At 58.5% G+C, this 57,671-nt stretch carries 44 protein-coding genes (2 of these 44 cut by a window edge); 30 read left to right on the forward strand and 14 right to left on the reverse strand.

Features of this window, described 5'->3' with window-relative positions; genetic code table 11:
• Positions 1 to 374: the 5' end (the start) of a RecQ family ATP-dependent DNA helicase gene (locus tag AAHA39_RS02975; protein WP_320654982.1), read on the reverse strand. Its footprint begins 1,540 nt before the window's first position; 374 of the gene's 1,914 nt are visible here — the first part of the coding sequence; the start codon lies at positions 372 to 374; its stop codon lies beyond the left edge, outside the window.
• A gap of 318 nt (positions 375 to 692) precedes the next feature.
• Here AAHA39_RS02975 and sstT point away from each other — a divergent pair, with 318 nt between their 5' ends.
• Entirely contained in the window at positions 693 to 1,943 is a 1,251-nt protein-coding gene (gene sstT / locus AAHA39_RS02980; RefSeq protein WP_139395603.1) for a serine/threonine transporter SstT, read from the forward strand.
• A 207-nt stretch (positions 1,944 to 2,150) separates the two neighbouring features.
• The gene (locus tag AAHA39_RS02985) at positions 2,151 to 3,140 is read left to right on the forward strand and encodes a hypothetical protein (protein WP_320654978.1); all 990 of its coding nucleotides are present in this window, start codon (positions 2,151 to 2,153) and stop codon (positions 3,138 to 3,140) included.
• Between the two features lie 266 nt (positions 3,141 to 3,406).
• Here AAHA39_RS02985 and AAHA39_RS02990 read toward each other — a convergent pair whose 3' ends face one another.
• From AAHA39_RS02990 to pabB, 3 genes are all read right to left on the reverse strand, one after another.
• Entirely contained in the window at positions 3,407 to 4,705 is a 1,299-nt protein-coding gene (locus AAHA39_RS02990) for an HAAAP family serine/threonine permease (protein ID WP_182925552.1), read from the reverse strand.
• Positions 4,706 to 4,921: 216 nt separating this feature from the next.
• Positions 4,922 to 5,488 carry a CoA pyrophosphatase gene (locus AAHA39_RS02995; protein WP_201929767.1) on the reverse strand — a complete coding sequence of 189 codons (567 nt, stop codon included), beginning with the start codon at positions 5,486 to 5,488 and terminating at the stop codon, positions 4,922 to 4,924.
• Between the two features lie 30 nt (positions 5,489 to 5,518).
• Entirely contained in the window at positions 5,519 to 6,802 is a 1,284-nt protein-coding gene (pabB, locus tag AAHA39_RS03000) for an aminodeoxychorismate synthase component I (RefSeq protein ID WP_320654971.1), read from the reverse strand.
• 293 nt (positions 6,803 to 7,095) lie between these two features.
• Here pabB and AAHA39_RS03005 point away from each other — a divergent pair, with 293 nt between their 5' ends.
• Positions 7,096 to 8,622, forward strand: coding sequence for a fumarate hydratase (locus AAHA39_RS03005; protein WP_108570696.1), 1,527 nt, complete (start codon positions 7,096 to 7,098; stop codon positions 8,620 to 8,622).
• Positions 8,623 to 8,788: 166 nt separating this feature from the next.
• Here the strand turns inward: AAHA39_RS03005 and AAHA39_RS03010 are convergent, their stop codons facing one another.
• The 3 genes from AAHA39_RS03010 to ppnP form a co-directional block, all read right to left on the reverse strand.
• Positions 8,789 to 10,159, reverse strand: coding sequence for an L-serine ammonia-lyase (locus AAHA39_RS03010; RefSeq protein ID WP_041207648.1), 1,371 nt, complete (start codon positions 10,157 to 10,159; stop codon positions 8,789 to 8,791).
• Between the two features lie 275 nt (positions 10,160 to 10,434).
• The gene (locus AAHA39_RS03015) at positions 10,435 to 11,820 is read right to left on the reverse strand and encodes an L-serine ammonia-lyase (RefSeq protein WP_320654968.1); all 1,386 of its coding nucleotides are present in this window, start codon (positions 11,818 to 11,820) and stop codon (positions 10,435 to 10,437) included.
• Positions 11,821 to 11,973: 153 nt separating this feature from the next.
• Entirely contained in the window at positions 11,974 to 12,258 is a 285-nt protein-coding gene (gene ppnP, locus AAHA39_RS03020; protein ID WP_320654965.1) for a pyrimidine/purine nucleoside phosphorylase, read from the reverse strand.
• 268 nt (positions 12,259 to 12,526) lie between these two features.
• Here ppnP and AAHA39_RS03025 point away from each other — a divergent pair, with 268 nt between their 5' ends.
• Complete coding sequence (locus AAHA39_RS03025) at positions 12,527 to 13,768, forward strand: dicarboxylate/amino acid:cation symporter (RefSeq protein ID WP_042030891.1); 1,242 nt, start codon at positions 12,527 to 12,529, stop codon at positions 13,766 to 13,768.
• 1,469 nt (positions 13,769 to 15,237) lie between these two features.
• Here AAHA39_RS03025 and pfkA read toward each other — a convergent pair.
• The 3 genes from pfkA to elyC all read right to left on the reverse strand — a co-directional run bounded on the left by pfkA (position 15,238) and on the right by elyC (position 18,022).
• Positions 15,238 to 16,209: a 6-phosphofructokinase gene (gene pfkA / locus AAHA39_RS03030; protein WP_041207654.1), complete on the reverse strand. Its 972-nt coding sequence runs from the start codon at positions 16,207 to 16,209 to the stop codon at positions 15,238 to 15,240.
• Between the two features lie 151 nt (positions 16,210 to 16,360).
• Positions 16,361 to 17,116 carry a triose-phosphate isomerase gene (tpiA, locus tag AAHA39_RS03035; RefSeq protein WP_041207655.1) on the reverse strand — a complete coding sequence of 252 codons (756 nt, stop codon included), beginning with the start codon at positions 17,114 to 17,116 and terminating at the stop codon, positions 16,361 to 16,363.
• Positions 17,117 to 17,251: 135 nt separating this feature from the next.
• The gene (gene elyC, locus AAHA39_RS03040; RefSeq protein WP_071910267.1) at positions 17,252 to 18,022 is read right to left on the reverse strand and encodes an envelope biogenesis factor ElyC; all 771 of its coding nucleotides are present in this window, start codon (positions 18,020 to 18,022) and stop codon (positions 17,252 to 17,254) included.
• Between the two features lie 101 nt (positions 18,023 to 18,123).
• Between elyC and cmoM the strand changes: the two genes are divergently transcribed.
• From cmoM to AAHA39_RS03095, 11 genes are all read left to right on the forward strand, one after another.
• Positions 18,124 to 18,900, forward strand: coding sequence for a tRNA uridine 5-oxyacetic acid(34) methyltransferase CmoM (gene cmoM, locus AAHA39_RS03045; RefSeq protein ID WP_033113262.1), 777 nt, complete (start codon positions 18,124 to 18,126; stop codon positions 18,898 to 18,900).
• 100 nt (positions 18,901 to 19,000) lie between these two features.
• A complete protein-coding gene (mukF, locus tag AAHA39_RS03050; RefSeq protein ID WP_111901131.1) occupies positions 19,001 to 20,335 on the forward strand; it encodes a chromosome partition protein MukF in 1,335 nt (444 codons plus the stop codon).
• Entirely contained in the window at positions 20,316 to 21,035 is a 720-nt protein-coding gene (gene mukE / locus AAHA39_RS03055) for a chromosome partition protein MukE (protein ID WP_005336835.1), read from the forward strand. The genes mukF and mukE overlap by 20 nt, the downstream gene beginning before the upstream one ends.
• A gap of 3 nt (positions 21,036 to 21,038) precedes the next feature.
• Positions 21,039 to 25,466: a chromosome partition protein MukB gene (gene mukB, locus AAHA39_RS03060; protein ID WP_320654960.1), complete on the forward strand. Its 4,428-nt coding sequence runs from the start codon at positions 21,039 to 21,041 to the stop codon at positions 25,464 to 25,466.
• A 435-nt stretch (positions 25,467 to 25,901) separates the two neighbouring features.
• Entirely contained in the window at positions 25,902 to 26,315 is a 414-nt protein-coding gene (locus AAHA39_RS03065) for a septal ring lytic transglycosylase RlpA family protein (protein WP_320654958.1), read from the forward strand.
• A 103-nt stretch (positions 26,316 to 26,418) separates the two neighbouring features.
• On the forward strand, positions 26,419 to 27,009 hold the full coding sequence (locus AAHA39_RS03070; RefSeq protein ID WP_203976314.1) for a hypothetical protein: 591 nt from the start codon (positions 26,419 to 26,421) through the stop codon (positions 27,007 to 27,009).
• A gap of 174 nt (positions 27,010 to 27,183) precedes the next feature.
• On the forward strand, positions 27,184 to 27,681 hold the full coding sequence (locus AAHA39_RS03075) for a GNAT family N-acetyltransferase (RefSeq protein WP_320654953.1): 498 nt from the start codon (positions 27,184 to 27,186) through the stop codon (positions 27,679 to 27,681).
• A 119-nt stretch (positions 27,682 to 27,800) separates the two neighbouring features.
• A complete protein-coding gene (locus AAHA39_RS03080) occupies positions 27,801 to 28,427 on the forward strand; it encodes a DJ-1/PfpI family protein (RefSeq protein WP_139402034.1) in 627 nt (208 codons plus the stop codon).
• A 138-nt stretch (positions 28,428 to 28,565) separates the two neighbouring features.
• The gene (locus tag AAHA39_RS03085; protein WP_043850872.1) at positions 28,566 to 29,048 is read left to right on the forward strand and encodes a GNAT family N-acetyltransferase; all 483 of its coding nucleotides are present in this window, start codon (positions 28,566 to 28,568) and stop codon (positions 29,046 to 29,048) included.
• Entirely contained in the window at positions 29,048 to 29,551 is a 504-nt protein-coding gene (gene def, locus AAHA39_RS03090) for a peptide deformylase (protein ID WP_320654950.1), read from the forward strand. The genes AAHA39_RS03085 and def overlap by 1 nt, the downstream gene beginning before the upstream one ends.
• A 49-nt stretch (positions 29,552 to 29,600) precedes the next feature.
• The gene (locus AAHA39_RS03095; protein WP_320654948.1) at positions 29,601 to 30,431 is read left to right on the forward strand and encodes a hypothetical protein; all 831 of its coding nucleotides are present in this window, start codon (positions 29,601 to 29,603) and stop codon (positions 30,429 to 30,431) included.
• A gap of 77 nt (positions 30,432 to 30,508) precedes the next feature.
• Here AAHA39_RS03095 and AAHA39_RS03100 read toward each other — a convergent pair whose 3' ends face one another.
• Together AAHA39_RS03100 and AAHA39_RS03105 are read right to left on the reverse strand one after the other, a co-directional pair.
• Positions 30,509 to 30,712, reverse strand: coding sequence for a hypothetical protein (locus tag AAHA39_RS03100; RefSeq protein ID WP_033113256.1), 204 nt, complete (start codon positions 30,710 to 30,712; stop codon positions 30,509 to 30,511).
• 126 nt (positions 30,713 to 30,838) lie between these two features.
• A complete protein-coding gene (locus AAHA39_RS03105) occupies positions 30,839 to 32,071 on the reverse strand; it encodes an esterase/lipase family protein (protein WP_320654945.1) in 1,233 nt (410 codons plus the stop codon).
• Between the two features lie 216 nt (positions 32,072 to 32,287).
• Between AAHA39_RS03105 and AAHA39_RS03110 the strand changes: the two genes are divergently transcribed.
• From AAHA39_RS03110 to AAHA39_RS03140, 7 genes are all read left to right on the forward strand, one after another.
• Complete coding sequence (locus AAHA39_RS03110) at positions 32,288 to 33,247, forward strand: Wadjet anti-phage system protein JetD domain-containing protein (RefSeq protein WP_320654943.1); 960 nt, start codon at positions 32,288 to 32,290, stop codon at positions 33,245 to 33,247.
• A 397-nt stretch (positions 33,248 to 33,644) separates the two neighbouring features.
• A complete protein-coding gene (gene ygeW, locus AAHA39_RS03115; protein ID WP_033113254.1) occupies positions 33,645 to 34,832 on the forward strand; it encodes a knotted carbamoyltransferase YgeW in 1,188 nt (395 codons plus the stop codon).
• 156 nt (positions 34,833 to 34,988) lie between these two features.
• Positions 34,989 to 36,188, forward strand: coding sequence for a diaminopropionate ammonia-lyase (gene dpaL / locus AAHA39_RS03120; RefSeq protein ID WP_043850868.1), 1,200 nt, complete (start codon positions 34,989 to 34,991; stop codon positions 36,186 to 36,188).
• 139 nt (positions 36,189 to 36,327) lie between these two features.
• A complete protein-coding gene (locus tag AAHA39_RS03125; RefSeq protein WP_320654939.1) occupies positions 36,328 to 37,545 on the forward strand; it encodes a YgeY family selenium metabolism-linked hydrolase in 1,218 nt (405 codons plus the stop codon).
• Between the two features lie 114 nt (positions 37,546 to 37,659).
• Positions 37,660 to 39,084: a dihydropyrimidinase gene (gene hydA / locus AAHA39_RS03130; protein WP_320654937.1), complete on the forward strand. Its 1,425-nt coding sequence runs from the start codon at positions 37,660 to 37,662 to the stop codon at positions 39,082 to 39,084.
• A gap of 95 nt (positions 39,085 to 39,179) precedes the next feature.
• Positions 39,180 to 40,112 carry a carbamate kinase gene (gene arcC / locus AAHA39_RS03135; protein ID WP_139434604.1) on the forward strand — a complete coding sequence of 311 codons (933 nt, stop codon included), beginning with the start codon at positions 39,180 to 39,182 and terminating at the stop codon, positions 40,110 to 40,112.
• 172 nt (positions 40,113 to 40,284) lie between these two features.
• Positions 40,285 to 41,208, forward strand: a complete 924-nt coding sequence (locus tag AAHA39_RS03140) for a DMT family transporter (protein ID WP_041207668.1) — start codon at positions 40,285 to 40,287, stop codon at positions 41,206 to 41,208.
• A gap of 71 nt (positions 41,209 to 41,279) precedes the next feature.
• Here AAHA39_RS03140 and yqeB read toward each other — a convergent pair whose 3' ends face one another.
• Both yqeB and yqeC read right to left on the reverse strand, forming a co-directional pair.
• Positions 41,280 to 42,872 (reverse strand): selenium-dependent molybdenum cofactor biosynthesis protein YqeB, encoded by a 1,593-nt coding sequence (gene yqeB, locus AAHA39_RS03145; protein WP_320654933.1) that lies wholly within the window; start codon positions 42,870 to 42,872, stop codon positions 41,280 to 41,282.
• A 39-nt stretch (positions 42,873 to 42,911) separates the two neighbouring features.
• Positions 42,912 to 43,748, reverse strand: a complete 837-nt coding sequence (yqeC, locus tag AAHA39_RS03150; RefSeq protein WP_320654931.1) for a selenium cofactor biosynthesis protein YqeC — start codon at positions 43,746 to 43,748, stop codon at positions 42,912 to 42,914.
• 4 nt (positions 43,749 to 43,752) lie between these two features.
• Here yqeC and mocA point away from each other — a divergent pair, with 4 nt between their 5' ends.
• The 8 genes from mocA to AAHA39_RS03190 form a co-directional block, all read left to right on the forward strand.
• Entirely contained in the window at positions 43,753 to 44,412 is a 660-nt protein-coding gene (gene mocA / locus AAHA39_RS03155) for a molybdenum cofactor cytidylyltransferase (RefSeq protein ID WP_342689992.1), read from the forward strand.
• Between the two features lie 472 nt (positions 44,413 to 44,884).
• Positions 44,885 to 47,995 (forward strand): putative selenate reductase subunit YgfK, encoded by a 3,111-nt coding sequence (gene ygfK / locus AAHA39_RS03160; protein WP_320654927.1) that lies wholly within the window; start codon positions 44,885 to 44,887, stop codon positions 47,993 to 47,995.
• 30 nt (positions 47,996 to 48,025) lie between these two features.
• The gene (gene ssnA / locus AAHA39_RS03165; protein WP_041207674.1) at positions 48,026 to 49,354 is read left to right on the forward strand and encodes a putative aminohydrolase SsnA; all 1,329 of its coding nucleotides are present in this window, start codon (positions 48,026 to 48,028) and stop codon (positions 49,352 to 49,354) included.
• 80 nt (positions 49,355 to 49,434) lie between these two features.
• Positions 49,435 to 50,211 (forward strand): molybdopterin-dependent oxidoreductase FAD-binding subunit, encoded by a 777-nt coding sequence (gene ygfM / locus AAHA39_RS03170; RefSeq protein ID WP_320654923.1) that lies wholly within the window; start codon positions 49,435 to 49,437, stop codon positions 50,209 to 50,211.
• Complete coding sequence (locus tag AAHA39_RS03175; protein WP_320654921.1) at positions 50,208 to 53,105, forward strand: molybdopterin-dependent oxidoreductase Mo/Fe-S-binding subunit; 2,898 nt, start codon at positions 50,208 to 50,210, stop codon at positions 53,103 to 53,105. Before ygfM ends, AAHA39_RS03175 begins: the two co-directional genes overlap by 4 nt.
• 95 nt (positions 53,106 to 53,200) lie before the next feature.
• Positions 53,201 to 54,733, forward strand: a complete 1,533-nt coding sequence (locus AAHA39_RS03180) for a nucleobase:cation symporter-2 family protein (protein ID WP_320654919.1) — start codon at positions 53,201 to 53,203, stop codon at positions 54,731 to 54,733.
• A gap of 39 nt (positions 54,734 to 54,772) precedes the next feature.
• On the forward strand, positions 54,773 to 56,089 hold the full coding sequence (guaD, locus tag AAHA39_RS03185; protein ID WP_320654917.1) for a guanine deaminase: 1,317 nt from the start codon (positions 54,773 to 54,775) through the stop codon (positions 56,087 to 56,089).
• Positions 56,090 to 56,468: 379 nt separating this feature from the next.
• On the forward strand, positions 56,469 to 57,671 hold the 5' portion of the coding sequence (locus AAHA39_RS03190) for an NCS2 family permease (RefSeq protein WP_162516894.1). Its footprint extends 99 nt past the window's final position; 1,203 of the gene's 1,302 nt are visible here — the first part of the coding sequence; its start codon is at positions 56,469 to 56,471; its stop codon lies beyond the right edge, outside the window.

Genomic DNA, 57,671 nt, shown 5'->3' on the forward strand with positions numbered 1-57,671 from the left:
TGGATGAAGCGGCGAAAGCGTTCGTTCTTGAGCCGTTCCACCGAGATCATCAGGATCTTGAGATGGCCATCCAGCGCCTGTTGCATCACCTGTCGGCTCTCTTCCGGACTCAGGCTCGAGTCGAGAGTGGCAGCACTGATCCCCTTGCTTTTAAGGAAGGCGAGCTGATCGTGCATCAATGCGATCAGGGGCGAGATCACCAGCGTCAGGTGAGGCAGAGCAAGGGCGGGCAGCTGATAGCAGAGGGATTTGCCAGAGCCGGTGGGGAAGATGGCGATAGCACTCTGGCCAGCCACGATCCGGTTGATGACCGCCTCCTGGCCAGGCCTGAGACTGGAGAATCCGAAGTGTCGGGTCAGAAGGGAGGGGATCATGGCAAGGCTCCGCAGCAAATGGTGGATGATACCACAGTTGGCCATCCGCCCGGGTGTTGATAAAACGAACAAAAATGGATGGTTACTCTGTTGTTGTGTTTTTGTTGCGGTTATTTGTGCCGGATACTGGATATTTTTTGGTAGGTCTCTGGAAAAAAGCGGTGGTGAATGGGATATTCCGTCATGCAATCCGGTGACCGGCGGATCGGCCCGACAGAAGGCTGGCCGCAGGCAACCCGTCAGAACGGAATCATGCTGGCGGGAGGGTTGCAGACAGGACTCATGAATCGAGCACTACGGTGCCTAGGGACTTTTTTGATGACACAACAACACCCCCTCCTTCGGCTGGTCAATAGCACCAGTCTGGTCAGCCAGATCCTGGTTGGTCTGGTTTTCGGTATCTTGCTGGCGATGTTTGCCCCCGAGTGGGCCAAAACGGCAGGTCTGCTTGGCAGCCTGTTTGTGGGTGCACTGAAAGCGGTGGCCCCGCTGCTGGTATTCGTACTGGTCATGGCAGCCATCATTGGTCACAAGCAGGGTCAGAAGACCAACATGCGACCGATTTTGCTGCTCTATCTGTTTGGTACCTTCTCTGCGGCTGTGGTTGCGGTGATTGCCAGCTTCCTCTTCCCCTCCGATCTGCATCTGGTGGCCAATACGGCCGAGATCACTCCGCCGGGCGGCATCACCGAGGTGTTGCAGACCCTGCTGTTCAACGTGGTAACCAACCCGGTGAAGGCGCTGATGGATGCCAACTATATCGGTATTCTGGCGTGGGCCATTGGTCTGGGCATCGCCATGCGCCACGCCAACGAGAGCACCAAGGCGCTGATCACCGACTTGTCCCACGGCGTCTCGGCCATCGTGAAAGCGGTGATCCGCTGCGCGCCGCTCGGGATCCTGGGTCTGGTCGCCTCCACCCTGGCGGAAACCGGCTTTGACGCTCTGTTTGGTTATGCCCAGCTGCTGATGGTGCTGATCGGTTCCATGCTCTTTATCGCCTTCGTGGTCAACCCGCTGATCGTGTTCTGGAAGCTCAAGCGCAACCCCTATCCGCTGGTGCTGACTTGCCTGAAAGAGAGTGGTGTAACCGCCTTCTTTACCCGCAGCTCTGCGGCCAATATCCCGGTCAACATGGCACTGTGTGAAAAGTTGCGTCTGCCGGAGGATACCTATGCGGTCTCCATTCCGCTGGGCGCCACCATCAACATGGCGGGTGCGGCCATAACAATCACTGTGCTCTCCATGGCGGCGGTGCATACCCTGGGGATGGAAGTGGATCTGGCAACGGCGGTGCTGCTCTCCGTGGTTGCGACCATCAGTGCCTGTGGCGCGTCCGGTGTAGCCGGTGGCTCCCTGCTGCTGATCCCGCTGGCATGCAGCCTGTTTGGTATCGGCAACGATATCGCCATGCAAGTGGTAGCCGTCGGCTTTATCATCGGCGTACTGCAGGATTCTGCCGAGACTGCACTTAACAGCTCCACCGACGTGCTCTTCACCGCAGCGGCCTGCATGGCCGAAGATGAAACCCTGCTGGAACCTGCCGCACTCCCCAGCAGCGAGTCGTGAGCCAGTAGTTTGCATTTTCGATTCAGCCCCTCTTTCCGAGGGGCTTTTTGCATCGGTTGGACGAGATTGTTTGAGGGGAGGCGTTTACACCTAAACATGCATTCTAATGAAATGTTTGGTTACAAGTAGCCGACAGACAGTGCGGGTGCAGCCCCGCTAAAATAGCTGCGGAATAATAGGGTTCAGGCTAAAAAACGAGATTAAATAATGAAAAAAACTACGCTTTCGTGGGCAATTATTGGTGCATTGGGTTTGGCTGGTTGCGGTGGTGGCGGCGGGGATAGTGGTGGTGGTACCACGCCACCGGAACCGCAACCGAGGGCGTTGCCGGTGGCCGGCGTCTATCTCCCCGTCCTGATGGACGCTCAGGGGCAGTTAATCAACCGTCCGGTCAACGACAGCTATCGTGCGGTCGGTTTTGTCTATCCGGCGTCCACAGAGGGCACGGGTTGGGCGATGAACATTGCTGAGAAAAGAAGTGCCACAGTCCGTACTTATACCTTCCCTCAAGGCTTCTCTTCTCTGAATAAAGGTGAGGGTTACCCACTGACGTTGTCGTTGCTGGTGAACAAAAGCCAGCCCAGCACATTCGACTCGGCGGAGCAAAAGTCCAATACCAATGTCGATGGGTTAGTCAAGGTGGCCTCTGTGCCAGATGTGGCGGGAAGCAGCCAGTCACTCTGGGTACTCGATTATCGACCCGTCAAAGCCAAAATTGATTCAGCGCTCACTATTCAGAACTGGGGCGGCCAAGTGGCATTGCAGCCGATGGTCACTGCGCCTATCAACGCGGAATCATGGTACAACCTTGGGGAGAGCGCCCTGTTCCAGGATTTCAAAACCGAGCGCAGCAACAATGGCTCGGGGATCAAGCTGACCATCCTGTTTAAAGAGGGGTGTTCTGTCAGCGGCGAGACAGAGGCCAACACTCAAGGTTTGAACAAGCTGACGTTGACTGGTTGGAACAATCGGTCATGCAGTTTCAATACCTTGACAGGTCCTGCTGATATCAAAGAGGGAAAAATTTATGAGGGGCTCTGGGAAAAAAGGATGCGTGAATTTGCCGATCGCAACGCCAGTGTCACCGCATATCTGACCATGAAACCGGGTAGCAATGGCCAGAAAGACACCCTGGTGCTCGGTATTCCGGAAATCACCGGTATCACGCCGTTCCTGTTGGAAGCGCAACCACTCTAACCAGCCAGAGATAGTGCGTGTTTATCAAGAGATGCCAGTCGCTTACCCGACTGGCATTTTTGTTGGTCGAGGTTCGGTGCGACGCCCTGAAACATCATGATGCGGTTGCCGAATAAGGGCAGTGGCCCTGGTTGTTGTGTGAGTTCAGGTGCTGTGGCTGCAATAACTGCGTGATGAGTGGCAAGACGATTCAGGGCGGGACAAATGCAATAAAAAAACCAGCCGAATGTTCGGCTGGCTTTTTGCTAACAGCGGAAGGTAGAGGATTAACCGACCAGCTGATAGAGGATGGCGGAGATGGCAGTCAGGCCCATCACGGTCACGAAGACGTTGCTGATGTGGCCCTGATACTTCGCCATGGCCGGGACGCGCTTGATGGCGTACATCGGCATGATGAACAGGATGGTCGCGATGATGGGGCCGCCCAGCGATTCGATCATACCCAGGATGGAGGGGTTGGCAATGGCAGTGCCCCACAGGGTCAGGATGAAGAAGGCGATGATGAACATCTCGACTTTCTTGGCGTTCGGCTCTTTGCCTGATTTGCGCATGTTCTGCACGATCATCCCTTTCAGACCTTCACGGGCACCCAGATAGTGGCCGAAGAAGGAGGAGACGATGGCGACGAACGCAACCAGCGGACCGAAGTAGGAGATGATGGGGCTCGCATGCTGGTTAGCCAGATAGGAGAGCACGGCGATGTTCTGAGCTTTGGCTTCAGCCAGCTGAGCCGGTGTCAGGCTCATCACGCAGGAGAAGACGAAGAACATCACGAAGCCCAGCAGCACCATGGCGGTACGCTTGAGGATGGCATCGGCTTTCTCGACGGCCTGATCACCGTGGTCGCGGCGCTGGGCCAGCGAGAAGCTGGAGATGGCCGGGCTGTGGTTGAAGGAGAACACCAGCACCGGGATGGTCAGCCACAGAGTGACGGCGAAATCCTTGGCAGAAGGCACTTGCTCCAGAGCCGCACCGGTCCAGTCCGGGATCAGGTAGAGGGAGATACCGGCCAGGATGGCGATCAGCGGGTAGACCAGCACTTCGGTCACTTTCAGCATCAACTTCTCGCCGGCCAGCATCACGGACATCATGCCCATGATCAGTACGATGGAGAGGATCCAGCGCGGCGGTGCACTCATCTGCAGTTGGTTGACCATGAAGCTTTCCACGGTGTTGGTGATGCCCACGCCGTAGATCAGCACGATGGGGTAGATCGCGAAGAAGTAGAGCAGGGTGATCAGCTTGCCTGCACCGGCACCAAAGTGCTCTTCTACCACCTCGGTGATATCCGCATTGGGCTTTTTGGAGGAGAGAACGAAACGGGCCAGACCGCGGTGAGCCAGGTAGGTCATCGGGCCAACCAGCAGCGCCATCACCACCAGTGGCCAGAAGCCACCCATGCCTGCGTTGATCGGCAGGAACAGGATGCCTGCGCCAACAGCAGTACCAAACAGGCTGATAACCCAGGTTGAATCTTGTTTTGTCCAGCCTTTACTCTGGACGAAGCTTGTTCCTTGCTCCTTTACGGTCGCGACATCCTGTGCGCCAGTGACAGTATTTGACATCTATCTCACCCCGAATTGTGGTTCTTATTAAGTCGGCGGCAAGGATACGGTTTTTTTAATCAAAAATGTTGATCAAATTCATCTTTAACAGACGAAAACCCCGAGTTTCTTATAGAAACGTGATCAAAACAGTAAAAAATCAATTTTTGTTTATCATTTTGCACGTTAGTTTAATGTTAATGATTAAATTCCGCCCTGCCAAAAGTTGCCATGTTGTTATCGCTCGAGGTGCTGGGCCAGCTGGCAGATCATGCTGGCCGTGGCACCCCAGATGTAGTGCTGTTGCCAGGGGATCCAGTAAACGGTGTGCTGTTTGCCCGCCCGATAAAAGGAGAGGGCGATGTGATTGCGGCGATCGAGCAGGTGGTTTAACGGTACCTCAAAGGCATGCTCCACCTCATCTGCACTCAGTTCGAGGGGGTAGTCGGCATCGAGCAGAGCCAGTACCGGCAGTACCTCGAAGCGCGAGATGGTATTGAGCGGATTGAGGGTGCCGATCACCTGCACGAGATGAGAGGGGATGCCGAGCTCCTCTCTGGTCTCCCGCAGCGCTGTGGCGATGAGATCCTGATCATCGGGGTCCTGGCGCCCGCCCGGAAAGCTTATTTGCCCGGCATGATGGCGCAGCCGGGCGCTGCGGCGGGTGAGCAGCAGGTGAAGGCCATCGCGGCGCTCCACGACTGGCACCAGCACCGCCGCCGGGCTGAGGCCGGCGATGGCAAGGCGATGGGCGGGCGCCGGTCGTTGCAGGGAGAAACGGGTCAGCAGTTCGTGGCGATCCATGGCGTAACGTGGTTCCGTTGGGGCTCTGGCTCACAGTGCGGTGAGCAGGGGCAGAATGCGGGCGACCTTGTCATAGGTCTCCTGATATTCGCTGTCGGCGTCGGAGTCGGCGATGATGCCGCCACCGGCCCAGCAGTGCAGACGGCCCGCTTCGGCAATCAGGGTGCGAATGCAGATGCTGGTGTCCATCCGGCCATGCTGGCTGAGGTAGCCGATGCTGCCGCAGTAGGCGTTGCGTCGCTGGGGCTCCAGCTCCTCGATGATCTCCATAGCGCGGATCTTGGGTGCACCAGTGATGGAGCCACCCGGGAAGCAGGCGCGCAGCAGATCGACCCCTTGCCAGCGGCTATCGAGTTCGCCATGAATGGTGGAAACCAAATGGTGCACTGCCGGAAAGGACTCTACCGCAAAGAGGTGAGGGACGCTGACCGAGCCCGGCCTGCTCACCCGCCCGATATCGTTGCGCAGCAGATCAACGATCATCAGATTCTCTGATCTGTCCTTGTCCGCCTGTGACAGCTCTTCGGCTATATCCCGATCGATGACTGGATCAGGATGACGCGGGCGGGTGCCCTTGATGGGCTTGGTCTCGATATGGCGACCATCGAGCAGCAAGAAACGCTCGGGGGAGAGGCTCAAAATAGCGCTGTCCGGCAAGCGCAAAAAGGCGGAGAAAGGTGCCTTGTTGGCCGCCGCCAGTGTGCAGTAAGCCTGCCACTCATCGCCCTGATAGGGGGCACTGAAGCGCTGGGTCAGGTTGATCTGGTAGCAATCTCCCGCCGCGAGGTACTCCTGAATACGGGCAAACTTCTCGCCATAAGCTTCCCGGCTCATGTTGCTTTGCCAGCTGCCTTGCAGGTGGAAAGGCGGCGCCGGTTTGGCCACTTGTTGTTCGAGCCAGGCGATACGTCTGGCAAGACCCGCTTCATCTCCCCAGTGCACCAGTTGCCAGGCGCCGGTCTTGACGCTGCGCAGCAGCGCCCAGTCATAGATCCCCACCGCCATGTCGGGCACCTTGATATCGGCGGCAGCCTGACTTGGCAGTTGTTCAAAGTGGCGGCCCAGATCGTAGCCAAACAGCCCGAGTGCGCCGCCTATAAAGGGCAGTTTGCTGTCGTGTGCGACCGGCTGGCCAAGCAGTTGCTGCTGAAGTTCGGCCAGCAGGGTGAGGGGGTCGCCATGATGCTCTTTTTCTATATTGCTGCTGCGCACCATGGTGAGCTGGCCGCAGGTTTCGAGAGTGGCCAGCGGATCGGCGGTGATGATGTCGAAGCCATTGTCGGCACCAAGTGGTCCGGCTGACTCCAGCAGCATGGCCCAAGGCTGATGTTGCAGCCGTGCAAATAGCGCGTGGAGAGGCGTGTGATGATCTGGATAATGGATATGCAGTGATGGCGTCATTTTATGTTACACAGGCAACAGTTTGATTCCCGAACCCTAGTCGGTGCTGGTGGGCAAGCGTATCATAGGTATCGGTGACTAAAGAAAAAACTGCTGTGCTTCAGGTTTTTTGCTGACCGATAGTGTTTGGTTTGCACCTCTGTACAGCCATCATATGGAAGCCCTTGTCCATCGCCCCGTGCGACGCAAGGACCAGTGAGGATGATATGAGCATTATAAAAAAACAGGATTTTATCGATTCCATCGCAGATGCCCTCCAGTACATCTCCTATTACCACCCGCTGGATTTTGTCCAGGCCGCCAAAGCTGCTTATGATCGGGAAGCCAACCCCGCAGCCAAGGATGCGCTGGCCCAGATCCTGATCAACTCCCGCATGTCTGCCGAAGGCCACCGTCCGCTCTGCCAGGATACTGGCATCGTCACCTGCTTTGTGAAGATCGGCATGCAGGTGCAGTGGGACAGCGATATGACGGTGCAGGAGATGGTGGATGAAGGTACCCGCCGTGCCTACACCAATCCGGACAACCCGCTGCGCGCCTCGGTGCTGGCCGACCCGGCCGGCAGTCGCAAAAACACCAAAGACAACGCTCCGGCGGTCGTCCATATCGATATGATCCCGGGCGACAAGGTCGAGGTGAGCATCGCCGCCAAGGGCGGTGGTTCCGAGAACAAATCCAAAATGGTCATGCTCAATCCCTCCGATGATATCGTCGAGTGGGTGCTGAAAACCGTGCCGACCATGGGTGCGGGCTGGTGCCCGCCCGGCATGCTCGGCATCGGCATCGGCGGTACCGCCGAGAAGGCTGCCGTGCTGGCCAAAGAGGCGCTGATGGAGCACATCGACATTCAGGAGTTGATCGCTCGTGGCCCGCAAACCACTGAAGAGAAACTGCGCGTCGAACTCTACGACAAGGTCAACAAGCTGGGGATCGGTGCCCAGGGTCTGGGTGGCCTGACTACCGTGCTGGATGTGAAGGTGAAATCCGCACCGACTCACGCTGCCTCCAAGCCGGTGGTGATGATCCCCAACTGCGCCGCGACCCGTCACGTTCACTTTGAACTCGATGGTTCAGGCCCCGCCGAGCTGACGCCGCCGAAACTGAGCGACTGGCCGGAGATCACCCGTGAAGCGGGTGGCAACGTGCGCCGTGTCAACGTCGATGGCATCACCAAGGCCGAGCTGGCCAGCTGGAAGAGCGGTGATACCGTGCTGCTCTCCGGCAAGATCCTCACCGGCCGCGATGCTGCCCACAAGCGTATCGCCGATATGCTGGCCCGCGGCGAAGGGCTGCCGGAAGGGGTCGATTTCACCAACCGCTTTATCTATTACGTTGGCCCGGTCGATGCGGTGCGCGACGAAGTGGTCGGCCCGGCAGGTCCCACCACCTCCACCCGGATGGACAAGTTCACCGATATGATGCTGGGTGAAACCGGCCTGATCGGCATGATCGGCAAATCCGAGCGCGGCCCGAAAACCGTCGAGAGCATCAAGCAGCACAAGGCTGTCTATCTGATGGCCGTTGGTGGCGCCGCCTATCTGGTGGCCAAGGCGATCAAGAAGGCCCGCGTGGTGGCCTTTGCCGATCTCGGCATGGAAGCGATCTACGAGTTTGAAGTGGAAGATATGCCGGTGACCGTTGCGGTCGACTCCGAAGGCAACAATATCCACGAAACCGGCCCGGCCTACTGGTCTGCCAAGATTGCCGAACTGGATGGCAAACTCTCCTCCTGATCCGGCTTGCGGCCCTGGTGCCGTGATTGACTGGATAGAGCAGATAAAAAAGGATGGCCGCAAGGCCATCCTTTTTGTTATCCACTCTTCCAGTGACGAAGTGCCGGAACTGGTAAAAAGAAAAAAGGCGGGATAACCCGCCTTTTGTCGTCATGCCGGTGGCTGCTTAGTCACAGGCAACCTGCATCACCTTGATGGCCAGACCGCCACGGGAGGTTTCACGGTACTTGGAGTCCATGTCCTTGCCGGTGACGTACATGGTGTCGATCACCTTGTCCAGCGAGACACGCGGCTTGGAGGTACGACGCAGGGCCATACGGGAGGCGTTGACCGCCTTCATGGCTGCGATGGCGTTACGCTCGATGCAGGGCACCTGAACCTGGCCGGCAACCGGGTCACAGGTCAGACCCAGGTTGTGCTCCATACCGATTTCAGCGGCTTCGCAGACGTGCTCCGGGCTACCGCCCATCAGCTCGGTCAGACCGGCAGCGGCCATGGAGCAGGAAACACCCACTTCACCCTGGCAGCCCACTTCGGCGCCGGAGATGGAGGCGTTCATTTTGTAGAGGATGCCGACGGCACCGGCAGCCAGATAGAAACGGGTGTACTCGTCGCGGCCAACCGGCTGGATGAACTTGTCGTAGTAGGCCAGTACGGCCGGGATGATGCCGGCAGCGCCGTTGGTCGGCGCGGTGACTACGCGGCCACCAGCTGCGTTCTCTTCACTCACGGCCAGAGCGAACATATTGACCCAGTCAACGATGTTCATCGGGTCGCTCGAGAGGTTCTCGTTGGTGTTGAGCTGGCGGTAGAGCGGAGCCGCACGACGGGGCACGCGCAGCGGGCCGGAGAGAACGCCTTCGGTGCGGCAGCCGCGCTCGATACCTTCACGCATGGTGTTCCAGATCTTGCCGAACTTCTTGTAGATCTCTTCCGGAGTGTTGAAGCACTTCTCGTTTTCCATCATCAGAGCGGAGATGGAGAGACCGGTCTGGCTGCAATGGGCAACCAGTTCAGCTGCGCTCTTGAACGGATAGCGCACGGACATGTCGCCGCTGTCAGCCTTGCCGAAGTTCTCTTCGTCAACGATGAAACCGCCACCGATGGAGTAGTAGGTCTTGCTGTAGACCACTTCATCTTCGATCAGCGCAGTCAGCTTCATGCCGTTTTCGTGCAGCGGCAGGGCTTCGTCGTGGAATACCATGGCATCGCGCGGGAAGCTGACGGTGTGGCAGTGCAGGCCGATCGGCAGACGCTCGGTCTGCTCTACGCGGGAGATAAATTCAGGGATGGCATCGATATCGACGTTTTCCGGCAGGTTGCCGGCCAGGCCCATGATGATGGCGGTGTCGGTGTGGTGGCCTTTACCGGTCCAAGAGAGGGAGCCGTAGACATCGACATTGATGCGGGTGATATCGCGGATCTTGCCGCCTGCGCGCAGTTCGTCAACAAACTGTTTGGCTGCTTTCATCGGGCCAACAGTGTGGGAAGAAGAGGGGCCTACACCGATTTTGAAGATATCAAAAACGCTGATCATGTCACTATTACCTCAGGGTAGAAGGGGGCGGCATGCCCACTCACAGAAATTTGGGAGATCCATGGAACGCGCTGGTTTGCGCAGGTCACTGAACCAGATAACCGTAGTGTAACGGCTCGCGACCTAAAAAAAGTTGAAATAGATCTATTTTTGTTGAGTTTGAGGCGCGAGTATAAAATTTATTTTGGTGCTTATCCATTTTGTTAAGCGTTTGCCCATAAAAATACCCGGCGATGCCGGGCATTTCGGAACCAAATGGAGTCAATTGCCGTTTTTTAACATTCGGTAATGTTAACGGCGAGGCCGCCCCGGGCCGTCTCCTTGTACTTGGTCTTCATGTCGTTGCCGGTCTCCCACATGGTTTTGATCACCTTGTCCAGCGACACCTTGTGCTCGCCGGTACCGCGCAGGGCGAGGCGGGCGGCATTGATCGCTTTCACTGCGCCCATGGCGTTGCGCTCGATGCAGGGCACCTGTACCAGCCCGCCGATGGGATCGCAGGTGAGCCCGAGGTTGTGCTCCATGCCGATCTCGGCGGCGTTCTCCACCATGGCCGGACTGCCACCCAAGAGTTCGGTCAGCGCGCCGGCCGCCATGGAGCAGGCCACGCCCACTTCCCCCTGACAGCCCACTTCCGCTCCCGACAGGGAGGCGTTCTTCTTGTATAAGATGCCGATCGCTGCCGCGGTGAGGAAAAAGCGCACCAGCTCGTCGTCATCGACCTTGTGGACGAAGCGATCATAGTAGTGAAGCACCGCCGGAATGATGCCGGAGGCGCCGTTGGTGGGGGCTGTGACCACTCGTCCGCCTGCCGCATTCTCTTCGTTGACGGCCAGCGCAAACAGATCGACCCACTCCATCACCATCAGGGGATCCTTGTTGAAGTTGGTCTCGCAGCTGAGCTGGCGAAACAGCCCCGGGGCGCGGCGCCGTACCTTGAGCCCGCCCGGCAGGACCCCTTCACTCTTGCAACCCCGCTCGACACAACCCTGCATCGCCTGCCAGATCTTGCGAAGACCGCTCTTTATCTGCTCGTCGCTGCGAAAGACTCGTTCGTTGGCCAGAATGATGCCGGAGATGGAGAGACCGCTCTCCTGGCAGTGTGCCAGCAACTGGGCGCCGCTCTCGAAGGGGTAGGGTATGGGATGTTCGCTATCCGTTCTGGCAGCCTCCTCCTTGGCGGTCGCGAAGTGGCTTTCTTCAATGATGAAGCCGCCGCCAATCGAGTAGTAGGTCTGGCTGAAGCGCAGGTTCTCATCTTCGCCAAAGGCGCGCAGAGTCATGCCGTTGGTGTGGGCCGGCAGGGTTTTGCGGCGGTTGAAGATGATGGCACCGGTGCGGGGAAAATGGCTTGGTTGCTCGCCTGCTAGTTGCAGGCTCTGCTCCTTTTCCACTCGCGCCAGAATGGCGGGGATGGCATCGATATCGACCGATTCCGGTTCAAAGCCCGACAGCCCCAGAATGATCGCCTTGCCGGTACCGTGCCCTTTGCCGGTCTGGCCCAGCGAGCCGTAACACTCCACTTCGACTCGCGCAGTATGAGGCAGATGGCCTTGGAGCTTGAGCTGCTGTACAAAGGCATAAGAGGCGCGCATGGGACCGACTGTATGGGAAGAGGAGGGGCCGATGCCGATAGAGAAAAGGTCAAACACACTGATCATGACACCACTCCGGTGATGGTTTATGTCTGTTTATTCTAGGATTTTTGCCATGGATGAAAAGCGGGGATGTGCCGCGCTGTGACATGGGTAGAGATATGAAGAGCAGGAGGAGGGAGAGAGGGCTGAAGGGATGAGCCCCTTCAGCCGGGCAGATCAGTCGAGAAATTCACACAGGTAGGCGGTGGGGGTAGTCACTTCCAGTTTGAAGGAGGAGTGGCCCGCAACCAGGAAGGATTCACCCTGGCTGTAGGTGTGCCACTCATCTTCATCCGCCAGCTGGATGGTCAGGGCGCCCTTGATCACCGTCATACGCTCGGGGGCGGCAGTATTGAACAGGTATTCACCGACGTTCATGACGCCGACAGTAGATTTCTCGCCTTTTTGCTCAAAACTGATGGATTTTACATTTCCGTCAAAATATTCGTTAACTTTCAGCATCTTTACATCCTTGTATGTTCGGTTGTGCAGCCAAGCTAGCACAACATTTTGCCAGTTGTCATTGGGCTGACTGCAAAAAACGCAACCAAAGGGTGGGAAATGCGCTTTTTAGAAAATTATTAATAGCTTCTGTTAACGATTTGTCGATTTCAAACAGCAATGAAATATGCGATAACACGCCGCAGCAGGGGAATGTGCAGGAGCTCATTCCCCTGTCTGGTTTATTGCACTGGGAAAGTGCGAATGTAGCTACATAAAGGAAAGTACTGTGTTGACTAAAGGACTCATAAAAAATATTGGCTTCCAGGTTGTGGTGGCCATGGTACTGGGGGCAGTGGTCGGGGTGCTCATGGGTGAGCAGGCCACCATCTTTGCCCCGCTCGGTACCCTCTTTATCCAGCTCATCAAGATGCTGGTGATCCCGCTGGTGGCGGTTGCCATCCTCTCCGGCGCCGCCAATCTGGGCGCAAGCCCGGCTGCGGGCAAGATAGGGGTGGCCACGTTGGCCTTCTTCCTTGTCACTTCGGCACTGGCCGTGTTGCTGGCACTGGTGATGGGACAGATCTTCAAGCCGGGTGTCGGTGTCGATTTTGGCTCAGTCTCCTCCATGTTTGGCGGTGATTATGCCGATAAAGGGGCGCTGCCGGATGCCGTCGCAACCCTGCTTGGCATGATCCCGACCAACGTGTTCCAGTCCCTTAACGAGGCGAACATTCTGCAGATCCTGGTGTTCTGCATGTTTCTCGGCATTGCGCTGGCCAAACAGCCGCGCGAGCGGGCCAAGCCGCTGGTCGATGGCCTCAATACCTTGGTGGATGCCTTTGTCTGGATGATCAACAAGGTGATGATCATCGCGCCGCTCGGGGTATTTGGTCTGATGGCTGATGCCATCGGCACCTATGGCTTCGATGTGCTGACGCTGGTGCTCAAGCTGTTCGTGGTCTATGTTGCCGCGATTTTGATCTTCGGCTTTGTGGTCTACCCGCTGCTGGTGGCGCTCTTCTCCAACACGCCGGTGATGACCTATATCTCGGCGATGAAGAAGCCGCAGATCGTTGCCTTCTCTACCGCCTCCTCCATGGCGACCCTGCCGGTCAATATGGAGACCTGCGAGCAGGATCTGAAGGTGACCAATGCAACGGCCTCTTTCGTGCTGCCGCTAGGGGCCACCATCAATATGAGCGGTAACGCCATCTATTACGGGCTGGTCGCCATCTTCTTTGCGCAGGTTTACAACATTGATCTGAGCGTTGGTGCCTGGGCCGCCATCATAGTGACAGCTACCCTGGGCGCGATTGGTCAGGCCGGTGTACCGGGCCCGAGCTTCCTGGTGGTGGCGGTGCTGCTGGCGGCAGGGATCCCCATCGAAGGATTGCCGCTGCTGTTCGCGCTGGATCGTCTGTTCGACATGATCCGGACTTCCCTCAATATCACCGGTGACGCAGCCTGCGCCGTGATCGTTGATCGCTTCAGCCCGGAGTATGACCCGCAGCGCTGGAACAAGGTATAAGCGGGATTAACCACTGTTAGACACGTCCAGTTATGCCACAAGCCTCCACCTTCGGGTGGGGGCTTTTTTGTGCCCGCTGGTTACTGGGAAAAAGATTGGTCTGAACAAACAGCAAAGCGGTAGAAGAGGAGGAAAGGATAAGGAGAGAGCAAAGGTGTTGTCAGACGGCAGGTAGCAAAAAGGGGAGCTTGGCTCCCCCGAGGATGGTCTGACGTTGGCTCAGTCAGAAGTGTGGTTAAACAATCAACCACAACAGCTTGAAATCATATCCATGTTGACCATTTCGGCACTGATGGCTAAAAGCGCCAGTTTGTGGCGATTAAAGCGTCATGCCAGAGAGGCTCGTTCCCGATTGATGCCTCTCTATCCGACTCAGAGCTGTGACAGCGAGGGCAGAGAGACAGCAACCAGGGTGAAAAACACGGTAAAAACAGCGGTAACAACAAACTCTTTCATCTTTTTTCTCCCCAGGTTGTTGGTTGATGAGGTCAAGATACCATAATAGGAGCTTAAAACAAGGGTTTAATTGATAAAAGTGAGCTTTGTATTCTTCGTGGTAATGAAAGCTCTGTTTTTGCAATCCTTTGGCTGTTTTATCCTCTATGTTTGAGGTGCTGGTTGTTTTAATGGGGTTGTCATATTAAAAGCCCTTTATTTTCAGTGTTTTAGTTGGGTGTATGGAATCTGAATTAGGGGGGTTGAATGGAGCCATTAATTGGTTTTACATTTTTTGTTGGGCTAGGCAGCCATTTTTAGCGTCAAAAAATGGCTGTGAATCTGGTTTCACCGCTTCTGGCGAAGATAATCCCCCTCTGAAAGAGAGTAATGCCGGTATCGGCATGCAATCCAGCGCCATGGTTAGGGTTTTATCACGATCTTCTGTTCATGGATCTGCATAAATAGCCCTGCTTTTAGCGATGTAGCCGGATCTGAGAGAGAAAAAATGCAGAGGTAGCCCATTTTTTAGCCTCTGACCTATGGATGAGATAGCGTGATTGATATTGGTTGGTGCAATAGTGGCTTGGGAATCGGTTTTTCCCTCAAGGGGACAAGTTGCAACCTGCAGGGGGGGGAGCGAGATAGGCCCCCGATCTGCTACTGCCTGTATCTGTAGCCAATGTTGAGCCCCGTCGGTGCGGATTAGAGATAACGCATCGCCTAACAGGAGCACCAGAGGACAACAGTAACAGTGGGGGGAATAAGATAGAGCGGAAGAGATGATGCAGAGAGTAGGCTGGGCAAACTGTCGGTAGCGACTGCAAAGGTGGGTTAATTGGCCGAGCTGAAGCGCAACCTCAAGCCGGTCATATAGGTGTTGTTGTTATATCGCAGTTGGCGGGCCTGCCTGATGACATTGCCAAATGTACTGGTACCAATCCATTTTCTGCACACCACGGTGATCTGCGGGTCGAAATAGAAAAACCCTCCGGATGGAGGGTTTTTGCATAACCAGCTTGTTCCTGTGGTGCTTAGAACAGGGTAGTGGAGAGGTTATAAAGCTCCTGATCGAACGGACGCTTCATGTTCTCGATGCAGTCAATGATGTCGTGGTGTACCAGCTCGTTGCGCTGGATACCGACGCAGCGACCACCGTGACCAGCCAGCAGCTGCTCAACGGCATAAGCACCCATACGGCTGGACATGATGCGGTCACGGGCAGTCGGGGCACCGCCACGCTGGATATGGCCCAGGATGGTGGCGCGGGTTTCACGACCGGTCAGGGCTTCGATGTCCTTGGCCAGTGCGTTCACGTCGGTAACGTGCTCGCAGATAGTGATGATGGCGTGCTTCTTGCCCTTGGCTTCGCCTTCCTTGATCTGCTTGAGCAGCTTCTCTTTGTCGAAGGCTACTTCCGGCACGATCACGTACTCGGCACCACCAGCAACGGCGGCAGACATGGCCAGATCGCCACAGTGACGACCCATGATCTCGACCACGGAGATACGGTGGTGGGAGCTGCAGGTATCGCGCAGGCGGTCGATGGCGTCAACCACCACGTTCAGGGCGGTATCAAAGCCGATGGTGAAGTCGGTACCGGCGATGTCGTTGTCGATGGTGCCCGGCAGGCCGATGCAGGGGAAACCCTCTTCGGTCAGCTTCTTGGCACCCATGTAGGAGCCGTCACCACCGATGACGACCAGCGCATCGATACCGTGCTTTTTCAGGTTCTCGATCGCTTCGGCGCGCACTGCGGGGTCTTTGAAGGCTGGGAAACGGGCGGAGCCGAGGAAAGTACCACCACGGTTCACCACATCGGAGACGCTGTGACGCTCCAGCTTGACGATGCGATCCTGGTGCAGACCGAGGTAGCCATCATAAATACCGTAAACTTCCAGGCCGTAATGCAGACCGGCGCGAACCACAGCGCGGATGGCTGCGTTCATACCCGGCGCGTCGCCACCACTGGTCAGAACACCAATACGTTTGATTTGTTTGGTCATGAGTGCCTCTGGATCTGAGTTGTCAAATACGAATGTTTGGAAATAGACAAGCCACTTTTACTATATCGGCTTTCGTATGGGATGCGGGGGCCACCATAGGAAAAGCGATACAAGAGAGGGGACAAGCCCCTCTCTTTGCCGTAATCAGCGATTACTTGGCAGCGCCAGCGATGATCTGGGAGAAGTCGTCCACTTTCAGGGACGCACCACCGACCAGGCCACCGTCGATGTCCGGCTGACCGAACAGGTCGGCAGCAGTGGCGCCAGTGACGGAACCGCCGTACAGGATCTGTACTTTGGCAGCAACGGCGGCATCAAAACCGGCCAGGTACTGACGGATGTGAGCGTGAACGGACTGAGCGATCTCCGGAGTGGCAGTCTTGCCAGTACCGATGGCCCATACCGGCTCGTAAGCGATAACGGCGTTGTTGAAGGAGGCGATACCGCAACGGTCGATAACGGCTTTCAGCTGGGTCTCAACCACGTTCTTGGTCACGCCGGCTTCGAATTGCTCCAGAGTTTCACCGATGCACAGAACCGGCACCAGGCCGCCTTTCTGGATCGCTTCGTACTTGGCAGCAACCACGTCGTCACTCTCTGCGTGCAGGGTACGACGCTCGCTGTGGCCGACCAGAGAGTAGGTGCAACCGAAGGCTTTCAGCATGGACGGAGCGTTTTCACCGGTGAAGGCGCCAGACTCGTGTACGTCGGCGTTCTGGGCACCGTAGGCGATTTTGGTGCCAGCGGTCAGCTGCTCAACCAGACCCAAAAAGATAACCGGCGGGCAGACGGCGACTTGCACAGAAGGATGAGCGGCAGCAGCCGGGGTCAGTCCTTTGATCAGAGCTTCTACAGAAGCCTTGGTGCCGTTCAGTTTCCAGTTACCCATTACCAGGTGCTGTCTCATCTTCTTAATCTCCTAGGCATTTGATTGCGCAACATTATATGAATTGAACCGAGCCCAAGATAGCTGACCCGGCGGCAAATGACGTAATTTTTTTTCGCTTTCCTGATCCAAATCAGGAATGAAACGCTTGATTGCTCATTCGTTAACCTGCCCCCGCAAGCGGGCCCACCATACCCCAATCCATTCGTGGATGGCAGCTTCGGAATACATCAGATAACGCCCTTTGGGTAAATAGCTGTAGAGCGGTTGGGCCACCTGGCTCTGCTTGGCGGTGTAATCGGTGGGGGCCGGTACGGCGTTGAGCCCCTGACCCTGATAGAGGGCCATGGCGCGCGGCAGGTGGGTGGCAGAACTGACCAGTGCCACCTCTTTTCCTTTCAGATGTCGGCTGATACTGACTGCCTCATCATGAGTGTCTTTGTTGTTTTCAAACAACGTCATCCGCGAACGGGGTATGCCGAGGCTCTCGGCCATCCGGGCATTGACCTCGGCATTGGAGAGGGTATCCCCCGACACATAGCCGGAGAACACCAGCTCGGCTTCGGGATAGGCCTGGGCGAGGCGTACCCCTTCGAGAGTCCGTGCCAGCGAGATATTGTTCTGCCAACTGCGCATCGGCACCGCCGGGTCGCTGACATGACCATTGCCGAGCACCACGATGGCGTCGATGTTGGGATGCTGGCTCACCTCGAACGGCGGGAAGGTTTGCTCCAGCCCGCGGGCCAGTTCATAGCTCACCGGCCGCATTCCCAGCAGGGCGACCAGCAGCAGCGACAGAGTCGCCAGCAGCTTGCCGGTTTTCTGAAAACGGGTGAACCAGAGCAGCAACAGGGCAACCAGCAGCAGGGAGAGGGAGAAGGGGAGCGGCATCAACAGCTGACCAAGCCACTTTTTGAGCACAAACACGGCAGACACTTCCTTGAGTTTTCAGCAAATTCGTGATGTGACAGAATACCTCTCTTTTTTGGGATGGCCACAACCCTGTGGCGCTAATGTTGAGTTTCTCCTTGAAGCACGATCAGAGTTTTGACGGGCGCGCCGACAAGTTCGCCCGCAACATTTACGACTCCACCAAGGGGCGCATCCGCACCACCATTGTCTGGAGCGACATAGAAGCCTGCCTGGCCCGCCTTGGCAACCGACCGCTGCGCATCCTCGATGCGGGGGGCGGTTTTGGCTATTTCGCCCAGAAGCTGGCGGCCATGGGTCATCAGGTGGAGCTGTGCGATCTGTCAGCAGAAATGCTGGAACTGGCCCGCAGCCAGATCGCCGAGAAGGGGCTGGAAGACAAAATCCGTCTCATCCATTGCCCCATTCAGGATCTGAAGCAACACGTGACCGGTACCTTTGATCTGGTGCTCTGTCATGCGGTGCTGGAGTGGCTCGCCGAGCCGCGCCAGACCTTGCTGGGTCTGTTCCCTTTCGTCAATGCCGGGGGCATACTGTCGCTGCTTTTCTACAACCGTCATGGTTTGCTGTTCCAGAGCCTGGTGGTGGGCAATTTTGACTATGTGCGCCTTGGTCTTCGCAAGAAGCGTCAGACTGCGCTTACGCCCACGAATCCCCAGCTGCCGGAGCAGGTCTATGACTGGATTGGTCGCGGGGGGCTGCGCATCATCGGCAAGACCGGGGTGCGGGTGATCCACGACTATATGCGTCACAAGCAGGATCAGGTGGAGAAGTTCGACGATCTGCTGGCCATGGAGCAGCAATATTGCCGTCAGGAGCCTTTTGTCTCCCTCGGTCGCTATATCCATGTGATGGCCCAGAAGCCGGCCAGCTGATTGCTCGCTGTTCACGTCGATGTGAACCATGTTTTCGATGCTACCGGATGTAGCCGCGCGCACGATTTTGCGCCCAATACAACAACGAGATGACAACATCATGATGAGTACATCCCGTACCCTGCCAGAGCGTTCTTTGCCGGAGCTAGTAGGGTGGGTCAGGCAGGAGGGGTTGGCGTTGAGCCTGCCGACCGACCGGCTGGCCTTTCTGATTGCAATCAAGACCTTGTCCGAGGATGAGTCGGACCTGTCGGAAGCGGCGCTGCACGATGCCTTTGGCTATGTCAGCAGCGCCTTCGGCCAGATGGACGAGACCCTCACCGGTCGCGCCAACAACGCCATCAACGATCTCATTCGCCAGCAGCTGCTGTCGCGTTTCAACACCGACATGGTGGCGGGGGAGAGCCTCTACCGCCTGTCTCGCCTTGGCGTGAGCATCGTCGACTTCTTTATGGATCAGCGTCAGGTTGACTCCATCAAGCTCTCCATTCTGCTCGAGCACCTGGCTTCCGAGCTCGACACCGCCCGCAAGGCGGCGCTGGAGACCAACACCCGTGAGCAGTGGGATGCCGAGGTGCTGCCACGGCTCACTTTTTCGCTGGAAGAGACGCTGGGGCGGATCGATCTCACCCAGCGCGCCATGGATGAACAGCAGAATCAGGTCAAAAGCGAGATTGCGGCCCTGCTGACCCAGAACTGGGTCGATGCCATTCACAGCTGCGAAAAGCTGCTGCACGAGACTGGCCAGACCCTGCGCGAGCTGCAGGATACCCTGGACGCTGCCGGCCACCGCCTGCAGGCGGGGCTGCTCAACATTCAGGAAGCGGCGCAGGGGCGCGACGATCTGTTCCACGTCGAGGAGCTGACTCACGCCTTGCAAGGGCGCCTTGACGTCATCACCAGCTGGGGTCAGCAGTGCATCGAGCTCTGGTCCCGCTACGACAGGCACGTCCACAAATTTATCCGCAACGCCATCGACATGGACAAGAACCGCGCCTTCAGCCAGCGGCTGCGCGAGTCCATCCGCAATTTCGAGCAGCACAACTGGCAGTTGCGGGTGGCCGAAGAGCCCCGTCTGCTGGAGCTGCGCGACGAAACCATCGCCATCCACGACGAGGAGGTGACCGGTGAGGTGCCCCTCGAGATGGAGTACGTCGAGATGGTGGATATCAACCAGGAGCTGGCCGAGCGCATCGAGCGCTATCTGGCCCGCTACCCCGAGCAGGGCCAGCAGCTGGACTTGGCCGATGTGCTGCGCGAATACCTGCTGGACTACCCGGCTCATGCCCACTTCGATGTGGCGCGTCTTCTGATCGACCAGGCCGTGCGCCTGGGCCATGCCAGCGGCGAGCGCGAACTGCATCGCCAACCCGCATGGAAACCCATTAACCAAGCTGGATCCAAGGTTCAGGCCTATGTCATTGATCAATTCTGAGTTTCCCTTGCCGCTGCGCCTCGCAGAGGCGATTGCCAACCCCTTGTTTCCGCGCATCGATACCGCCTTGCGCTCCGGTCGTCACATCAGTGCCGACGAGTTCGAGCAGCATTCGGCGCTGGTCGAATATCACAGCGAGCTGGAGATCTTCTACGGCCGCTATCAGGTGGAGCTGATCAAGGCGCCGGAAGGCTTCTTCTACCTGCGTCCACGCCCGAGCTCCGACATCGGCACCACTGTGCTCTCCGAGCTCGATATGCTGGTGGGCAAGGTGCTCTGCTACCTCTACCTGAGCCCGGATCGTCTCGCCTCGGAAGGGGTATTCGCCATGGCCGAGCTGCAAGAAGAGGTGTTGAGCCTCGCCGACGAGAAGCAGCTGCTGCGGATGGTCAACAGCCGCTCCGGCGGTACCGATCTCGACAAGAAGAAGCTGCTCGAAAAGATCCGTACCTCCATGCGTCGCCTGCGCCGCCTTGGCATGATCACCGCCCTTGGCAATGGGGATAAATTCCGGGTCAACGAATCGGTATTCCGTTTCGCCGCCGACGTGCGCTCCGATGAAGATCCGCGCGCCGTTCAGCTGCGGATGATCCAGGAGGGTGAAGCTATCTTCCACGACGACGAAATGCCGAGCAGCGACTCGCTCTTTGATGACATCGAGGCGGATCTCGATGAAGAACAACTGGATCTGGAGGTATAACCGGTGCGAGGCAAGTTCAAATCCCTGACCATGGTCAACTGGAACGGCTTCTTTGCCCGGACCTTCGATCTCGACCAGCTGGTTACCACCCTTTCCGGCGGCAACGGCGCGGGCAAGTCCACCACCATGGCGGCCTTTATCGCGGCGCTCATCCCCGACCAGTCATTGCTCCATTTCCGCAACACCACGGAAGCGGGCTCCAGCAGCTCCTCCCGTGACAAGGGGCTCTACGGCAAGCTGCAGCGCGGCCACTGCTATTCCTTGCTGGAAGTGATGAACAGCCGCGAACAGCGGATCTGGGTCGGCGTCCATCTCGAACAGGTGGCCAACCGTGACAACAAGGTCAACATCACCCCGTTTGCGCTGGTGGATGTGCCGGAGAATCTGGCTCCGACCGATCTGCTGCTGGAGAAGCTCGATGGCGGCAAGGGGCGGGTACGCGCCTTTACCGATCTGAAAGGGGCGGCCGCCGAGCTTGGGGCGCTGAAAGTCGCCAAATTCAATACGGTGACCGACTATCACAACTTCATGTTCGAGTTCGGCATCACCCCGAAGAAGCTGCGTGATCAAAAAGATCGCGGCAAGTTCTATCGCCTGATCGAAGCCTCCCTCTACGGCGGCATCTCCTCGTCCATCAGCCGTTCCCTGCGCGAATACCTGCTGCCGGAGAACTCCGGGGTGCGCAAGGCGTTTGCAGACATGGAGGCGGCTATCTATGAAAACCGCCGCACACTGGAGGCGATCAAGGAGACGCAAGGTCAGCGGGATCTGTTCAAGAACCTGATCACCGAGACCACGCACTATGTGGCCGCCGACTATGTGCGCAATGCCGCCGAGAAGAGCCGCCTCTCCGAGCTGGCCCTCAAGGCGCGCCAGGAGCTGGCCGACAAGCGCCGCATTCTGGCCGAAGAGAAACAGCGCGCCATCTATCTGGCCGACGAGGTGGAGCAGCTCACCAACCGCGAGAAACTGCTGACCGACGAGCTGGAGTCTGCCTCCGAGCATCTGGCCAAGGTGATGGCGGCTGTCAGCTTGCAGAAGAAGATCGAGATGTATCGCGCCGATCTGGCGGATCTCTCTGACAAACTCGAGCAGCAGCAGGCGGTGGTGGAGGAGATCCACGGCCAACTGCTGGAAGTGGAAGAGCGCAAGGAGCTGGCGCAGGCAGAAGTCGACAGCCTCAAGACCCAGCTGGCCGACTACCAGCAGGCGCTCGATATCCAGCAGACCCGCGCCATCCAGTACCGTCAGGCGGTGCAGGCCCTCGATGCTGCCCGCGAGCAGTGCGAGCTGCCGGGGCTGACCGCCGAACAGGCGAGTGACACCCTGCACCAGTTCCGCGCCGCCGAGCAGAGCCTTACCAGCCGGGTGTTGGGGGCCGAGCAACAATTGGCGCTGGCGAAGGCGGCAGTGGCCGAGCACGAAGCGGCGCTGGCGCTGCTTTTGAGTATCGCCCCCGAGACAGTGCGCGAAGCCGCCTGGCCCACTGCGCAGGCGCTGCTCAAGCGTCACATCGAAGACAAGGCCCGTATTGCCCAGGGGCAGGGGCTGCGCGCCGCGCTGGCTCGCCTCGAGAAAGAGAGCGAAAGCCAGAAAAATCTCTTCAAGCTGCGTGACGAGCTGCAGCAGGCCTCTGGCCAGCTTATTGCCAGCAGCGATGAGCTGGAGATCTTCCTCGAAGCCCAGCGCACCCGTCAGGAGGAGCTCTCCGAGCAGCAGGCGGAGGTGAACCAGCGCCGCGCCAGCCTCGAGCATCAGGGCACTCAGCTGGGGCGCGATATCAGCGATCTCACCAAGCTGGCGCCGCGCTGGCTCAAATCCTTTGAAAAACTCGAGCAGCTGCGCGAGCAGAGCGGTCTGCCGCTGACTACCGCCGAAGAGCTTTCGGCCGGTATGCAGACAGTGCTCGACAAGGAGCGCGAGTTCGAGCAGGAGAGCAATCGCATCGCGGCGCAGAAACAGGCGCTGGAGCTGCAAATTCGCAACCTGCAGTTGGGTGCTGGCGAGGCGGATCCCCGTCTTGCCCGCATCGCCGAGCAGGTGGGGGGCGTGCTGCTCTCCGATGTCTACGACGACATCTCCATCGACGATGCCCCTTACTACTCGGCGCTCTATGGCCCGGCTCGCAGCGCTTTGGTGGTGCTCGACCTTGAGGGGGCCATCGAGCGGCTGAAAAAGCTGGAAGATTGCCCGGAAGATATCTACCTCATTCAGGGCAACCCCGACTCCTTTGACGAGGATCTGGTGGAAGCGGACGAGCTGGGGGACGCCGTGCTGGTGCGCACCAGCAAGCGTCAGGTGCGCTTCTCCCGCTACCCCGAGCTGCCGCTGTTTGGCCGCGCCGCCCGGGAAAAGCGGATCGAGCAGCTCGACCTTGAGCGCGAAGGGCTCATCGAGGGTTACGCCAAGGCCGCCTTCGAGCAGCAGAAGTACCATCGTCTCTACGGTCACTTCCGCGACTTTATCGGCCAGCATCTGGATATCGCCTTCCGCCCCGACCCGGAAGCCGAAGTGCAGGCCAAACAGGCCGAACTGCGCGCGCTGCAAGGGGCCATCGGCGAGTGCGACAAGCAGCTGAGTGATGCCAAAGCGGCGGCCGCCCAGCTGACTCGCCATATCCAGCTGGTGCAGGGGATGCTGCCCTTTGCTCACCTGTTTGCCGAGACAGAGCTGGCGGCCCGCCTCGAGGCGGCTCACGCCGATGTGGAAGCTCTGAAACAGGCCGAAGCCTTTATCGCCAAGCACGGCAAGTCGCTGGAAAAACTGGAAACCATGGTGCAGGTGCTGCGTCAGGATCCGCAGGATCTGGCTGCGTTGCAGGCTGCCTATGATGAAGTGAGCGATCTGCTGGCCGAGCAGAAACGCCGTTGCTACGCCCTCGATCAGCTGGTGGCCCGTCTGCCGCACTTTGCCTATCAGGATGCGCAAGACCTGCTGGGCAAGGCCTCCGAGATGAGCGAGCGACTCAAAGAGAAGCTCAAGGCGGCCGAGCTGGCGGCCCGCACCGCCGGCGAGCAGCACAAGCAGATTGCCCTGCGCCACACCGAGGCGTTGCAGCTGCGCACTGCCCTTAACTCCAGCGTCGAGGCCAAGCGCCAGACCCTGACCGAGTTCGAGCAGGAGCTGGCGGCCATGGGGCTGACCCTCTCTGACGATATGGAAGAGAAGGCGCGCGCTCACAAGAAAGAGATCGAAGAGCTGCTGATCCGCACCCGTTCCCGTCGCACCAGCGCCGAGGCCCAGCTGCAGGTAACCAAGCGCGAGATCGAATCCCTTGGCGGTCGTCTCAAGCTGGAAGGCAAGGATTACTACAGCGCCCGTAAATCTCTGGTGGGTCACAAGGCGAGCTGGTCGCGGGTGGTGCGGCTGGCGCGGGAGACCGACGTCGAGAAGCGCCTCAACAAGCGCGAGCTGGCGTACCTCGACAGCGACGAGCTGCGTTCCATGTCAGACAAGGCCCTCGGCGCCCTGCGGGTAGCGGTGGCCCACGACGAGGCCTTGCGCGATGCACTGCGACTGTCGGAGGGCAACCGCAGCACCGAGCAGAAGGTGGCCTTCTATGTGCAGGTCTACCGTTACCTCAAGGATCGCATCCGCAACGACATCATCCGCTCCGATGATCCGGTTGAGGCGATCGAGGAGATGGAGATCGAGCTGGCGCGTCTGGCAGACGAGCTCAAGCAGCGGGAAACCCATCTGTCGCTCTCCTCTCACGAGGTGGCGGCCAAGATCACCAACATCATCCGCCGCGAGCAGAACCGCATCCGGGTGCTCAACCAGGGCTTGCAGAACATCGCCTTCGGTCTGGTGCGCGGGGTGCGCCTCAACGTCAATATCCGCGAGGCCCACACCCGTCTGCTGACGGCGCTGGCCGATCAAACCGCCATGCACAACGATCTGTTCGCCGACAAGGAGCTCAGCTTCTCCGAGGCGATGGCCAAGCTGTTCCAGCGCCTGAACCCGCAGATCGAGCAGGGGGATCGCAGCTATCAGGTGATGGGCGACGTGCTGCTCGACTATCGCAACTATCTGGAGCTGGAGATCGAGGTGCAGCGCGGGGCCGATGGCTGGCTGCGTGCCGAGAGCGGTGCGCTCTCTACCGGTGAGGCGATCGGTACCGGTCAGGCGATCCTGCTGATGGTGCTGATCAGCTGGGAGGAGGAGTCCCGCCGTCTGCGCGGCAAGGATATCGCCCCCTGCCGTCTGCTGTTCCTCGACGAAGCGGCCCGTCTGGATGGCAAATCCATCGCCACCCTGTTCGAGCTGTGCGAGCGGCAGGATATGCAGCTGCTTATCGCTGCGCCCGAGAACATCAGCCCCGAGAAGGGCACCACCTACAAGCTCATCCGCAAGGTGCAAGGCAAGCACGAGCATGTGCATGTGGTGGGTCTGCGCGGTTTCGGCTTTGCCGACGACAAGCTGATCGCCTGACTCTGATGGGCAAATAGCAAGAGAAAAGGGAGGCATTCGCCTCCCTTTTTATTGGAGAAATATGGCAAAGTAGCGGCGCTGCCCCTGATGGGATAAGGCTGCGGATGAACGGGCTTGCCCGGTTCTGGTTAAGTATCCCTCTTGTTGTGCTGCGTTTCGGACGCAGATCGGAGGGGGTTTGCGTGCTCTTGTTGGCAAACGCGAGCAGAGAAGTGGCCCCTTGATTGTCTCTTGGGTGCAACAGTGGTGATTTAAAGCCTGTGTTTATTGCAACAATCGCGGTGACCACTGCGTTGGCAACAGGGCTGGGCCCCATGATCGCAAGGGGCCGCCTACATTGCGGTGGCTTGCCGGTATGGGGAGAATCTCCCCGTTACTGCGACGCGATATGATCAGCCGGGTTATCTATCCGGTAAGGTGAGCGAGGAGAAGTAGATGCGCGGCATCGGGAGAGAGGGAGTGGTGCAATCGGCCTGCAAAGGGGGGCTGCTGTTTGTCTGCCTGCTGCTGGCCGCCTGTAGCAGCCGTTATGACGAGAGTCACGGCGGCAGCTGGCGCGGCTATAGCGAGACCGGTTATGCCAGCTATTATGCCGACCGCTATCACGGTAAAAAGACCGCCAGCGGCGAGCTCTATCGCAACAACCTCAATAGCGCCGCCCATATGGAGTTGCCCTTTGGTTCCATGGTGCGGGTTACCAACATCGCCAATGGCAAGAGCGTGGTAGTCAAGGTCAATGATCGTGGCGCCTTTAAAAGCGGGCGTATTATCGATCTCTCCAAATCGGCCTTCAGTGCGATTGCCAATATTCGAGATGGGATTATCAAGGTGAAGGTTGAGGTGTTGTGACCACTTACGATGTCGCAGAGTCTGGTGGAATATGGTGGGCTCTGCAGATCGTAATGTCTTTGCAGCAGATGGCGGCTGGAAACATATACAGGGATGAAAAAGCATGGCTATGGACATTTTCGCGTTTCGCAAACAATGGCGCATGACGAAGGCGCGCATTCAAGCCACCTGGTTCTGGCGTGTGTTCGGCGTCCGTGCCATGCAAAAGGGGTGGACCAAGTTTCTGGTGGCGGTAGCCATCATGGCTGGCTTCTGGAGCCTTTTTTCATACGTTCAATCACTTAACCCCGTTTTACCGCTAGAACAGTTGACGAAAAATGAAGGGCTGCTTGTGCATGTTTACCAGCCCCTTCGTACTGCACACGGCTCCACGATCAGGATACAGACGGACTCGGGAGAGGAAATAGCCTATCGAGGGAGTATCTTTGATATAACTTTGCTAGTCGCCACAAAAGGCAAACGGGTCACAGTCTGGAGCCAGCCATTTTACGATCTTTGGTGGCCCTTCTATTACGAACGGGTTTGGCAGATACAAGAAGGCGCACAGGTCTTGATGAGTTATGAGAGTGTGTACCAAAGCCGGAAAAGCAATAAATCAAGCCACATATGGTTAGCTAAGCACTTGTTGATGCTGACCATTCTCTCCTTGGCTATAGTGGCTCTGGCTTGCCACAAGGGGGGAGCAGCAGAGTAATTGTTATCTTTAAATCGTTCATCGCCAATATTCTCGAAGGTGTTATCAAGGTAAAGGTTGAGGTTCTTTAATATCGAACAACTGGAAGTGGATAACTTTAGATGATATAAAAGCGATAAAGCTTCATAAATATATGTATAACTTGACATTAACTATTAAATCTGAGGCCATCAGATGGAAGTGAGAAAAGTATGTGTATCTGATGCACACAATGTCTTGGCGTTAATGAACCGACTCGACAGTGAAACAACTTTTATGCTTTATGAGCCGGGAGAGCGCACTACGACAGAGGTTGAACAAGCCCAAATATTGGCATCGTTTGTTGATGCAAACAACAAAGTCATGCTGGTACTGGCAGAGCACGATGAGATTGCTGGCTTTATTGTCGGCATTGGTCAACCAGCAAATCGTAACAAACATGTCTTGTATTGTGTTATCGGTATTCAACAATCCACAACCGGACAGGGATTTGGTAAACAGTTGTTTTCTGCGCTGGAAGAGTGGGCAACCGCGCGAGCCTTTACCCGTATGGAGTTAAATGTCATGTGTCATAATGTCCGAGCTTGTGCTCTTTATCACGCTTGTGGTTTTGAGGTCGAGGGAATAAAGCTAAACTCGATGAAAGTTGATGGTGAATATGTTGATGAATACTTAATGGCTAAGCTGATTTAAGTTATGTCACAATTTAGAGTTTTGATTGCCTTTCTTCGTGAAAAAATTAGCATGGTATATTACCATGCAACGGTTATTAAAGTGTTTTGTGGCAAATGTTAGTTCATGTTGATTACAGGATGGATAGAGTGAACTCAGAAAGGAAGCGAAATTCAAAAGTAATTCTATTTTTGTGTAATGGGGTTGAAGAGTATGAGGCATCAGTATTTACAGATGCCTTTGGTTGGACGACAACTTATGGCCTTGAGCCCATACAGTTAACTACAGTTGGTTTTCACCAACGAGTTAAATGTGCATGGAATTTTACGATCGAACCGGAATGTCTGTTTGATGAAATAGATATCGAAGAGTTTGATTCCCTAGTAATACCGGGAGGTATGAGCCGTGCAGGCTTTTATGATGATGCGTATGATCCAAGGCTATTGGCATGGATTAAAGATTTTGATGTCAAGGGAAAAGTTATTGCTTCGGTGTGCGTGGGGGCATTGCCTATTGCCAAAAGTGGTGTGCTAAGCGGTCGCAATGGTACGACTTATCATCTGAGTCAGAAACGGCAACAACAGATGCAAGAGTATGGTGTACAGGTACTGAATCAACCTATCGTTATCGATGGGAATATTATCACTTCACGTAGCCCGTCCACTGCAATGGACGTTGCGTTTCTTGTCGTGGAGATGCTTACCTCAAAAGCCAATCTAGAAAAAATTAAAGAGGGGATGGGGTTTCTCGAAGGTGGTATCTGCTAAATGTACGAGTTCTTGTTGAAGTAAAAATAGCTTGGTGCTTTATATTGAGTGCTCAGGGTAGATCTTTGTGGCTATCAGTATGTCTTAATAATTTATCAGTTTGTTTATTTTTTCAATATGGCTTGAGCAGGGAAAGAGATGGATATTGAGCTGATTAATGTGCCTCAAAGTGAATTTGAGCAGGTCTTTACTGCCGTGAAACAGGGAATATTTCCCTATGTTGAGGTGCTCTTTGGCTGGGATGACCAATTTCAACGCGAACGGCTAGCCAGCTCATATTTGCCGCAATGGTTTTCGTGGATCCTGCATGGGGGAGAACGTATTGGTCTGTTATGTCGCAAGCCATATGAGGATGCCCTGCATGTTCATCTGCTGATCATTTTCCCTCAGTATCAGGGACGGCAGCTTGGCGCTGCCGTGATGGAACGGCTGCATCAGGAGGCTGAGCGTGAGGGCAAATGCCGGGTCACCCTGTCCAGCTTCAGAGAGAACCATGGGGCGATACGGTTTTATGAGCGCCTTGGTTACAGCGTGGTCGAAGAGGAGCAGGCGTTTGTCTCCATGTCCCGGCCGTTGGGCTGTGACCTCGGATTGAAAAAAGTGGTTAATGGAGAGTTGTGATGGCGATTTTGAATATTTTGACGGCTCCCGACCCCAGGTTGAGGATCAAGGCCGAGCGAGTTGAGGATATCGCTGCCGTACAGGGGCTGATCGATGACATGCTGGCAACCCTGTATGCGACGGAAAACGGGATTGGTTTGGCCGCGACTCAAGTCGGGCGTAAAGAGGCCGTCGTTATTATCGACTTGTCCGAGAGCAGGGATCAGCCGCTGGTTTTGATTAATCCACAAGTGATAAGCGGTACTGAAAAGGTGTTTGGACAAGAGGGCTGTCTCTCCGTGCCGGATTACTACGCGGATGTCGAGCGTTACAGCTCGGTGGTGGTATCTGCACTGGATCGAAAAGGCAATCCGATCACCATCGAGAGCAGCGATTTTTTGGCCATTGTCATGCAGCATGAAATTGATCATCTGGATGGCAACCTGTTCATTGATTACCTGTCACCGCTCAAGCGGCAGATGGCACTCAAACGCGTTAAAAAATCGCTCAAGTCCGCCAGCTAATGTTTGCGGATAGTGGCTGGCCGTTTTAGTTATGTGGGGAGCAGGCAGAATGAAAGTGGCAAGATGGAATGTCAGGGCGCTGTTTAGCCGCAATAGCAATGAGGTACGGGGACGTTATGGGCTGAAGGCTCTGCTGTTGCTTGGAACCTTGTGGGTCGCACTCCCCGTATCAGCCGATGAAGAGCAGCTGCCGGCCGAATATCGCCCCTTTGTGCAGCAGTTGGTCGATGCGGCAGAAGCCCGGGATCATCAGGCCCTTGCCAACCAGATGAAGTACCCCTTCAAGCAGGAGTATCCCATTCCTGCCATCAAAACCCCGGCGGAGATGCTGACCCGTTTTGACGAGGTATTTGATGACGTCATTTTAACAAGCATCGCTACCTCCCGGGTCGGGCAGGATTGGCAGACCATGGGCTGGCGCGGCATCATGCTGGGCAGTGGCGAGGTCTGGATGGATTTTGATGGCAAGGTCATCGGTATCAATCATCAGACTGCGCAGGCTGCCAAATTGAAAGCCGAGCTTATCGCCAGGCAGAAGAGTGGTCTGCATCCCAGTGTGCGGGAGTACAAGAGCCCCGCGCTGATGTGGCAGACCGAGAAATTTACCATTCGCATCGACGAGTTGAACGATGGCCACTATCGCTACGCCTCCTGGGCCAGGGGCAAGACGCTCGCCGACAAGCCGGATCTGGTGCTGAGAAATGGCACCGTCAGGGTGGAGGGGACGGGGGGGAATCATACCTATCTCTTCACGAGCGGCCCCTATCGCTACGAGTGCGTTGTAACCGTATTGGGTGAGCGAGGCGTGCCACCGGGTGAGCTGGTGGTCTATAAAAACGACGCCGAGATAGTGCACCAACCGGTGATCAAGGTGCTGTAACAGCAAATCCACATAAAGAGAGATCAAAGAGCGGCCAAGTGCCGCTCTTTTGCTTTCGCTAACTGACAGATGATTCGCTAGCTTTGCGGCACCCTGACCCCTTTATCGAGATAGAGGCTGCTGTAGTTGGCCCTGTGGGTGACAAACATCACCTGATGGCGGCTGCCGTCGGAGAGGATAAGGAAATCGCCCGCCTGGGCAGGGCTTTGCAAGGAGACCTCCTGCTCGGGGGCGGTCAGGCGGTCGACATCATCCTTGAAGGTGAGGGTGTAAGAGAACATATGGCGCTCCACTGCTGGCTCATATCAAACACTGCCTCCAAGGCTAGTTGCTGCGAGCACAGCATGCGGCGCCCGATTGGCGCTGTTCGACCAAATTTCTGAAACGGTATGCAAAGAGAAGGGGGATCACCTGACATCGTCAAGCCAGTCCAGCAGTTGTGCACCGACCTCCGGGCTGCCGAGCAGCGCCATATGAGTGGTGCGATAGGCGATCAGGGTATGTTCGGGGGGAAAGTCGAGTTGATGTGCGCGCTCCCGGTGCAGGCCCAGCGCACTGCGCAGGGGGACCAGTCCATCGCCAATCAGCCGCTCTGCCAGCAGGGTGCGTTTGGCGGATGTGGTGCCCGCGATGGCAAAGCAGGCTACGCCGCTTGGAAGCGGGAGCGGTTGGCGGGGATCGCGCCTTATTGTGAACTCCTTGTTATTACGGGAGGCGTCGATGACCTTGCCATGACGAAGATCCCGAATGCCCTGGCTGCGTATGCGGGTCAGCTTCACAAAGGGCATGCTGTAAGGGGTGACTGGCAGCAGCTGCTCCAGCCAGTGGCCAGCCGACTCGAGCGGCGCACCGTGGTGCGGTGTGCCAAGAAAGATCAGATGCCGCAGTCGCTTGGGCCATTGCAGTGAGTGGGTTTGGGCGTAATGGCAGGCACTTCGGATAACCAGTCCCCCCATGCTGTAGGCCAGCACGCTGAGCTGCTTGATGGCCCCCGGCCATCGGTTACACAGCTCCTCCAGCTGCAGTGCCAGCGCCTGCCCGTTGCTGGCAATGGAGAGACCCGAGTTGTAGCGCAGATAGAGAGGCAGATAGCCAAGCGCCCTGGCCACCGCTTCGCCATGGTTGACGGACTTCCCCTGATAGCTGGTTTGCCACTGCAAGTCGTTCATGCAAAGGCCATGGATCATCAGCAGCACTCGCCCCGCGTGGGGAAGGTCGGCTGGCATGGTCTGCCAATCGAGCGGTTTGCCCTGATAGCGCAGAGTCATCGGGGTGGCGAGGGCGTTTTGCTGCTCGACCAGCTTGTCACCCAGCACGCCATTGAGGGTGGCAAGCAGGGCAGCGCGCTTGGGCGTCTCTGCCACAGAATGTTGCGTCGGGAGTGGCAGGCGGGCCAGCAAGCCATTTATACCACTGCCGAGGCTATTGGCGGCCCCATGAACTCCCTTGTAAATAAGCCCGGTGAGCCCCGCCGTTTTACCTTTCTCTCGCCCCTTGATACCCATACCGTCCAGCACCGCCTGATGTACCGCTTCCGTTATCTGCACGGTAGCGGGCAGCGCCTGGGTCAGCAGTTGCGCCAGCTCGCGGATATCCGAAAGCTGCCAGGAGTAGGGCGACTTGTCGGCGGCATCGGTCATAAGCACTCCTTGCTGTGGTGGGTAAAGTGGCCGGAGCCATGCTGCGAATGGTCTGCAGGTCAAACCAGCTTGCGCCCTTTGGCCTGTGTTTACCAGTTTCATCAAATGCATTGACGGGCGCACAGGCGTTGAAAAGTTCTCTTGCGAAGCTGGTCACGGTAACAGCAAGGAAAATTACATCTACTTCCTCATATGACGCTGTCAGGGAGAGGTGAGATGTCGTTGTTTGATGAGATCCGGGTGCAGGAACTGTGTGCACGGTTGCTCGATAGCCGGAACGAGAAGGGCTGTTCTCTTGAGAGCAGACATGGTCGCGAGTTGAAGGAGCTGTTGCAGGCGGTGGGCGGGATCAGGCCGGTTGGACGTGGCGCACTCTATGTCTTGACCGATGATGGACGGACGTATCTTGTCAGCCAGTTGGCGCAGGTAGTGCCACCGGAACCGAACAAGCGTGAGCAACTGGCGCTTCTTGGTGTGACGTTGCCGGTGCAGCTGAATCAAGCCTGCGGGTATGCGCTCTGGTATGGGGACAGCAAGCATCCGCGCAGTGAATGTCCGGATCCACAACTGGCGAATCTGACGCTGACACAGGATGAGGTGATCCGCATCCGCACAGTCGATCCGTTCTCGCTGGTCGATATGCGCGGTCAGCAGCACGATATGACGGCAATGATGGCGCTGCTGGGGGAGTTGGCGTTGCCGGAGCGGGTTCTGGGCACGTTGCTGGCCATCGGCTGGCAAGGGGAGCGGGTCATTACGGTGGAGAACAAGGGGGCTTTTGTCGATTATCCGTTGCAGCCTGGACAACTGCTGCTGTTTGCCCCCGGGCGCAATACCAGACTTGCCAAGCGGCTGATCCCCTTGCTGCCTCAAAGCATAGAGTGGGCTCACTTTGGCGATCTTGATCAACGTGGCATAGATATCGCCGTTGAACTGGCTCGTGAGCTTCATCGCCCCGCCATGCTCTGGCTTCCCGACGCCATCCACTCTTATCTGGAACACTATGCCCGTCCCGTAGGCGCTTTTACGGAGGTGGCTGGCAAGGTGCACTGGCGTAAAGAGGAAAGAGTGAGGGGAGCTCTCCCTTGGCTCGATGAGTTGATCACCGATGGAAAGTGGCTGGAACAGGAGGTATTGATTGCTGCGCCGCACTGGCGTCTGTGGGCGCTTGAGTAGCAGAGTGTTAAAGGGGAGGGCCGTCACCTCCCGGCTGCTTATCATAATGATAAAGTTGGTCTGCTTGATATCATTTCAGCCCCGAGCGATGCGTCGGGATGATAATTATCTCTACCGTTACTCGGTTTTATCACCCCATGAGATGTGGTCGCAGCAGGATAAATTCAGTGAGCGCATTACCTCATCAGCCAAATAGGGCTAATCGCTGCTATTTTTGTGGCGCCCATCACATACTTTTGCCATTTCTTATTATTCCGCCGCAAATCTTTACCTTGGCACGCTTATTGATTGCCCTATATCGACGCTAACCGATGAGCTCACCCATAACCGGGATGCTGGTGACATCGTGAGTGACTGGGGAGCTATTCATATATCATCCAACGAATTGGGGCGAACGATGAAAGCAGTGAACGAGTTAATCAAAGAGATCAAAGCACTCAAATCCAACCTGCATGAAAAAGATTTTCTGCTGACCTGGGAGCAAACACCTCAGGAGCTTGAACTGGTATTGAAACTGGCCGAATCCCTCAAGACACTGCGTGCCGAAAATATTGCTACCAAACTGTTTAACAGCGGGCTCGGTATCTCGGTTTTCCGCGATAACTCCACCCGAACCCGCTTCTCTTATGCCTCTGCGCTGAACCTGCTCGGTCTGGCCCAGCAGGATCTGGATGAGGGCAAATCCCAGATCGCCCACGGTGAAACCGTCCGTGAAACCGCCAATATGATCTCCTTCTGCGCCGATGCCATCGGTATCCGCGATGACATGTATCTGGGTGCTGGTAACGCCTATATGCGTGAAGTGGGCGCCGCACTGGATGAAGGGTTCGAGAAGGGGGTGCTGCCCCAGCGTCCGGCGCTGGTCAACCTGCAGTGCGACATTGATCACCCGACTCAGTCCATGGCTGATCTGGCCTGGTTGCAGGAGCACTTCGGCAGCCTGGAAAACCTCAAGGGCAAGAAGATTGCGATGACCTGGGCTTACTCCCCTAGCTACGGCAAGCCGCTCTCCGTGCCGCAGGGCATCATCGGCCTGATGACCCGCTTTGGTATGGATGTGACCCTGGCCCACCCGGAAGGGTATGACCTGATCCCGGACGTGATCGAAGTGGCCAAGGAGAATGCCAAGGCATCCGGCGGCAGCTTCCGCCAGGTCACCTCCATGGAAGAGGCCTTCAAGGATGCCGATATCGTCTATCCCAAGTCCTGGGCTCCCTACAAGGTGATGGAGCAGCGTACCGAACTACTGCGTGCCAATGACCACGCTGGCCTCAAAGAGCTGGAGAAACACTGCCTTGAGCAGAACGCCAAGCACAAGGATTGGCACTGCACCGAAGAGATGATGAAGCTCACCAAGGGTGGCGAAGCGCTCTATATGCACTGCCTGCCGGCCGATATTTCCGGTGTCTCCTGCAAGGAAGGGGAAGTAACCGAAGGGGTATTCGAGAAATATCGTATCGCCACTTATAAAGAGGCGAGCTGGAAGCCCTATATTATCGCCGCCATGATCATGGCTCGTAAATTCTCCGCCCCGGGAGAGACCCTCGAAACGCTGCTGAAAGAGGCCCAGAAGCGGGTTAAATAAATAGCGTTGGCTGAAATAAATAAAAGAAATGGCAGGGGTAATCATTCCCCTGCCTGCTACAACAGCGGAATTGTCGTGAGTTTTCTCCCCGTGGTATCTGAATATCGGATTTCCCGGTGAGATGGCTCCCGACCCCATAATCTGGATGAGGTACGCATGTCCCAATTTTCTCTGAAGATGGATATTGCCGATAACCGTTTTTTTACCGGTGAACCATCTCCCCTGTTTTCTCGCGCCGAAGCACAAAAGGCCCGTGCCTTTCATAAAAAACTGGCCGGTTATGAACCGACTCCTCTGTGTGACCTGAAAGATCTGGCCGCCTATATCGGGGTAAAAAATATTCTGGTCAAGGATGAGTCAAAACGCTTTGGTCTCAATGCCTTCAAGATGCTGGGTGGTGTCTACGCCATTGCCAACCTGCTCTGTGAAAAATACGGGGTGGCAGTCGAGGATTTCTCCTTCGATCTCATCAAGCGCACCATCAAGGAGCCGATGACCTTCGCCACCACCACAGATGGCAACCACGGCCGCGGCGTCGCCTGGGCCGCCAAGCAGGTGGGTCAGCATGCGGTGGTCTACATGCCCAAGGGCTCTGCCCAGGAGCGGGTTGACCACATTCTCAATCTCGGTGCCGAGTGCATCGTCACCGACATGAACTACGACGATACCGTGCGCCTGACCATGAAGATGGCCGAAGAGCGCGGTTGGCACATAGTGCAGGACACCGCCTGGGAGGGCTACACCAAGATCCCGACCTGGATCATGCAGGGTTACTCCACTCTGGCCGACGAAGCGGTCGAGCAGATGCAGGATATGGGCATCAAGCAGCCGACCCACGTGCTGCTGCAGGCAGGGGTAGGGGCGCTGGCGGGTGGAGTGCTTGGCTATCTGGTGGACTGCTTCGGGGCGAAAAACCTGCACAGCATCGTGGTCGAGCCGGATCAGGCCGACTGCATCTACCGCTCCGGCGTGGCAGGGGAGATGGTCAACGTGGGGGGCGACATGCGCACCATCATGGCCGGTCTCGCCTGCGGTGAACCCAACCCGCTTGGCTGGCCGCTGCTCAGGGGCTGCACCACCCAGTTCATCTCCTGCCACGACAAGGTGTCGGCATTAGGGATGAGAGTGCTCGGCAACCCTCTTGGCAATGACCCCCGCATCATCTCCGGTGAGTCCGGCTCGGTCGGTACCGGCGTGCTGGCGGCCGTGCGTCACCACCCGGATCGCGCGGCGCTGATGGAACGTCTGGGGCTGGATAGCAACTCGGTCGTACTCATCATCAACACCGAAGGGGACACCGATGTTAAGCACTACCGGGAAGTGGTGTGGGAAGGCAAACATCCTGCCTGCGATTAACCCCGGCTGTGAGTAATCCCTGCGAGAGCAGAGAGACGAATTGAAGAACTGATCGCGCCTCGCCAACGGGGCGCGGTAACGGGCACAGGGCGCTGCCGACGAACAGGCCGCGCACTCTCAGTTGTTATGGAGAATCACAATGAGCAAGCAAATTCCGTTTGAAATGGTGTTGGAGAAGGCCTATCAGTACAAGGCCGAGATGAGTCAGTTCCTGCGCGACATGATCGCCATCCCGAGCGAGAGCTGCGATGAAGAGCGCGTCGTGCTGCGCATCAAGCAGGAGATGGAGAAGGTTGGCTTTGACAAGGTCGAGATCGACCCCATGGGCAACGTGCTGGGCTATATCGGTCACGGCCCGCACCTGATCGCCATGGATGCCCACATCGATACCGTGGGCGTCGGCAACATGGCCAACTGGAAGTTCGACCCCTATGAGGGGATGGAAGATCACGAGATCATCGGCGGTCGTGGCGCATCTGACCAAGAAGGCGGCATGGCCTCCATGGTCTATGCGGGCAAGATCATCAAGGATCTGGGGCTGGAAGATCAGTACACCCTGCTGGTAACCGGTACCGTGCAGGAGGAGGATTGCGATGGCCTCTGCTGGCAGTACATCATCGAGCAGAGCAAGATCCGCCCCGAGTTCGTGGTCAGTACCGAACCCACCGACTGCCAGATCTACCGTGGCCAGCGTGGCCGCATGGAGATCCGCATCGATGTGCAGGGGGTCAGCTGCCACGGCTCCGCACCGGAGCGCGGTGACAACGCCATCTTCAAGATGGGTCCCATTCTTGGCGAGCTGCAGGAGCTGAGCCACAGCCTCGGCAACGACGACTTCCTCGGCAAGGGTACCCTGACCGTCTCCGAGATCTTCTTCACTTCGCCGAGCCGCTGCGCCGTGGCGGACAGCTGCGCCGTCTCTATCGACCGCCGTCTCACCTGGGGCGAAACCTGGCAAGGGGCGCTCGACGAGATCCGCGCTCTGCCTGCGGTAAAAGCTGCCGGTGCCGAGGTCTCCATGTACCAGTACGACCGTCCGGCCTACACCGGTCTGGTCTACCCGACCGAGTGCTACTTCCCGACATGGAAGGTGGAAGAGGATCACATCACCGTCAAAACCCTCTCCAAGGCTTATCGCGAGCTGTTCAACAAGGAGCCGGTGGTGGACAAGTGGACCTTCTCGACCAACGGGGTCTCCATCATGGGTCGCCACGGTATTCCGGTCATCGGTTTTGGCCCGGGTAAAGAGCCGGAGGCCCACGCCCCGAACGAGAAGACCTGGAAAGAGCATCTGGTCAAGTGCGCCGCCATGTACGCCGTGATCCCCATGCTCTATCTGGCCGAGCTGGACAAGTAAGGGGTCTGCCGGGTGGTGACTGCCATCACCGCCCGGCTGTTGCAAGTGTGGCAAGTGCCCCGACTCCATTGAGGCGGGGCTTTGCTGTTTGAAGTGATGTTCGAGGTGGTGGGAATGAAACGGCTGATCAAAAACGGTGTGCTGGTCGATGCACAGGGGGAATATCGTCAGGATCTGCTGATCGAGAACGGGGTGATCCGCGCGCGAGCCGCCGCTATCCAGCCCGATGGCGAGACCGACGTGATCGATGCCAGCGGCTGCTATGTGATGCCGGGCGGCATCGACGTCCATACCCACTTCAACATCGACGTGGGCATTGCCCGCAGTTGCGATGACTTTTTCAGCGGTACCCGTGCCGCCGCCTGTGGTGGCACCACCACCATCGTCGATCACATGGGATTTGGCCCGGCGGGGTGCAATCTGCATCACCAGCTGGCCCGCTATCACGACTATGCCGCCGATCAGGCGGTGATCGATTACAGCTTTCACGGCGTGATCCAGCATGTGGATGACGCCATCCTCCACGAGATGGCCGCCATGGTGCAGGAGGAGGGGATCTGCAGCTTCAAGCTCTATCTCACCTACCAGTACAAGTTGGGGGATCACGACGTGCTGCGCGCCCTGGCCCGCCTCAAGGAGGTGGGGGCGCTCGCCACCGTCCACCCCGAGAACGATGCAGCCATCGCGGCGCGCCGGGCTGCCCTATTGGCCGCAGGCCATCATGAGCCTTGGTATCACCCGCAAAGCCGCCCACTGGAGTGCGAAGCCGAGGCGGTGGCCCGGATGATCAATCTGGCGGGGCTCGCTGGCAATGCGCCGCTCTATATCGTCCACCTCTCCAACGGCTTGGGGCTGGAGTATCTGAAATTGGCGCGTCGTCAGGGTCAGCCGGTCTGGGTGGAGACCTGCCCGCAATATCTGCTGCTCGATGAGCAGTGTTATTACAAGGAGAACGGGGTCGACTATCTGCTGAGCCCACCGCTGCGCTCACGCCGCGAGCAGGACAAGCTGTGGGTCGGTATCGCTGCGGGCGACATCGATACGGTGGCGACCGATCACTGCAACTTCTCCCACGCCCAGCGCATGACCCTCTCGGGCGGCGATTTCAGCCGCTGCCCCAACGGCTTGCCCGGGGTCGAAAACCGGATGCTGCTGCTGTTTGCCCACGGGGTATTGGGCGGGCGCATCTCGCCGTCGCGCTTCGTGGCACTCACCAGCGCCAACCCGGCTCGCCTGTTTGGCCTCTGGCCGCGCAAGGGCAACCTGCAACCGGGGTCTGACGCCGATTTGGTGCTGATGGATCCCCGCGGTGACACCCTGATTTCTCACCCACTGCTGCACGACAACGGCGACTACAGCCCCTACGAGGGGATGCATTGCCCCGGCCAGATCAGGATGACCCTGAGCCGTGGCGAGATAGTCGCTCGCGATGGCGAGTTTCTGGGGCGGCGTGGCCACGGCCGTTTTCTGGCCAGAGCGCCCTTTGATCCGGCGTTGGCGCCGGAGCTGCACTCGCCTTGCCCCACAGTGGCCGGCTGACAATCCGTTCGAAATACGCAAATCAGCAAGGTTATGTGAACAACGAAAGGTGGGCCGGTATTGCGCCGGCTTGCCCCATCACTGGAGATAACAAGATGAAACAGAGAATCGTACTGGCCCTTGGTGGCAATGCGCTGGGCAACAACCTGCCCGAGCAGATGAAGGCGGTGCAGAGCACGGCGGGCACCATTGCCGACCTGATCGCCCAGGGGCATGAGGTGGTGGTGACCCACGGCAACGGCCCGCAGGTAGGGATGATCCAGCAGGCGTTCGAGGTGGCGGCCCGCCACGATCCCAAGGCGCCCCATCTGCCCATGTCGGTCTGCGTGGCCCTGAGTCAGGGTTATATCGGTTATGACCTGCAAAACGCCCTGCGCGAGGCACTGCTTGAACGCGGCATCCACAAGCCGGTCGCCACCTTGGTGACCCAGGTTGAGGTGGATAAAAACGATCCCGCCTTCCTCGACCCGAGCAAACCCATCGGCGGCTTCTTCAGCAAGGAGGAGGCCGAAGCATTGATGGCCAAGGGGGAGCGGCTCAAAGAGGATGCCGGTCGCGGCTATCGCCGGGTAGTGGCATCCCCCAAACCCGTCGATATCATCGAGAAAGAGACCGTCTCTGCCATGCTGGCTGCCGGTCAGGTGGTGATCACCGTCGGTGGCGGCGGCATCCCGGTGCTGCGCGAGGGCAATCACCTGCGCGGTGCCAGCGCGGTGATCGACAAGGATTGGGCCAGTGCCAAGCTGGCGGAGCTTATCGATGCCGACATGCTGATCATCCTTACCGCGGTAGAGAAGGTCGCCATCAACTTTGGCAAGCCCGATGTGCAGTGGCTCGATCAGCTGAGCGTGGGAGATGCCCAGTGTTTTATCGAGCAGGGGCAGTTTGCCAAGGGATCCATGCTGCCCAAGGTGGAGGCTGCGCTCTCGTTTGCCACTTCCATGCCGGGGCGCAAATCCCTGATCACCTTGCTGGAGAAGGCCGCCGACGGCATTGCCGGCAAGACGGGAACCCTTATCAGCCGCTAGGCGTTCCAGCTCGGGTTGAGTGTGATTGCGGGGGCCGTCGGCCCCCTTGTTCATTTCGGGGGCGACCATGGTCAGCGGAGGATGAGCGGCGTAAGATGGCCGCCTTCAAGCGCGGGCAAGACGCCGAGAGCAGACCCGGCGCAATGAGTGACAAGAGGTGAGTAGCAAGCAAATGAGCGGAAAGATCAATATGGCGGCGCTGGTGGGATTGATCCTGCTCACCGCCATCTGGAGTTACAGCTGGATCGTGATGAAGCAGGTGATGCTCTACGCGGGGGCCTTCGAGTTCACCGCCCTGCGCTGCCTGTGCGGATCTCTGGTTCTGCTGCTGGTGTTGGCGCTGCGCGGGCGCCGTTATCTTAAACCCACCCCGTTTCGCTATACCCTCGCCATCGCCCTGTTCCAGACCTGCGGCATGGTGGGGTTGGCCCAGTGGGCGCTGATCAGCGGCGGGGCGGGCAAGGTGGCTATTCTGAGCTACACCATGCCGTTCTGGGTGGTGATCTTCGCGGCGCTCTTTCTCGGCGAGCGGATGCGCAAGCTGCACTATCTGGCGGTCGGGGTGGCCGCCTGCGGCCTGCTGCTGGTGATCGAGCCCTGGCAACTGCATCTGGATTCCATGAAGAGCGCGCTGCTGGGGATTGCCTCCGGCATCTGCTGGGGGATCAGCGCCATCATCGCCAAGCGGATGTATGCCCGCCACCCCGCGGTGGATCTGATGTCCCTCACCACCTGGCAGATGATCTACGCCACCATGGTGATGGCCGTGGTGGCGGCGCTGGTGCCGGAGCGACCCATCGACTGGCAGCCCTATGTGTTTGGCGCGCTCGCCTACAGCGCTATCTTCGCCACGGCGCTGGCCTGGAGCCTCTGGCTGTTCGTACTGAAAAAGCTGCCTGCCGGGATCGCCAGCCTCAGTACCTTGGCGGTGCCGGTGAGCGGCGTGCTGCTCTCCTGGTGGCTGCTGGGCGAAAATCCGGGGCCGGTGGAGGGGAGCGGCATCGCCCTTATCGTGCTGGCGCTTATCGTCATCAGCCGCAAGGGCAAGCGCTCTGTGGTGTCGGTGGCGGGGGAGACTCGCATCAAGCACGGCTGAGTCGATTGTCGGCAACGAAATAAAAAGGGCCCGCCATCATGGCGGGCCCTTCTGGTTTTAAGAACACTCTCTTATCTGCGCTGGGCCAGATGCATCATGGCTTCCAGCACGGCGCCGCCGATGGCGCGAGCCTTGTCCGATACCGTAGTGGCGTCGGCCCGCTCGCCTCTGGGGTCGATGTCACCGATCTTGAAGCCGACGGTGACCTCGATGCCATCGCTGAGCAGACCTCGCACCATGCCGGAGAGCGGCGCGATAATGGGAGCGTCCCCTACATGGGCAATCACATCCCCCTCCTGCACCAGATCACCGAGCTTGATAATGCTCTTCATCACTCCGGCGACGGGCGCGCGCACCACCCGGCGGGCGGAGTGCCCCTCGATCACCCCGGGAATACCGGTATTGGGCTGGGCAGGGCCCTGATAGATGACCCGGCCCAGATGATGACCGCGGTTGGTCTCAATGACCGCATCGCAGTCGCGCCCCGCCTCAAACCCCGGGCCAAGGGCCACCGTAATGGGGGCCATCTCCTTGTGGGTGCCGAGATTCTGCTTGGCGAGGATGGCATCCACCAGATAGCGGGGCTTGAGCTCGGCGAGGGTGGCACAGTCAGGGTCAACCAGTAGCGGAATGACGCCCCGATCCAGCTGCTCGAATGCCTGTTCGACGCTCTCGACCCGCTTGGCTCGTACCCCTTCGACGCTGGTCTCGCCGTCAAACATCCCCTGGGCGAAGGCAACAGTGCGGCGGATCACCGTGGGTTTGTCGAGATCCAGCATCACCACCTTGAAACCGGCATTGTGCAGGCGCAGCGCCACCCCGGTGGCGATATCGCCGGAGCCACGCATCACCACCAGCTGATCCCGCTTGAGGCGCACATCGTCCTGCATCAGGCCACCCGATTTGCCGTTTTTCACCTGCAGCAGCTCGGCGAGGATGCTGATGGCGATCTCTTCCGGGGTTTCGGCTCCGATGTTGTAACCGATGGGGGCGTGCAGCTGCTGCAGTTGCTCCTGGCTCACCCCTTGCTGGCGCAGCGCCTGGGTGAAGGTCTGCACCTTGCGCTTGCTGGCGAGTAGCCCCAGATAGGCGAGGGGACGGCTGATGAGCCGATCCAGCGCCTCCTTGTCCTGATGGTTGGTGGCGATGATGACGAAGTTGGCGGACTCGATGGCCAGTTTATCGATCACCGCGCTGATGGTATCGGCCTGCACCAGATGGGTACTTGCCGGGAAGAGGCCAGGGTTGAGGCTCCCCTCGAAGCAATCCCCTACATGGACATCAAAGCCGAGTGGCGCCGCAGCATGGGCCACAGCCCGGTTGACGTGGCCGGCACCAATGAGCACCAGCCGTGGTCGCAGACCATAGACATCGATATAGACCGACATGGCACCACCGCAATCCGACCCGACCGCATGCTCACCGTTGCGTGCCATCCGGCCGTGGAAGATACGGGGCTTGCGTTCGGCAATGGCGGCCATCGCTTCCTCGATCACCAGCCGCTCGATCATGCCGCCGCCGATGGTACCGAGGATCTGGCCATCGGCCATCACCAGCATCTGGGCCTGATGGCGCGGGGTGGAGCCCCGGCTCTCGATGATCTGGGCCATGGCAAACGGCGTGTTCTCCTGTTCCAGTCGGGCTGCGTGTGCAAACAGATTCATAAGGTACCTCTTTTCATCCTTAAAACGTCAGGGGTGAGGCTAAAGCGCCTCCCCGTGCGGAGCTGTGCAGATCAGGTGACGGATGGGGGGGGATTCGCGCACGGCCCCCTGCCAGATGGCGTGGATCTCGGGGTGGCGGCTCTGCAGCTTTATCAATTCCGCCAGCCACGACGCCTCATTTTGATAATCGCCATTGATAAACCAGATCCGGCGCGCCCCGGGCGGGGTGCCCTTGAACACCCCCTCGGGGTGGGAGATCAGCCTGTCAAACAGTGCCCAATCCAGTGGCTCACCCGCCGCAATCCCGCACAGGGCCTGCAATTCAGCCCAGCGGTGGATCTGCGCCGGTTCGGCATTGGCTCCCACCATGGCGCCGCCCAGCAGGGCGATCACCCAGTCACTCTGGTGTGGAATGCAAGGTTCGTGCAAAGCGGGCACTTTCAATAACTTGTGATGGGCGCCATCCGCTTCGACCAGGATGAGATCGAAGCGCTGCTGTCCTTTGAGCAGGTCGATTTGGCGCAGATCCGGCCCTGCAACCTTGCCGGTGCGCTCGTCGAGATGGCTGAACAGGGCAACCAGGGTCGGGCCATCCGGCAGCGCCTGACAGCGGGTAAGTTGACGAACGGGATCCGTCTCGATAATCAATTCCCGATAGTGTGACGGGGCTGGCAGAAACATCCGGGTGGTGGTGGTAATTAGCACCCTTTTACCCTGCTTATAAAAATATTCCGCCAGCCAGAACAGGGTGCTGGTTTTTCCGCCGGCACCACAAAGGCTAATTAGCGTGGTATGGTTGTCACTATTTTTAAGCAGTGGATTTAAAAGCGAACCAATATCCGGAAACGCGTGAATAACAGAGTGTGGCAAGGACATGGCAATGACCGAAATAAATAGCGAGGTGAATGAAAAGGTGCAGGCTCGGGGGCGTGAACAGTGTGACTGTATAATTACCGCAGCAGGTTTGTCATCCCGCATGGGGGCATGGAAAATGATGCTACCTTATGGCTCGGGGACAATTCTTGATGCAAGTCTCAAAAATGCCCTGGCCTTCTGCTCCCGGATTATTTTGGTCGTGGGTCATCGCGGGGCCGAACTCGCTGCCTGTTATGGGAATCGCCCCGACATTCTCATCGTCCATAACCCTGACTATGAGTTGGGGCTGGGCAGTTCCATCCGCTGCGCTCTGGCGGCCAGCGATGCTGACTACCTCTTTATCAGCCACGGGGATCTGCCCTGTATCCCGTGCGAGGTCTATCAGCAGTTGTGGCAGGCGCGGGGAGAGCTCGCCCTGTTCCCGAGCTTTGAGGGGGAGGCGGGTCATCCGGTCTTGCTGCCAAAATCCCTCGCAAGGGAGCTGGCTGCCGCGCCGGCACAGGGTTCGGTGCGCCGCTGGTTGCTGCAACGCCCACACCGAAGCATACCGGTCGAGAGTCCTGCCATCCTCTTTGATATCGATACCCCCGAGCGATATCAGGCGCTGATCCGCGGCGAGCTGGAGCTGCGTTCTGCCGACGAGTTTACGACCGAGCAGGGCTGAGCCGTATCGTTGGGACCCACCTCCCTCTGCATACAATGGCAGCCAGAGGGGCGGTAACGCGAGTCATCTCGCAGCCTTTGGATAAACCGAAATAGCGACGACTGCCTTTTATATGGCTGTGACTTTTAAGCCAGCCCCGACCATATTGGTCGGGGCTGGCTTGCGATAATGCTGGATGATTTTCACCCTATCAAAGTGATATTTATCGCTGCCGATTTGATACTTCTCTTTTTACACTGGCATTGCCTTGAATAAAATTTCAAGTGAGTGAGAACCACTCTCATTAATCATAATGGCGACATGCCAAACAGCCTTCATTAATTCGAGCCATCTCACGCTTTTACCCTAAAAAATAGTTTTGCCGATGGAGTGGCCTGATAGTTGCTCCTCTCCTTGCCAAGGGGTAATGCCCGTGCGGGATACCCCATTTATTCATGCTGCCAATGCGCAGAACAGCTGCAAGGAGATAGCCATGGGCGATATTATGCGACCCGTTCCCTTCAAGAACCTTCTGACCCGCATTTTTGCGGAATATAAAGAGAGTCAGAGCATTTTCGGTATTCCCGCCGCACAATTTTATCGCAAGCAGGACGAGCGCAAGATCAAGGTGTTCGGTGAAACCTGCGAGACCCCCATTGGCCCGGCAGCCGGCCCCCATACCCAGTTGGCCCAGAACATCGTCACCTCCTGGCTGACCGGCGGGCGCTTTATCGAGCTCAAGACGGTGCAGATCCTGGACCGTCTCGAACTGGAAAAGCCCTGCATCGATGCAGAAGACGAGTGCTTCAACACCGAGTGGTCTACCGAGTTCACCCTGCCCAAGGCGTTTGACGAGTATCTGAAAGCCTGGTTTGCCCTCTACCTGCTGGAAGAGGTGTTCGATCCCCGTCTCGACGGAGAGGCCAAGTCATTCATCTTCAACATGAGCGTGGGTTACAACCTCGATGGCATCAAACAGCCACCGATGCAGCAGTTCATCCACAGCCTGATGGATGCCAGCAGCAATCCGAAATTTGTCGAGTACCAGCAGGTGGTACGTGAACTGGTGGCCGACGAGCAGTTTATCGCCGAGCTGGGACTGGGGGCGCGCCGCGATCGCCTGCAACAGCTGGTGGAGCGCATCCCGGCTGAGCTGGTGCACGGCGTTACCCTCTCCACCATGCATGGCTGCCCGCCCAACGAAATTGAGGCCATCTGCCGCTATATGCTGGAAGAGAAGGGGCTCAACACCTTCGTCAAACTCAACCCGACCCTGCTGGGTTACCCGCGGGTGCGCGAGATCCTCGATACCTGTGGCTTTGATTACATTGGTCTGAGCGAAGAGTCGTTCGATCACGACCTCAAGCTGGATCAGGCCAAGGCGATGCTGACCCGTCTGATGGCGCTGGGAGCCGAGAAGGGGCTTACCTTCGGGGTCAAGCTCACCAACACTCTCGGCACCATCAACCGCAAAGGGGCGCTGCCGGGGGATGAGATGTATATGTCCGGCCGGGCGCTGTTCCCCCTCTCCATCAACGTGGCGGCCGTGCTGTCCCGCGCCTTCGATGGCAAGCTGCCCATCTCCTACTCGGGCGGTGCCAGCAAGTTCAACATCGCCGAGATCTTCGAGACCGGTATCCGTCCCATCACCATGGCCACCGATCTGCTCAAGCCGGGTGGCTACCTGCGCCAGATTGAGTGCCTCAAAGAGATCGACGCCTCTGACAGCTGGGGCATGAGTCAGGTGGATGTGGCCAAGCTGGAGGCACTTGCTGCCAAGGCGCTCACCATGGATTACACCCAGAAGGAGTGGAAGTCCGAGGATCGCATCGAAGTGGGTGGTGGCCTGCCGCTGACCGACTGCTACGTGGCGCCCTGCGTCACCGCCTGCGCCGTGCATCAGGATATCCCCGAGTACATTCGCCTGATGGGCGAGGGGGAGTATGTGGCAGCCCTTGAGCTGATTTATCAGCGCAACGCCTTGCCCGCCATCACCAGCCACATCTGCGATCACCAGTGCCAGTACAACTGCACCCGTCTCGACTACGACAGCGCGCTCAATATCCGCGAGCTGAAAAAAGTGGCGCTGGAGCGCGGCTGGGAAGGGTACAAGGCCCGCTGGCACAAACCGGCCGGCAGCGGTGACAAGCATCCGGTTGCAGTTATTGGCGCCGGCCCGGCCGGTCTCTCCGCCGGTTACTTCCTGGCCCGTGCCGGTCACCCGGTCACCGTGTTCGAGCGCGAAGCGGATGCCGGTGGCGTGGTCAAGCACATCATCCCCGAGTTCCGCATTCCGGCCGAGCTTATCCAGCATGACATCGACTTTGTCGCCGCTCACGGGGTCAAGTTCGAGTTTGGCTGCGATCCGGCGCTCACCGTCGACAAGCTGCACGCCCAGGGCTTTAGCTATGTCTTCGTCGGCATCGGCGCCGACAAGAACGGTGGCATGCGCCTTGAGGGGGGGCACGAGCGGGTTTACAAGTCTTTTAACTTCCTGCGCAGCTTCAATCAGGGCAAACCGCTGCCGCTGGGCCGTCATGTGGCGGTGATCGGTGCCGGCAACACCGCCATGGACTGCGCCCGCGCGGCTCTTAAAGTGCCGGGTGTCAGCGATGTCACCGTGATCTACCGTCGCAGCGAAAAAGAGATGCCCGCCTATCGCGAGGAGTATCTGGAAGCTGTGGAGGATGGGGTGCGTTTCTGCTTCCTCACCAATCCGGAGCGCTTTGAGAAAGATGGCAAGCTCACCGTGCGGATGATGGCGCTGGGGGAAGCTGACGAGCAGGGCCGCCGCCGTCCGGTGCCCACCGAGCAGACTGAAGTGATGCAGATGGATGCCTTGATCACCGCCATTGGCGAGCAGCCTGACTGCGAGGTGCTCAAAGCGATGGGCATTCCTCTTGGCAGCGATGGCTGGCCCGAGGTGGATGGCCAGACCGGCGAAACCAGCCGTCGCAACGTCTTCCTCATCGGTGACGTGCAGAGCGGCCCGTCCTCCATCGTCGGTGCCATCGGTGGTGCCCGCCGCGCGGCGGATCTGGTGCTCTCTCGCGAGCATATCGCCAGCCAGCAGAGCGAAGTGACCATCCAGCCGTCGGGCAAGGATGAGATCTACCGCCGCAAGGGGAGCATCGCCGTCACCATGGTCGACAAGAACGAGCGTGATGCCTTCGTGGCGCAAGAGGCGCACCGTTGCCTCGAGTGCAACTACCTCTGCAGCAAGTGCGTGGATGTCTGCCCCAACCGGGCCAACGTCGCCATCGCGGTGCCGGGCTTCAAAGACCAGTTCCAGACCCTGCACCTGGATGCCTACTGCAACGAATGTGGCAACTGCGCCCAGTTCTGCCCGTGGCAGGGCAAGCCCTATCAGGACAAGGTCACCATCTTCAGCCTGCCCGAGGACTTCGACAACAGCCGCAACCCCGGGTTCTATCTGGCTGACGGTGGCGAACTGCGGGTGCGTCAGGATGGCGAGACCTATCGCCTGACCATAGACGCCCAGAGCCGGATCAAGGATGCGCCAGCAGCCCTTGGCGACATGTGCCGGATCATCAGCCATGTCCATGCTCATCACCACTACCTGCTGGGGGCCGTCGAGGCCTGAGCGAACCACGAATAAGCGAAGGAGCAAACCATGTTTATTCTGAAGAACGTCACCGCTGTCCAGCTGGAGCCGACCCGGGTGCTGGAAGGGGTGGATATCGCCATCGAAGGATCGCTTATCAAAGCGGTGGGGCCCAATCTGCGGGCCCTCTACCCGGAGGCCAACTATCGGGAGATGGGCGGCAAGCTGGTGATGCCGGGCATCGTCTGTGCCCACAACCACTTCTACTCCGGCCTGTCGCGGGGGATCATGGCCAATATCGCCCCCTGCCCGGATTTTATCTCCACCCTGAAAAACCTCTGGTGGCGCCTCGATCGGGCGCTCGATGAAGAGTCCCTCTACTACAGCGGCCTCATCTGCTCGCTGGAAGCGATCAAGAGCGGTTGCAGTGCGGTGATCGACCACCACGCTTCGCCCAACTTCATCAAGGGCTCCCTGAATGTGCTGCGCAAAGGGTTTATGGAGGCGGGTCTGCGCGGCATGACCTGCTTCGAGACCACGGATCGCAACGGCGGCCTCGCCGAGCTGCAGGCCGGGGTGGAGGAGAACATCCTGTTCGCCCAACAGATCGATGCGGCCAAAGCCAAGGGGAGCGAGCCCTATCTGGTGGAGGCCCATATCGGCGCCCACGCCCCCTTCACCGTGCCCGACGAGGGGCTCGCCATGCTGCGCGAAGCGGTGCAGGTCACCGGTCGTGGTCTGCATATCCATGTGGCGGAAGACCGCTACGACATGGCCCACGGTCACCACCACTATGGCAAGGAGCCCATCGCCCGGCTGGACGAGTTTGGCCTGATCGACAGCAAGACCCTGATCGCCCACGGCATCTACTTAAGCCCGGCTGACATCGAACTGCTCAACAGCCGCGATGCCTTCCTGGTGCACAACGCCCGCTCCAACATGAACAACCATGTGGGCTACAACATGCACCTGCCGGAGTATCGCAACCTGGCGCTTGGCACCGATGGTATTGGCTCCGACATGCTCGAAGAGCTCAAGTTCGCCTACTTCAAACACAAGGATGCCGGCGGAGCGCTCTGGCCCGACAGCTTTGCTCGGTTCCTCTGGAACGGCAACACCCTGCTGGAGCGCAACTTCGGCGCCAAATTTGGCCGCCTGGAGCCGGGTTACAAGGCCGACCTCACCATCTGCGACTACGCCGCACCGACTCCGCTGGCGCCGCGCAACCTCGGTGGCCATCTCGCCTTCGGTATGGGCTCATCCTCGGTCAACAGCGTGATGGTAGAGGGTCGCATGGTCTATCAGGATCGCGAGTTCGCCTTTGACGTCGAGCCCATTTATCAGCAGGCCAGCAAGGTGGCGAGCCGCCTGTGGCAACGGATGGATCAGCTGGCCTGAGGCCACCTGCCGCACGTTTGGACTGGATTGCCCGCCCTGTGGATTTGCCCGGCGGCGGGCTGCAAGAGTAAGGACGACACATGATTGAGCAATTCTTCCGACCCGAACAACTGGGTCAGGCTTTGGAACTCAAGGCCCGCTTTGGCAACGACGCCGTCTACATGGGGGGCGGCAGCAAGCTCAACGCAGCTCCGACCCGCACCGACAAGAAGGTCGCCATCTCGCTGGACAAGCTCGGACTTGGCCAGATTGAGCAGCAGCACGGTCAACTCCACATCGGCGCCACCGTCACCCTGCAAGCCCTCAAAGACGACCCCCGTACCCCGACCGCCCTGTGCGAGGCGCTGGGGTTTGTCTACTCCCGCCATCTGCGCAATCAGGCCACCATTGGCGGCGAAATTGCCTGCCAACAGCAGGACTCCCCGCTGCTGCCGGTACTGCTGGTACTCGAAGCAGTGGTGGTACTGGAGAACAACCAGCTGCAACCCATCGATACCTATCTGGCGGGCCAGCGCAAGGAGCTGGTGCTGGGGGTGGTGCTGCCGGAGCCCGCGCTGCGCTGCGCCACTCGCCGCATCAGCCGCAACGCCGATGGTCTGGCGGTGATGACTGCCGCCGTGGCCCTTGATGCCCTTGGCGAGATGCGGGTCGCCGTTGCTGGCGTTACGCCGCAGCCGATGCGCCTGCGTGATGTGGAGCGCCGCGATCTGCACGATGCCGCGCTGGAGGCGGCTGTGAGCGAGCTGGTTGCACCGCGCGAGGATCTCGGCGGCAGCGTGACCTACAAGCGCTATATCAGCGGGGTAGTGGTGGCGGATCTGCTGGTCGAGTGTCAGCAGCAGGAGGTACAGGCATGATGGAACTCAACTTCACACTGAACGGTGCCCTGCGCACCGTCATCACCCCGGCTGGCGAGAATGCCCAGCGGGTGCTGTTCAACCAGTGCCGGATGCACTCGGTGCGCAACAGCGACGACGGCTTTGGCTTTGCCGGCTCCGACGCCATTCTCTTCAACGGCAAGGTGATCAACGCCTCCCTGCTGATCGCCGCACAACTGGATGGATCAGAGGTGCGCACCGCCGAGTCGCTGGGCAGCTGGAACCAGCTCAGTCTGGTACAGCAGGCGATGGTAGATGTGGGCGTGGTGCAGTCCGGCTACAACGATCCGGCTGCGGCGCTCATCGTCACCGACCTGCTTGATCGCCATCCCGAACCGACCCGTGATCAAATCGACGACGCGCTCTCGGGTCTCTTTCACCGGGACGGCGGCTACCAGCAGTTCTATCAGGCCATCGAGCTTGCCAGTTCACGGATGAAGGATCCCGATTACCTGTGCCAGATTGCCCCCGAGTTTCGCGACGATCTGCGCCATATCGGCAAGAGTTGCCCGAAAGTGGACGCCGCCAAGATGGTACAGGCCAAGCCCTGCTACGTGGAGGATCGGGTCACCGAGGATGCGCTGGTCATCAAGATGCTGCGCAGCCCCCATCCCCATGCGGTGATCACCAAACTCGACGTGAGCCGCGCCGAAGCCATGCCGGGCGTTGTGCATGTCATCACCCACCTCAACTGCCCCGATATCTACTACACCCCGGGTGGCCAGAGCGCGCCCGAGCCGTCACCGCTCGATCGCCGCATGTTTGGCCGCAAGCTGCGTCACGTAGGTGACCGGGTGGCCGCCGTGGTGGCCGAGAGCGAAGCCATCGCATTGGCCGCGCTCAAACTCATCGAGGTCGAGTATCAGGTGCTGCCGGCGGTCATGAACATTGACGAGGCGATGGCCCCGAATGCACCGCTGGTCCACGACGAGCCCATCGTCTACATGGCCGGGGCACCGGCGGATCTGGAGCAGCAGAACGCCTGCTCGGTGCGCCGCGGCGACGAGCACATGATCATCAACTTCCCCATCGGTTCCCGTCCGCACGAGAACCTGGCCGCCAGCGTCCATGGCCAGATCGGTGACGTGGCCAAAGGCTTTGCAGAGGCGGACGAGATTGTCGAGCGCACCTACGAATCGACCCAGGCCCAGCAGTGCCCGACCGAGCCGCACATCTGCTTCACCTACATGGATGGCGATCGTCTGGTCATTCACGCTTCCACCCAGGTGCCGTGGCACGTGCGCCGTCAGGTGGCGCGCATCGTCGGCATGAAGCAGCACCAGGTGCATGTGATCAAGGAGCGGGTAGGGGGCGGCTTTGGCTCCAAGCAAGATATCCTGCTGGAAGAGGTGTGTGCCTGGGCGACCAAGGTTACCGGCCGTCCGGTCACCTTCCGCTACACCCGGGAAGAGGAGTTCATCAGCAACACCTCCCGCCATGTGGCCAAGGTGAAGGTGAAAGTAGGGGCCAAGAAAGATGGCACCATCACCGCCATCGAGATGGATTTTCGCGCCAACACCGGCCCTTACGGCAACCACTCTCTGACGGTGCCGAGCAACGGCCCGGCGCTCTCCCTGCCGCTCTATCCGTGCGACAACGTGCGCTTTACCGTCAACACCTACTACAGCAACATCTGCCCGACCGGCGCGTATCAGGGTTATGGCGCGCCCAAGGGCAACTTCGCGCTGACCATGGCCATTGCCGAACTTGCCGAGAAACTGGGCATCGATCAGCTCGACATGGTGGAGCACAACCGGGTGCACGAGGGGGACATCCTCAAGGTGCTGGGTGCCATCGGCGAGGGCAAGATGCCTACCTCGGTGCCCCATGCGGCCAGCTGCGCCCTCGAACCCATCCTCAAACAGGGCCGCGAGTTGATTGCCTGGGATAGTCCCAAACCCGCTGACGGGGATTGGCGCATCGGTCGTGGCGTCGCCATCATCATGCAAAAATCGGGGATCCCGGATATCGATCAGGCCAACTGCATGGTCAAGCTGGAGTCTGACGGCACCTTTATCGTCCACTCCGGTGGCGCCGATATCGGCACCGGCCTCGATACCGTGGTGGCCAAGCTGACTGCCGAAGTGCTGCACTGCCCGCTCGGGGATGTGCACGTCATCTCCGGTGATACCGACCACGCCTTGTTCGACAAGGGGGCCTACGCCTCGTCAGGTACCTGCTTCTCCGGCAACGCGGCCAAGAAGGCGGCCGAGAACCTCAAGGAGAAGATCCTGTTCCACGGTGCCGCCATGCTGGGCGAGCCGGTAGCAGATGTTGAGCTGGCGTTCCCGGGCGTGGTGCGCGGCAAGCTGGGGGAGGTGAGCCTCGCCAAGCTGGCCCACAAGGCCGAGACCGGTACCGGCTTTGGCATTCTGGTGGGCACCGCCAGTTACATCACTTCGGAGCTTGCCTTCCCGTACGGGGCCAACTTCGCCGAGGTGGCGGTCAACGTCAGAACCGGCGAGATCCGCCTCGACAAGTTCTACGCCCTGCTCGACTGCGGCACCCCCATCAACCCGGAACTGGCGCTCGGCCAGATCTACGGGGCGACCATGCGGGCCATCGGCCACTCATTGACCGAGGAGATCTGCTACGACGGCAAGGGCATTCCGCTCACCCGCGATCTCAAGAGCTATGGCGCGCCCAAGATTGGCGACATTCCGCGCGACTTCCGGGCCTTCCTGGTACCGAGTGACGACAAGGTCGGCCCTTACGGCGCCAAGTCCATCTCGGAGATCGGGGTCAACGGCGCGGCGCCTGCCATCGCCACCGCCATCCACGACGCCTGTGGTGTCTGGTTGCGCAAGTGGCACTTCACGCCGGAGCAGATCCTGCGCGAGCTGGGCAAGCTGGAGCAAAACGTGTCGGCATAACAAAAGAAAAGGTGAGGGGCGGGCGCAAGCTCGCCCCCAGCGCCTGACGGCGGAATGAGTACTCCGCCTACATTCTGTGTGATGGGACAAACACGATGTCTAAAACAACACGCAAGCACTCGGATCTCATTTACGAGCTGGAAGACAAACCCCCGTTTTATCAAACCCTGATGGGTGCAGTGACCCATCTGCTGGCCATTTTTGTCCCCATGGTGACCCCGGCGCTGATCGTCGGCGGTGCCTTGGGTCTATCCACCGAGATCACCGCCTATCTGGTCTCCATGGCGATGATCGCCTCCGGTATCGGCACCTGGCTGCAGGTGAACCGTTATGGCCCCATCGGTTCGGGGCTGCTCTCCATCCAGTCGGTCAACTTCTCCTTCGTCACCGTGATGATCGCGCTCGGCGGCGCCATGAAAAAAGATGGCATCCATGAGGAGCTGATTGTCTCGACCCTGCTCGGGGTCTCCTTTGTCGGTGCCTTTCTGGTAATGGGCTCCTCCTTTGTGCTGCCCTACCTCAAGCGGGTGATCACCCCGACCGTGAGTGGGGTAGTGGTTCTGATGATTGGCCTGAGCCTTATCAAGGTGGGGATCATCGACTTTGGCGGCGGCTTCTCCGCCATGAGCAGCGGCACCTTTGGCAAATACGAGCACATCGGGCTGGGGCTGCTGGTGCTCTGCGTTATCGTCGCCTTCAACTGCAGCCGAAGCCCGCTGCTGCGGATGAGCGGCATCGCCATCGGTCTGATGGTGGGTTATGCGGTGGCCCTGATGCTCGGCATGGTGGATTTTTCTGCCCTTGAGAACCTGCCGCTTATTACGGTGCCGATCCCGTTCAAGTACGGTTTCTCCTTCGATTTTCACGCCTTTATGCTGGCGGGCACCATCTATCTGTTGAGCGTGCTGGAGGCGGTGGGGGACATCACCGCCACCGCCATGGTCTCCCACCGGGATATTCAGGGCCCCGAGTTTCAAAAACGGCTCTCCGGCGGTGTGCTGGCTGATGGGTTGGTCTCGGTGATCGCCTCGGCCCTCGGCTCTTTGCCGCTCACCACCTTTGCCCAGAACAACGGGGTGATCCAGATGACCGGGGTGGCCTCACGCCATGTGGGCAAGTTTATTGCCGTCATTCTGGTGTTGTTGGGGCTCTTCCCGGTGGTGGGGCGCTTCTTTACCACCATACCGTCACCTGTGATGGGGGGCGCCATGGTCATCATGTTCTCCATGATCGCCATCGCCGGTGGTCGCATCATCATCAGCCACGGCTTCGATCGGCGGGAGACCCTGATTGTCGCCACCTCTCTGGGTCTTGGGCTTGGTGTCTCCTATGACCCGAACGTCTTCAAGGTGCTGCCGGCGGGTATCTACATGCTGGTGGAGAACCCCATCTGTGCCGGTGGTATCACCGCCATCATCATGAATCTGGTATTGCCCCAGAGCCGTACCCGCAAGGCAGAGGCTGCTGCCAAAGCGCTCAAGGCGGCCGATGCGGTAGAGGTGATCCAGCTGAGCGACAAACCGGACGTGACCTTCACGGCCCGTCCTGTCAGCACCGCGAACCGTCGCGATGAAGAGGCGCTGGCCAATGCCAAACCGGTCGCCGCCGTCCAGATCGAACGGGTTTGATGGTCACAACAGAACAATAAAAAAGTAGGGGAACGAGGTATGAAATACGACAACTCCGTCAAAGCCGTGCGCGGCAGCTTCTTCGACATCACCCGGGTGGTGGATCAGCCCGAGGAGATTGAGTCCAACGCCCGTCTTATCGAGGATGGCCTGCTGATCATTCGCAACGGCTGCATCGACTGGTTTGGTGAGTGGGAGGAGGGGAAGGATCGCATTCCGGCCGAAGTGCGGGTGCGGGATTATCGCGGCAAGATGATAGTGCCTGGCTTTGTCGACACCCACATTCACTATCCCCAGAGCGAGATGGTGGGGGCCTATGGCGAGCAACTGCTGGAGTGGCTCAACCGCCACACCTTCCCGGCCGAGCGGCGTTACAACGATCTCGAGTATGCCCGCGAGATGTCCACCTTCTTTATCAAGCAGTTGCTGCGAAACGGCACCACCACGGCGCTGGTGTTTGGCACCGTTCACCCCGAGTCGGTGGATGCCCTGTTCGAGGCAGCCAGTCGCATCAATATGCGGATGATCGCCGGCAAAGTGATGATGGATCGCAACGCGCCCGATTATCTGCTCGATACCGCCGAGAGCAGCTATGAACAGAGTAAGCAGCTCATTGAGCGCTGGCACGGCAACGGTCGACTTCTATATGCCATCACACCACGATTTGCACCCACTTCGACATCCGAGCAGCTGGCGATGGCGCGGCGACTGCGCGAAGAGTTTCCCACCACCTATCTGCACACCCATCTGTGCGAGAACAAGGACGAGATCGCCTGGGTAAAATCCCTGTTCCCGGCGCACAAGGGCTATCTCGACGTTTATCACCAGCATGGGTTGACCGGTCACAACTGCGTGTTTGCCCACTGTGTCCATCTGGAAGAGCAGGAGTGGGATTGTCTGAAAGAGACCAACTCCACCATCGCGTTTTGTCCAACCTCCAATCTTTATCTCGGCAGTGGTCTCTTCAAGCTGCACAAAGCGTGGCGCAAGCAGGTGAAAGTGGGGATGGGCACCGACATCGGCGCCGGTACCACCTTCAACATGCTGCAGACCCTCAACGAGGCCTACAAGGTGATGCAACTGCAGGGGGAGCGCCTTTCGGCCTATCAGGCCTTCTATCTGGCCACCCTGGGCGGAGCCCATTCGCTCGGGCTGGACGAGAAGATCGGCAGCTTTGCGGTGGGCAAGGAGGCGGATTTCGTGGTACTCGACCCGGTCGCCACCCCGCTGCAACAGCTGCGCTACGACAACTCCACAACCTTGCGCGACAAGCTGTTCGTGCTGCTGACGTTGGGTGATGACAGAGCCATCTACCGCACCTATGTGGATGGCCAGCTGGTCCACGAACGGGGTTAGGGAGAATAAACCGGGCAGGGCAGCAAGAGCGCCGCTCTGCCACGAATACGGAGGCTGGCGTGCCCGCTCGGGGCGCCAGCGCCGCGATACATCAGGGCGATCCCCTGATGACCAACCTGAAATGGCCCGGTTTTTTGATCAGCAAGGCAAACGTTTGATTGGTGCTGCCAGCCCTGGTCTCTGAGTTGCACCTTCCGTGTGCAATGGCAGATCCACAGATCCTGTCGCCATTTCGTGATGAAACATTCAGGCGCTTGTGAAGGAGTTGGGTATGACCCAAGCAAACAGCAGGACAAACAGCGTGGAAGGGCTGGCCAGTCAAGACACCGGCAAGACCGCATCACAACAGCAACCGCTCACCGCTCTCGATCGCTATTTCATGATCAGCGAGCGGGGCAGCAACGTCAGACAGGAGGTGCTGGCCGGGCTCACCACCTTTCTCGCCATGGTCTATTCGGTGATCGTGGTGCCCGGCCTGCTCGGCAAGGCAGGTTTTCCACCGGGCGCCGTTTTTGTGGCCACCTGTCTGGTGGCGGGGTGTGGTTCATTGTTGATGGGGCTCTGGGCCAAGCTGCCGATGGCTATCGGTTGCGCCATCTCGCTCACCGCCTTTACCGCTTTTAGTCTGGTGCTGGGGCAGCAGATCCCCATTCCGGTGGCGCTGGGGGCCGTCTTCCTGATGGGGGTGTTGTTCACTGCCATCTCTGTGACCGGGGTGCGTAGCTGGATCCTCGACAACCTGCCGATGGGGATTGCCCATGGCACCGGCATCGGTATCGGCCTCTTCCTGTTGCTGATTGCAGCCAACGGGGTAGGGCTGGTCATCAAGAACCCGCTCGAGGGGCTGCCGGTCGCGCTGGGGGCCTTTACCTCGATGCCGGTCATCATGACCCTGCTCGGCCTCGCGGTGATCTTCGGGCTGGAGAAGCTCAAAGTCCCGGGCGGGATCCTGCTGGTGATCATCGCCATCTCCATCTTCGGTCTCATTTTTGACCCGGCGGTGAAGTATCAGGGTTTGTTCGCTCTGCCGAGTCTCTCCGACGATCAGGGCAAGTCTCTCATCTTCAGTCTGGACATCATGGGGGCGCTCTCGCCGCTGGTGCTGCCAAGCGTGCTGGCACTGGTGATGACCGCGGTATTTGATGCCACCGGCACCATTCGCGCCGTGGCGGGGCAGGCCAATCTGCTGGATAAGGATGGCCACATCATCAACAGCGGCAAGGCGCTGAGCGCCGACTCGGTGAGCAGCATCTTCTCCGGTCTGGTGGGGGCATCTCCGGCCGCCGTCTATATCGAATCGGCGGCGGGCACGGCGGCGGGCGGCAAGACTGGCCTCACTGCCACCGTGGTGGGCGGCCTCTTCCTGCTGATGCTGTTCCTGGCGCCGCTCTCCTATCTGGTGCCGGCCTATGCCACCGCACCGGCGTTGATGTATGTGGGTCTCCTGATGCTGAGCAACGTCACCAAGCTCGATTTCAGTGACTTCGTCGGGGCCATGTCCGGTCTGTTGTGCGCCGTCTTTATCGTGCTCACCTGCAACATCGTCACCGGTATCATGCTGGGCTTCAGTGCGCTGGTTATT

Origin of the sequence: Aeromonas sp. SE22 (assembly GCF_038739755.1) — a bacterium.
GTDB lineage: Bacteria > Pseudomonadota > Gammaproteobacteria > Enterobacterales > Aeromonadaceae > Aeromonas > Aeromonas jandaei.

Excerpts from the sequence above, each read along its gene's own strand:
- AAHA39_RS03105 (WP_320654945.1), bottom strand. The coding sequence starts at position 32,071 with ATGACCGATGCCGCCGACAAGTCGCCCTACTCCTGGCAGCTTTCGGAT.
- yqeC (WP_320654931.1), bottom strand. The coding sequence starts at position 43,748 with ATGTCCTTGCCACACTCTGTTATTCACGCGTTTCCGGATATTGGTTCG.
- arcC (WP_139434604.1), top strand. The coding sequence starts at position 39,180 with ATGAAACAGAGAATCGTACTGGCCCTTGGTGGCAATGCGCTGGGCAAC.
- AAHA39_RS03070 (WP_203976314.1), top strand. The coding sequence starts at position 26,419 with ATGGCTATGGACATTTTCGCGTTTCGCAAACAATGGCGCATGACGAAG.
- ygfK (WP_320654927.1), top strand. The coding sequence starts at position 44,885 with ATGGGCGATATTATGCGACCCGTTCCCTTCAAGAACCTTCTGACCCGC.
- guaD (WP_320654917.1), top strand. The coding sequence starts at position 54,773 with ATGAAATACGACAACTCCGTCAAAGCCGTGCGCGGCAGCTTCTTCGAC.
- AAHA39_RS03010 (WP_041207648.1), bottom strand. The coding sequence starts at position 10,159 with ATGATCAGCGTTTTTGATATCTTCAAAATCGGTGTAGGCCCCTCTTCT.
- pabB (WP_320654971.1), bottom strand. The coding sequence starts at position 6,802 with ATGCTGCTGGAGTCAGCCGGACCACTTGGTGCCGACAATGGCTTCGAC.
- AAHA39_RS03100 (WP_033113256.1), bottom strand. The coding sequence starts at position 30,712 with ATGTTCTCTTACACCCTCACCTTCAAGGATGATGTCGACCGCCTGACC.
- ssnA (WP_041207674.1), top strand. The coding sequence starts at position 48,026 with ATGTTTATTCTGAAGAACGTCACCGCTGTCCAGCTGGAGCCGACCCGG.
- AAHA39_RS02985 (WP_320654978.1), top strand. The coding sequence starts at position 2,151 with ATGAAAAAAACTACGCTTTCGTGGGCAATTATTGGTGCATTGGGTTTG.
- yqeB (WP_320654933.1), bottom strand. The coding sequence starts at position 42,872 with ATGAATCTGTTTGCACACGCAGCCCGACTGGAACAGGAGAACACGCCG.
- ygeW (WP_033113254.1), top strand. The coding sequence starts at position 33,645 with ATGAAAGCAGTGAACGAGTTAATCAAAGAGATCAAAGCACTCAAATCC.
- AAHA39_RS03180 (WP_320654919.1), top strand. The coding sequence starts at position 53,201 with ATGTCTAAAACAACACGCAAGCACTCGGATCTCATTTACGAGCTGGAA.
- AAHA39_RS03110 (WP_320654943.1), top strand. The coding sequence starts at position 32,288 with ATGTCGTTGTTTGATGAGATCCGGGTGCAGGAACTGTGTGCACGGTTG.
- AAHA39_RS03125 (WP_320654939.1), top strand. The coding sequence starts at position 36,328 with ATGAGCAAGCAAATTCCGTTTGAAATGGTGTTGGAGAAGGCCTATCAG.
- dpaL (WP_043850868.1), top strand. The coding sequence starts at position 34,989 with ATGTCCCAATTTTCTCTGAAGATGGATATTGCCGATAACCGTTTTTTT.
- AAHA39_RS03140 (WP_041207668.1), top strand. The coding sequence starts at position 40,285 with ATGAGCGGAAAGATCAATATGGCGGCGCTGGTGGGATTGATCCTGCTC.
- mukE (WP_005336835.1), top strand. The coding sequence starts at position 20,316 with ATGTCATTGATCAATTCTGAGTTTCCCTTGCCGCTGCGCCTCGCAGAG.
- AAHA39_RS03080 (WP_139402034.1), top strand. The coding sequence starts at position 27,801 with ATGGATAGAGTGAACTCAGAAAGGAAGCGAAATTCAAAAGTAATTCTA.
- AAHA39_RS03065 (WP_320654958.1), top strand. The coding sequence starts at position 25,902 with ATGCGCGGCATCGGGAGAGAGGGAGTGGTGCAATCGGCCTGCAAAGGG.
- ppnP (WP_320654965.1), bottom strand. The coding sequence starts at position 12,258 with ATGCTGAAAGTTAACGAATATTTTGACGGAAATGTAAAATCCATCAGT.
- AAHA39_RS03075 (WP_320654953.1), top strand. The coding sequence starts at position 27,184 with ATGGAAGTGAGAAAAGTATGTGTATCTGATGCACACAATGTCTTGGCG.
- def (WP_320654950.1), top strand. The coding sequence starts at position 29,048 with ATGGCGATTTTGAATATTTTGACGGCTCCCGACCCCAGGTTGAGGATC.
- mukF (WP_111901131.1), top strand. The coding sequence starts at position 19,001 with ATGATGAGTACATCCCGTACCCTGCCAGAGCGTTCTTTGCCGGAGCTA.
- AAHA39_RS02990 (WP_182925552.1), bottom strand. The coding sequence starts at position 4,705 with ATGTCAAATACTGTCACTGGCGCACAGGATGTCGCGACCGTAAAGGAG.
- hydA (WP_320654937.1), top strand. The coding sequence starts at position 37,660 with ATGAAACGGCTGATCAAAAACGGTGTGCTGGTCGATGCACAGGGGGAA.
- AAHA39_RS02995 (WP_201929767.1), bottom strand. The coding sequence starts at position 5,488 with ATGGATCGCCACGAACTGCTGACCCGTTTCTCCCTGCAACGACCGGCG.
- tpiA (WP_041207655.1), bottom strand. The coding sequence starts at position 17,116 with ATGAGACAGCACCTGGTAATGGGTAACTGGAAACTGAACGGCACCAAG.
- ygfM (WP_320654923.1), top strand. The coding sequence starts at position 49,435 with ATGATTGAGCAATTCTTCCGACCCGAACAACTGGGTCAGGCTTTGGAA.
- AAHA39_RS03015 (WP_320654968.1), bottom strand. The coding sequence starts at position 11,820 with ATGATCAGTGTGTTTGACCTTTTCTCTATCGGCATCGGCCCCTCCTCT.
- AAHA39_RS03085 (WP_043850872.1), top strand. The coding sequence starts at position 28,566 with ATGGATATTGAGCTGATTAATGTGCCTCAAAGTGAATTTGAGCAGGTC.
- AAHA39_RS03175 (WP_320654921.1), top strand. The coding sequence starts at position 50,208 with ATGATGGAACTCAACTTCACACTGAACGGTGCCCTGCGCACCGTCATC.
- AAHA39_RS03005 (WP_108570696.1), top strand. The coding sequence starts at position 7,096 with ATGAGCATTATAAAAAAACAGGATTTTATCGATTCCATCGCAGATGCC.
- pfkA (WP_041207654.1), bottom strand. The coding sequence starts at position 16,209 with ATGACCAAACAAATCAAACGTATTGGTGTTCTGACCAGTGGTGGCGAC.
- mocA (WP_342689992.1), top strand. The coding sequence starts at position 43,753 with ATGACCGAAATAAATAGCGAGGTGAATGAAAAGGTGCAGGCTCGGGGG.
- sstT (WP_139395603.1), top strand. The coding sequence starts at position 693 with ATGACACAACAACACCCCCTCCTTCGGCTGGTCAATAGCACCAGTCTG.
- AAHA39_RS03095 (WP_320654948.1), top strand. The coding sequence starts at position 29,601 with ATGAAAGTGGCAAGATGGAATGTCAGGGCGCTGTTTAGCCGCAATAGC.